The following is a 57,671-nucleotide window of genomic DNA, read 5'->3' as shown; positions in this document are numbered from 1 at the left end:
GTGAATATCTTTACTACCACCGCGTGGGTTTTGCTGTGATGGTTTTACTTTACGGTGACCAACACCGATGCCTTCAATAAGAACAGCATCCTTTTTAGTCAATACGCGAAGTACTTTACCAGTTGTGCCCTTTTTAGCACCACTAATAAGCTTGACGACATCATCTTTTTGAATACGTTGTGCCATATTAGAGTACCTCCGGAGCTAAGCTGATAATCTTTGCGTAACCCATGTCGCGAAGTTCCCTAGGAACTGGTCCAAATACACGAGTACCCTTTGGTAGCTTGTCGTCGCCAATAATGACGGCGGCATTGTCATCAAATGCAATCGTGCTGCCGTCAGGACGTTGGATTTGATCACGAGTTCGGACCACAACGGCTTTAACGACTGATTTACGTTTGACAGTACCTGTTGGGTTAGCTGTTTTTACGGTTGCGACAATTATGTCACCAACACGTGCGTAGCGGCGTCTAGTACCGCCGAGTACACGAATACACAGTAGCGTTTTAGCACCACTGTTATCGCAGACGATGAGGCGTGATTCTTGTTGGATCATACTATGCCTCGTCCTCTTTTAGTTCAATGCTGCCACGTGATTTCAAAATCACAGCGTCAAGCTTGAAAGCTTTTCGTTTTGAAACTGGACGAGTTTCAGAAATAGTGACTTTGTCACCCTTCTTCGCTTCGTTCTTTTCATCGTGGGCTGCGTATTTTCGGCTAACAGTATATTGTTTGCCATAAATAGGATGCGTTTCACGACTAGTTACAGTGACGGTGATGGTTTTGTCAGCCACATCCGATGTGACGATACCGGTCAATGTCTTGGCCATATTATTTACTCTCCTTTGCACTTGCGATCTCAGCTGCTCGGATAGCGGCGTGAAGGCGTGCGATTTCTTTACGTGTCGTGGTGAGGACCCGCGGGTTGGCAAGTTCGCCAGCTGCGTGACCACGTTTTAATGCAATTTGATCAGCTTGTTTAGTAGCTAAAAGTTCTTGCATCTGTTCGACAGTCTTAACTTCAGTTGCTTTTGCAACTTTTTTAACTTGTTTAGTTGCCATATTACGCTACCTCCCGTGCGATGAACTTAGTGCGGACAGGAAGCTTATGTCCAGCAAGGCGCATAGCCTCACGTGCAGTTGCTTCGTCTACACCCTTCATTTCAAATAGGACGGTACCGGCTTTTACTTTAGCGACAAAGAACTCTGGATTACCTTTACCACTACCCATTTTCACGTCCGCAGGTTTGCGTGTACGTGGAGTGTGTGGGAAGATACGGATCCAGATTTTACCACCACGCTTGATGTGACGAGTCATCGCTTGACGAGACGCTTCGATCTGACGTGAGGTAATGTCATCATTGTCCTGTGACTGAAGGCCGTAATCACCAAAAGCGATGTAATGACCTCGGGTTGCAACACCCTTGTTTTTGCCCTTACGAACTTTACGATATTTAGTTTTCTTAGGAAGTAACATTATCGATCCGTCCTTTCACCTTTGTAAATCCATACCTTAACACCAACGATACCAGCACCAGGTAGTGCAGCACGTGCAGTGTGAAAGTCGATATCAGCGCGAAGGGTATGAAGTGGTACTGATCCCTCAATAACTTTTTCCTTGCGCGCCATTTCAGCGTTGTTTAGTCGTCCGGAAACTTGGATACGGATACCCTTAGCGCCTGCAGCCATAGTATTTTGCGCAGTCATCTTAGTTGCACGACGGAAATTAATACGACGTTCAAGTTGACGAGCAATGTTCTCCGCAACAAGCTTAGCAGCTAGCTCTGGTCGCTTTACTTCTTCGATATTAATACGAACTGGTAGGCTCGCAATTTTCTCGATCTGTGCTTTTAGCTCAGTAACACCTGCACCACCACGGCCAATCACAACACCAGCTTTTGCGGTATGAATTGTAATAGTGATAAGGTTAGCTGAACGTTCAATCTCAATCAAATTAATAGTTGGTCGAGATGCGAATTTTGCTTCAATCAACTCACGGATTCGAATATCTTCTGCAAGCCATTTGGCAAAGTCGCGTTTACCAGCGAACCAACGTGAACTCCAGTTCTTGTGAACCTGCAAGCGGAAGCTAATTGGGTTTACTTTTTGGCCCATATTATTTGCTCTCCTTCTTTGCTACGGTTTTAGCTGTAGGTTTAGTTGTAGTTGACGCACCAACTACAGGCTTAGCTGCAACTTTTTTAGCTTTTTCAGCACCTGTTACTTCAACTAAAATGTTTGAAGCTTTCTTCTCAAATGGAAGAGCACGGCCACGAGCAGCTGGGTTAAAGCGTTTAAGCCTAGTTCCAGCTGTTACTGATAGTGTTGAAATAACCAATGTTTTTCCATCAAGACCATGTGTATTAACAGCATTGCTCTTGGCACTTTCGATTGCTTTTTTAACAGGTAGTGCAGATCGTTTTGGAACGTGATCCAAGATAACGAGTGCGTCTGCTACGGTACGTCCACGCACAAGGGCGGCTACTAAACTCACTTTACGTGGAGTAAGCGCGAGATCCTTGACGTAAGCTCGGACAGTAATATCAGCCATTACTTCTTGTCCTTTCCACCGTGTTTACGGAATTTACGTGTTGGGCTAAACTCACCGAGTTTGTGACCAACCATATTTTCCGACACGAATACTGGTACATGAACGCGACCGTTGTGAACAGCGATCGTACGTCCAACCATGTCTGGGCTAATCGTGCTAGCACGTGCCCAGGTTTTGATAACTGTTCGGTCATCAGCTCCAAGCGCTGCCACTTTTTTGGCAAGCTTGAAGTCGATGAATGGTCCCTTTTTAAGTGATCGACTCATATACTACTTCTTCCTCTTGCTTTCATGGCGGCTCTTTACGATTAACTTACTGACATCTTTACGACGGCGAGTACGGTATCCGAGTGTCAATTGACCCCATGGAGTTCTTGGCGTACGGCCCACACCGTGTGCACCACCGTCACCACCACCATGCGGGTGATCTACAGCGTTCATAGCAATACCACGAACTGATGGACGAATACCTTTGCGTCGGTTACGACCAGCAGAACCGATCTTAACGTTTTGGTGCTGAATGTTGCCAACAACACCTATTGTTGCGTGCGCTTCCAGACGGAATCGACGAACTTCACCTGACGGCATACGTACTTGTGCGTAATCACCCTCTTTTGCCATAAGCTGTGCTTTTGTACCTGCAGAACGAACCATCTGTGCACCCTTACCAATTTGGATCTCGATCGCATAAATCTGAGAACCGATTGGAATGTTTGCGAGTGGCATACGGTTGCTTGCTTCGATTGGTGCATCAGGGCCGCTAGCGATTTGTTTACCTTTAGTCATTTGCGTATCAGCCAGTACATAGTGGTATAGACCATGTTGATCTTTAATACGAGCAATACGCGCAGAACGGTTAGGATCGTATTCAATCTCTTCAACCGTTGCAACTGTACCAGCTGCTAGCTTGTGATTAACAAGTCGGTAGTGTCGTTTGACACCACCACCACGGTGACGAACTGTAATACGTCCAGTATTGTTACGACCAGCGTTTTGCTTTTTACTCTTGACTAAGCTTTTTAGTGGTTTACGAGTTGTAATCTCACTATAATCTTCACTTGTCATGCCTCGGCGGGCAGGAGTGGTTGGGTTGTAAGCTTTAATTGGCATTACTTCTTCTCCTCTTCAGGTTGTACATCAAATACCTGAATACTGTCACCCTTGGCAAGTGTCACGTAGGCTTTCTTAGAGTCTTTGCGAGTTGTCTTACCTGGCTGTGATCGTTTGCCACGGCTAAAGCGAATAGCTTTACCGTTTTGAACGAGTGTTTTGATGCGTTCAACTTTTACTTCGAATTGTGCTTCGATAGCAGCGGCAATTTCTTGCTTGTTTGCTGTGAGAGGCACACTAAATACGTAAACATTGTTTTGCGACTGAGCGTAGGCTTTCTCAGTTGCGCGTGGGATAACGCTAATATTAGTTGTCATATTACGCCTCCTCCTTTACTAACCATGTTTTGATGGTAGAAAGGGCTGAAGGTGCAATAACAATATGATCAGCGTTTAGGATGTGATACACACTTAGATATGTACTACGTACCAACAGAAGCTGTTGGATATTGTTAGTCGCACGAATGAGCTCTGGTGTTTTCTCGTCGACAACGAGGAGGACCTTACGGTCAAGCTTGTTATCGGCAAGGAACTTGATGACATCAGTCGTCTTACCAGTCGTCTTAACATCTTTTACAAGGATAAGTTTCGCTTGGTTCGCGAGTGTCAACGCTTGGCGAATAGCCACACGTTTGCTACCAGTGCTAATACGTTTTGTATAGTTTTCAGTACCGTTAGGTCCAAAAACAACACCACCACCGCGCCAAATTGGGTTACGAGAGCTACCGAAACGCGCACGTCCAGTACCTTTTTGCTTCCATGGCTTCTTACCACCACCGCGGACTTCGCCACGCTGTTTGGTAGTTGCGCTCGAAAGACGAGCTTTGGCAAGATATGAGTCATATGCCAGCTTCAATAGTTCATGGTTTGTCACCTCGACGTTGAAGACTTCTTTTGGTAGAGCAGTCTTAGCTGCTGTAGTTGTCTCAGCCATTATGCCTTTCCTCCAATGATGATCAGACCCTTTTTAGGACCTGGAACAGCACCACGAAGACCAATCAAATTGTTTTCAAGGTCGATGTAAGCAACAACAAGGTTTTTGACCGTTACTCGGTCGTGACCCATGCGTCCTGCCATGCGTTTACCCTTAAAAACTTTTTGTGGATACATTGATCCAATTGAACCTGGTTTACGGACGTTACCGTTACCACCGTGGGTGTTTTTGCTGGTATTAAAGTTATGTCGTTTTACCGTACCGGCAAAACCTTTACCTTTGCTAGTTCCTGTCGCATCAACGACATCTCCTAATGCAAAAGCTGTTACGTCGATTGTGCTTCCTACCGAGAGGCCTTCTGGTAGTTCTGCAACACGAATCTCCCGAATGTGTTTCGGTGTCACTTTGGCTGGACTTGTGTGTCCAGCAACGGCCTTGCTCAGGTTCTTACCCTCACCATATGCCACCTGCACTGCGTTGTAGCCGTCGGATTCGACAGACTTTACCTGAGTCACAGTGTTGGGGCTAGCTTGAATTAGCGTGACTGGAATAGCCGCGCCGCTCTCGCTGATGATTTGGGTCATACCAATTTTGGTACCGAGAAGTGCTTTCATTTGCCTTCATGCTCCCACTTAAAACTCTTGGTGGAGGGTGGTTTCCTTCATCAGGACCTTCCAATTCACCAAGAGACAGTTGTTATTACGTAATAAGTTACCTACGTAGTTTACTACACTTCGTCCCCTTACGTCAAGTGGTAGGAGAAAGGCTATTTAAATGACGACGCCGGCTGGCACGAAGTAACATATAATTGATACAACGACGAGTACTGCATACCAAATTTTTCGATCTTCTTGGTATTTTTCGAACTTTGCAATACCAATTATGCCTAGTACTAGTCCAAGTGGTACGCCTGTAAAGCGTATCCCTTGCCATGAAATAGGTTCTGCAAATTTTAGCCATAGAGTACCAAGTAATATAAATACAACTAGCTTTAGAAAATATGTACTATCCGTCTCGAATACACGAGGATACACTTTTGCCCGTGTGGGTTGTGACTGTTGTCGTTTTTTGGCTGTAACTGGTTTGTTTATTTTTTTTGTGGACATTGTTTTTATTATACTGAAAAATAATCATAAGTAAAATGAAGACTTGTATTCACCTTCTATATAAGCGATAATACAAGCAACTATAAACATGAGGGGAACTAATCGTGGCAACTACTAAAAAAGTTACAGCAACTCCAAAAAAACCTAAGGTAGCTGCTAAAAAAACAGTTTCAAAGCCAAAGGTTGTAAAAACAAGCGTTCACTCACCTCAAAAAACGCCTGCTACAGTTCCTTTTCTAACTTTTCAAGCAACGCATCAGACTTTCTATTGGCTAATCCTATCTGGACTGGTGATTGCACTAGCAGCTTGGGTTATGCAGCTAAGTATGAAGGTTCAGGATATATATGATCAAATTGATGCCACTAATGCTGCAAGTAGTAGTGAAATTATCAAAAAAACGCCTGCAATGCATTCGTAAATAATATACATAATAAAATAATCCCTGAATTGATACAGGGATTATTTTATATTGTCATGATGACTACATACGAATTTCGGCATCAACACCAGCCGGTAAGCTGAGGTTTTGAAGACTATCAATAGTCTTAGGGGTAGCATTCGTGATATCGATAAGACGTTTATGTACACGCATTTCGAATGTTTCTCCACCAGTTTTGTAAACGTGCGGTGATTTTACGACTGTGAATGTACTACGACGAGTAGGAAGTGGTACTGGACCTGCAATACTTGCACCAGTTCGGATTGCAGTATCAATAATTTGCTTAGCTGATTGGTCGATAACCTTGTGATCGTACGCTTTTAGGCGAATACGAATTCGTAGGCCTTCTGCTGCAGGTTTATCTGCCATGGTGTGTCCTTGTCTGAATCTATTGATTCGGTACTATACCGTAACCTCTGACGGGGTGATTACCGCCCGAGTTCTCGATATGATTAATATTCATAACATATTATACAGAGTTTTATCTCAGATGCAAATTGACGATTATATATATTTATGATAGTATATTTTTATATATCCATCACTGTTTGATGGGTGTCATGATATCTGGAATGGCTCCAGTGTCAAATGAGAGGATGCGCATGACTGTCACCGCAGTAAGCACAACCGCAAGAGCTGAGATCGCATCAAGCATCGAAGCCCTCCTGTACATCTCTGAAAGGACTGGCCTGAAGAGCTTCACGATCCAGTCGCCCAACTACGTCACGCTGGCCGAGTTCACGATGATCAGAGCCTCGACGGAGCGATTGAAGCTTCGTGACAAACTGGTGAGGTCTGCGAAGGCTGTGCGGATTCGTACAGCGAAAGGATTTCGCTGCAAAGTGACAGTCGCGCTCTACTAGTCGGACCATTCGACAACATAAACCCCGCCTATCGTTGAGCAGCACCCCACTTGGTGCCTCCGGTATCAGGCGGGGTGTTTGCTTTCATAGGTTTAAGATAATAAATACCCCCGAACTAGCCGGGGGTATTTATTACACTGTTGTGTGATTATTTGTTGATCTTAGTAACAACACCAGCACCAACAGTTCGGCCACCTTCACGAATAGCGAAGTTTAGACCTTGTTCCATTGCGATAGGCTGGAGAAGTGTAACCTTGAAAGTCAAGGTATCGCCAGGCATAACCATTTCTTTGTCAGCAGGAAGTTCAACTTCACCAGTTACGTCAGTAGTACGGAAGTAGAACTGTGGTTTGTAGCCCTTGCTAAATGGTGTGTGACGGCCACCTTCTTCTTTCTTCAAGATGTATACTTCAGCGTCAAATTCTGTGTGTGGAGTAACAGAACCTGGTTTTGCAAGAACTTGACCGCGTTCAACTTGTTCGCGCTCAATACCACGGAGAAGTAGCCCAGCGTTGTCGCCAGCTTGACCTTGGTTTAGGTTCTTTTTGAATGCCTCGATACCAGTAACAACTGATGTTTGAGTTGCTTTGATACCGACGATTTCGACTGGGTCGTTTAGTTTAACAATACCCTGCTCGATACGACCAGTGGCAACCGTACCACGGCCTTTAATTGAGAATACGTCTTCGATAGGCATAAGGAATGGCTTATCAAGATCACGTGTTGGCTCAGGAACGTAGCTATCAAGAGCCTCAACAAGTTCCATAATTGCATCTTCAGAAGCACTGTCGCCTTCAAGAGCTTTTGTTGCAGAACCTTTGATGATAGGAGCATCTTCGTCGAAACCATTCTTTGCAAGAAGTTCACGAATATCCATCTCAACTAGCTCAACTAACTCAGGATCAGCAAGGTCCATTTTGTTTAGGAAAACAAGAATCTTTGGAACACCAACCTGTTTTGCAAGTAGAACGTGCTCACGAGTTTGTGGAAGTGGACCATCATTTGCTGCAACGACAAGGATAGCACCATCAATCTGTGCAGCACCTGTGATCATGTTTTTAACATAATCGGCGTGTCCTGGCATGTCAACGTGAGCGTAGTGACGCTTAGTTGATTCATACTCCTGGTGAGAAGAAGCAATAGTAATACCACGTGCACGCTCTTCTGGCGCGTTATCGATCTGAGCGTAGTCAACTTTTTTGTTAACATCGCTTGGAAGTCGCTTCGCAAGTACAGCTGTGATTGCTGCAGTTAGTGTTGTTTTACCGTGGTCGACGTGGCCCATAGTACCAACGTTAACGTGAGGCTTGGTTCGATCAAAATCTGCCATGTGGGGTATTCTCCTATTAATTATTTTCGCGCGTTGTCAAGATAGACTCCACGACGTATACACTCATTATAGCGAGATAGGGACAAGATGTAAAGAGATGGATTACTCGTCTTCTTTATAATGATGAGCTGGTGGCACAGTGTATGGATCACTGAGTATATCAAGTGCTTTATGAGCAAGTCCGTGAGTTACTTTACTAATCATATCTGATTGTTCAAGACCATCAATTGTACTCCGACGGAATGCAACATAATCTTTACCATAGACCTGTACGTATATACTCTGCACGTCAGGTCTGAGATCAGACCCTATAGCAAAACGCACTGCTTCAAGTTTCATGCAGTGCCTATGCCCTGTCAAAGGTTGTTTGACATGTGGGGCAAGAATGGTGAATGGACTGTGGATACAATCTTCATGTCCATCAGCTATCCGAGCTAATAGCTCTAAAGATGTGGATATGTAACTATTATTCTCATTAATTGTCTTAAATGCTTCTTCTGTAGGATGATGAATCGGCATGCCAAGCCCAATAACTGATAGCCTGTTTTTAATTTTGCTTATACTAGTTGGTTTTATAGCAATGCTATGTTCGAAAAACTCGCCACTGAAATATCGGTCGTAGCCAAGGCTTTGAGATAACGTAACAACATGATGGCGGATTTCAGCGATGCTTAAATCATCATTATCTATCGCTACATCGATAGCTTTTAAGGTTGAGACGGCTTGTATTGCACGATTTTCAGGTGTTTTTGAATGTCTCATTGATCAATTCTACTTTTCTGGGATTCTACACCCAAATAGTACATATAGCAAATACGTGGTCTTATGCAATGTAAAAGATGTAAATCAAAAGGCACAGCCATCTCTGACCGTGCCTTTAAGTCATCGTCGAAATTTATTTACTTGAACGTTTTTCGATGATTTCTTGAGCTACATTTGGTGGAACTTCTTCATATGTCGCAAGTTCCATTGTACTTGCTGCACGGCCCTGACTCATTGAGCGAAGGTCTGAAGTGTAGCCAAACATGCTTGCAAGCGGTACGTATGCACGAATTAGTTTAGCGCCACCAAGAAGATCTTCCATCGCATCAATACGGCCACGACGAGCGTTAAGGTCACCGATTACATCACCCATGAATTCCTCTGGAGTAGTTGCTTCAACTTTCATAACTGGCTCGAGAAGAATCGGCTTTGCTTGCTTCACGCCTTCACGTGCTGAGATAGCACCTGCAAGCTTAAACGCAAGCTCGCTTGAGTCGACATCGTGATAGCTACCATCATATAGTGTTGCTTTAACATCTACGACTGGATAACCAGCAATAACTCCACCGAGTAATGTTTCACGAATACCTTGCTCAACAGGTTTGCGATATTCTTGAGGCACAACACCACCTTTAATAGCATCAACAAATTCGAAACCTTTACCTGGTTCGTTTGGTTCAAATTCAACCCAAACGTCTCCGTATTGTCCACGACCACCTGATTGTTTCGCGTGCTTACCCTGAACTTTTGAAGTTCCCTTGATAGATTCACGGAATGCAACTTGTGGCTCACCGATGTTTGCTTCAACGTTAAATTCACGCTTCATTCGATCAATAAGAATGTCTAGGTGAAGCTCGCCCATTCCTGACATAATCGTTTGTCCTGTTTCATCATCGGTGTGAACGCGGAAAGTTGGATCTTCTTCAGCAAGACGCTGCAAAGCGATTCCCATTTTTTCCTGGTCAGCTTTCGTTTTTGGCTCAACTGCAATTGAAACAGGTGGGTCTGGGAACGTAATGTTTTCAAGTGTAATTGGGTGTGCAACATCAGAAAGGGTGTGACCTGTGAATGTATCTTTAAGGCCAATAACTGCAGCGATGTCACCTGTACCAACTGAACTAATCTCTTCACGCTTATCTGCGTGCATACGAACAATACGGCCAACGCGCTCTTTGTTGCCTGTAGCTGTATTAAGAACATAGCTTCCTGCGGTAAGTGTGCCACTATAAACACGTACAAAGATTAATTTACCAACGAATGGGTCAGTAGCAATTTTGAATGCGAGACCAGCCAGTGGTTCAGACTCAGCAGGTTTTCGCTCGATTTTATCGCCACTCTTAGGGTTAACACCCCAAATAGCATCGACATCAAGTGGGGATGGAAGATAATCTACCATGATATCAAGTAGTTTTTCAACAATAACACCTCGCCCGTCACCGCCGCTTACCAGGTAGAAATCACCAGCAAGAACTCGTTTTCGAAGTGCTGCTTTTAATTCATCGATTGTGATCGACTCTTCACCCTTATCGAGGAAGCGTTCGAATAGCTCATCTTCAGCTTCAACAGCTGCTTCAACAAGAAGACTACGAGCATTTTTAGCTTTTTCAAGCATATCTGCAGGTATCTCACCTTGAACAAGTTCATGGTCAGTATAGTCTTCATATGTGTATGCCTTCATATCTACTAGGTCAACAACACCATTGATGTCTTTTTCGAACCCAATAGGAAGATGGACTGGAAGCGCGTGCTTGCTAAGACGTGTGTGAATTGTGTCAAGAGATTTATAGAAATCACCACCGGTTTGGTTGATTTTATTGATGAAACAAATACGAGGAACGCCGTATTTGTTCGCTTGTCGCCAAACAGTCTCAGATTGAGCTTCAACACCCATCTTACCGTCAAAAATTGTTACGGCACCGTCAAGAACACGTAGAGAACGCTCAACTTCGGCTGTAAAGTCGATGTGACCAGGTGTATCGATGATATTAATTTTGTGGTCTTTCCAAAAACATGTAACGGCAGCACTTGTAATAGTTATTCCACGTTCTTTTTCCTGAGCCATCCAGTCAGTTGTCGCGCCATCGCCATCGCCACGAACCACACCAATTTTGTGAGTTAGACCAGTACGGTACAAAATACCTTCAGTTGTCGTTGTCTTACCGGCATCAATATGCGCGATAATACCGATATTACGAAAGTCCTTTAGAGGGACATTTTTTACAGCCATGGGGCGATCTCTTCCTTTGCGTTTAATTATTGTTTGCTATTTTTTGACACAAAAATAGCGTTTCATTGTCTATTGTAGCAGATTACCAGCCAATTTTCTAGTCACCTAGCCTCTTTAGGCTGGAGCTATGCTACTTCTTGGATAAGCTGTGATAATCACATTATATGTCTTATCTTCAGCCTTAATTGCATACGGTAATGTTAGTTTGTCACTAATCATCGTGTACGACCGCTCCTTCATACTTAAACGTGCGAGATGCACGGCACGAATTGCAGCACTGTGCTCTAATGTATGTTGAATTGGATCTGCGTGACCTATTCCTTCAACTTGAACATCTATAAATGTGAGATTAGCCTCTTTACAGTATTCAGCAAAGGCCTTTGATGCATCGACTGTATTAACGACGCCATCAGCCGAAGGGTCAACTGGTCGGTAATATATTATTTCAGGTGGCTTTTTTTCAAACTTATTTTTTTCACCAAGTGCCAAGATGTCATCCCGAGCACCAGATGCAAGTATAAATTTAAATTGCGACTGAAGGAGTGCCGTCGAGGCAGCATCGTCATTAAAGATTTTTTCTTTTAACACATATTTTGCGACGTTATACAGCTTTTGAGGATCTATAAATAGTGGGTTGCTACCACCTGATCCATCCGAACCAAACTCATTTATTTCATGCCAGCGTGCTCCAAAAGTCTCAACAAGAAACCTATTGATGCGACTGTACTCTGCATCCTTGAATACACTAAGCATATCGACCATTGTGTCACCTTGGTCTCGTGTCCATGGCCATAGTGTATCGCCATCACTTGGCGTATTGTATAAGTGAACTGCAGACACTTTCATATTTGGATTTGATGCATGTATCTTACTGGCAATTGCAAGATCAATAAGTCCTCCCATACTATAGCCACCGAACTCTAGTTCGCTAACAAATCGTCCATCTGCAAAATCAGCAGTAACATTTGCAAGTGCACCAATCTCGATTCCTTTGTCATCAAGTAAAGTTGCATAGACATTTTCATATTGAGCGTATTCACTCGCAGCTATAGCCGTAGGTTCTGAATTAAGATTCCCAAATCCTGCAGTTATTACAATGGCCTTATGTCTATCGTCTACATTAGCAGCATCGTACACTGGCAAAAGATACGCACGAGTTTTACTTAGTTCCATCTTTGTTGCGTTAATATCCATGCGATAGACTGTACCAACGACTCCAGCAATAGTTGCGGCTCCGATTCTTAACGCTTGACGGCGAGAATATGTTCGCTGTGCGCTAAAACTCGTTTCCGTATCATTATGTTCCGGTGGCATCCATCCTCGTCCATCACGCCTACGTCGACGACGTAGTGGAAGTAGCTCATTATCACTTTCAGGCATTGGTTCTGGTATAAATGTCGTTTTTGGCGCAGAATATGCCTGTTCCAATCCTAACTTTAATCCATCGGCTTTCATCAACATCTTGAAATATAGGATACCATAATTCTTTGTGTGCTGTAGATTTATAGAATAGCTGTTATTTTGGATAGTGGAACGTAATGCGTATCGTCACCCAACCGGATAATCATATAAGGCTCCTGCGCATTTGATGTATTATCATGAATTGGTCTTACTGCCACTTCAGTTATGACAGTTGCCTCTAAAGTAAATGGTGCATCTTCAGATTGTTGCCATTGTGGAATAAGACTCTTCGGTTCGATCTTACCGTCAGAACTATGTAGAAGACCAGCCGTATATTCTATAGCTAAAGGGCGTCCTCCAAGCCTCGGTGACATATATGAGATTATCAATGTTTCAAGCGATTCAAGCGACCTTTGTCGGACACTTTTTAATGCGTCGTGAGTTGAGATAATTTGTACAATAGATGAAATGGTGTTAAGCATTTCAGCAGTATATCTGCCATCGCTACTTCCCATTAACTCATAGAGCTGAGATAGATATTCGGAAACTTCAACACTCATGACTTCTTTAAACACATCTTTAGCGTCACGGACATCTCGATTTATTTCATCTTTATCGAACTCCAATCTTGTTGTGTAGTCTACATCTGCTGACGCGCACACGAACGTATGTTGAAACGGTGTATCAGATTCTCCAACGGAAACTCTGTAGACAATCCTTGCACTATATGTGTTGTTTGGATTTTCAACTATTCTATAATAAAAGCTATAAAACCTACCTGACTGGCCAGTAATAAGCTGTGGGACAAATTCATCAGATTCAATATTGCGTGGATAAAAACTAACACCTTCTCGTATATCATTTTTTTCACCCTGAGGAAGGACGAGAGTCGTTCCACTTATAATAACTAATTCACCGATCAACAGATCTGCTCTTGCGCGTCTCGTAAGATCTCGAACGAGTTGATCCATCACAGTGGTCAGCTCTTTTTCATTTGACCATACAACATCTTTCAAGGCGTTCTGAGTATCCAGTGCAGTGACTATTGACGGTGCGTTTTCTAGATATCGCTCGAATGCCGCATCATCTCTTGTGAGTGTCATAAAGTCGATATCTAGGTCTGGCATAGCTCCGTGTGGTCTTGTGATATCACCAAATGATTTATCGACAGAAGATCTATCCATATCTGGCATCGAAAATTCATTTTCACTCATATACTATATATCCTATTCTATGTCAAAGACTTATGCAACCGTGCTCAGGTATACTTACATAAAATACCCGCCACATATTCGTAGCGGGTATTTTGTGAAGAAACATCGAATATATTACTATGTTCGAGCAAAGTGAGCGAAAGCACGGTTTGCTTCGGCCATTTTGTGGGTATCTTCTTTTTTCTTGTATGCAGCACCTGCTTGGTTGTATGCATCAACAATTTCAAGCGCTAAGCGCTGTGAATATGGGATACCTTTACGACCGCGGGCAGACTGAACCAACCAGCTAAATGCATAGTGTAATTGGCGATGACCAGAAACTGGGAATGGAATCTGGTAGTTTGCGCCACCAACACGACGAGATTTAACCTCGAAGTTTGGTGAGATGTTTTTTAGAGCGCGCTCAAAGACTTCAAGTGGATCCTCAGAGTCAAGTTTTTTTGCAGCTATTTCAAGTGCTGAGTAAACTGCTGACTCAGCGATAGATTTCTTACCATCAATCATTGATTTGTTGATAAGTCGTTGTACCATTGGACTCTGATATTTACGATCTGGACCTGGAATGCGCTGTAGCGACTTAGTTACTTTACGAGGCATTACTTGTCCTCCTTTTTAGCGCCATATTTAGAGCGGCCTTGTTGGCGTTTTGCAACACCTTGAAGGTCAAGCGCACCACGAACGATGTGGTAACGAACACCTGGAAGATCTGGAACACGGCCACCACGAACAAGCACAACAGCGTGTTCCTGAAGGTTATGACCTTCGCCGCCAATGTATGCCCAAACTTCTTGACCATTTGTAAGACGCACACGAGCGACTTTACGAAGTGCAGAGTTCGGTTTCTTAGGTGTTTTAGTCGTTACTTTGATACATACGCCACGTTTTAGTGGAGCATCTTGATCGTAGTAACGAGTCTTTAGTGCATTGTGGATACGACCGAGCGCAGGAGACTTACTTTTTTTAATAGCAATCTTGCGTGGTTTTCGCACCAATTGGTTGATTGTTGGCATTAATACTCCTGTTAATTCACATTATTTGAGATAAGATGTATCTCGTGTATAGTCTGGCTTCAGCATCGCCTCGCTATGTCGTCCTGCTTAGCGTCTACCTGGTGTGTACACATTCAATACACCAAGTAATCCAAACAGAGGAAACTCACTTGTTACTATACCAAATTTGAGTGCTATATGCAATGTTCACGCGCTCAGTGGTATACTTAAGGTATTATGGATCAAAGCCCACCTACTCCTCCACCTTATATGCCACCAACAATGCCAGAACCTACAGAAGTTTCGATAGCTCCTGCTGTTAGTACTTCTACAGTCCAGGTATCTTCAGCTAAACCAACAAATACCGACCACTTAAGACTTTGGACGCTTATTGTAAACTGCGTCCATTTCGGATTCGTGATACTTCTTATTGTAGGATTTATTCTTGCTGTATCTGGCGTATTAAAAGGATTTTCAGATTCACTTGGAGCGATTGTAGTCGCTTTTATTATTTTAGCTTTTATTGGTGTCCTTGATATGATCGTATCCGTGGGAGCTATTGTTCTTGATATTCTTTTTCTTACAAAGAGAAAACCTACAGGTACACCAAAAGTACTTACGATAGCGTCTCTTGTTGTGATTGGACTTGGTTTCATTGCGGGGCCAATAATAAGCCTTATCACTACTGGACTTCAGGGAGCTGGCAATTACTAACGAAAAATGAGCCACCGAAAAGGCTCGCGTGAATGCGGCGACCACAATGGTCGAGCCGATTCGGCATGCTCATTTTCGTTGACTCAGTTGTTGGGGTAGTAGGACCGGTGCTTGCGCAGCCAACTGGCTGCAATCCTCCGGTCCAGTTGTGTGATCCGGGTCGTCGACGCGAGGTGTGCATCCAAGATCACACATGCCTGGCTATAGCGACCGTTCTTGATCTCGTACAGGAAGCCAGGCACGTCACCGAAGAGATGCTTGGTTCTCCGGTGGATATACTGCTGGTACCGCGTTCGACCGGGGACGGTAATCGGTAGTGGCCGAGTGTCACCACTCGTTGACAACTTCTCTCCAAACGGATGTGTCATGTAAACACCTCTCTGTATGGCGTAGCACCGTAGCTACATTAATCCATTTAATATTATATCATATATATTATACTAAAACAACCCGCTCATCTGAGCGGGTTGTTTATATCTTGCAGATACTAGGCTGCGAGTTCGAAATCGTTTGCGATATCTTCCTCTGAAACTTCGTTTTCAACGAGGTCCCGAGCACCAGTACCAACTGGGATCTTGCGACCAATGATCACATTCTCCTTTAGGCCATGGAGTCGGTCAGCGCGGCCACTGACGGCAGCGTTGATTAATACACGAGTCGTATCCTGGAATGATGCAGCTGATAGCCAGCTATCGCTCCAGATTGACACCTTAGTAATACCAAGAAGCAGTTGAGTGTAGCCAACTAGTTCAGTCATACCTTCTTCGACAAGTTTCGCGTTCGCTTCAACGACAGATGCTTTACTGACAATGTCGCCAGTTACAAATGCGCTGTCACCTGGATCTTCGATCTGAACACGACTAAACATCTGTCGAACGATGATCTCAAGGTGCTTATCTGCAACATCTTGTCCCTGTGCTGCGTAAATACGAAGCACTTCGTTGATGATATAGCGCTGAGTTGCCTCAGTTCCTTTAAGACGCATGAGGTCGTGTAGGTTGAGCGAACCTATCGTTAGACGATCACCTGCTTCAACTTGGTCGTTAGCTTTAACAACAAGCTGAGTTGTGCCTGGCACTTCGTAACGAACAGGCGCGCCAGCGTTAGCAGCGAGAACTAATGTATTTTCCGCAACTTCAACGACTCCGTCGAATGGTGCAACAAGTGGCTTGCTTTCGCTTTCACCAGTTGCAAGCACATCACCAACCTTGACGTTGCTACCGGCTTTAACAGTCACCGTACGGCCACCAAGTGGGATACGTTCGACGTGACCAACAGATGGAGTGACTTGGACAATATATTTTTTGCCATCTTCCCAAACATCTACTGTTCCTGCAAGTTCAGTCATAAACGCTTGACCTTTTGGTGAGCGGGCTTCAAACAACTCTTCAACACGAGGAAGACCTTGCGTAATGTCACCACCAGCAACACCACCGGCATGGAAGGTACGAAGCGTAAGCTGTGTACCAGGCTCACCGACAGATTGTGCAGCAATAACACCAACAGGTTGAGCAGCAGCAACGAGGTGGCCTGTTGCCATATCGATACCGTAACTCTTTGTTGGAATACCGCGTAGGTTCTTGGTTGATAGAACTGATTGAATTTTTACTTCAGTAATGCTTGCATCATTGTGAATTGCATCTGCGATTTCACGTGTGATCAGCTCGTCTTTCTTAATATAGTCTCCGACAGCTTCTGCAGTGTAACGACCAAAGAGACGGTTACCGAAGTCGATCATAGTGAGTTCTGACTCTGAACGTTGGATAGCAAAACCATCATCACTATCAGGTTGATCAGCAACAGTGAACACGTCCTGTGACACATCAACAAGACGACGAGTCAGGTAACCTGAGTCAGCTGTCTTAAGCGCTGTATCGATCAGACCCTTACGAGCACCACGTGTTGCCACGAATGATTCAAGTGAGCTTAGTCCTTTTTTATAGCTTGATCGAATAGGAAGTTCGATTTCACGGTTTGTTGCATCCACCATGATACCGACCATGGCACTAGCAAGCTTAATGTTACTAATATCACCACGCGCACCAGAGTTGACCATGACACTAATACTCGTATCCATGTTCTTCATTTGTTGTTGTAGGAATTCAGTAATCTGACGGTCAACACCACGCCATGCGCCAACAGTAAGGCTGTATCGTTCTTCCTCTGTAATAAGACCTTCGTCGAATTGCTCAGATATAAGTGTCGTCTTAGCATCACCTTCAGCGATAAACTCTGCAGTCTCGTCGAAGCTGATGTAGTCATCCATACCTGTTGAAACTGCGGCGATTGTTGCAAATCGGAAGGCAAGACCTTTCATACGGTCTGCAGTCTGAGCGGTCGTTTCAGCATCGTACATGTTGAAAATCTGTGCAAGCACTTTTTTCAACTGTTTCTTATTCTGAACACCGTTATCGTATGGGAAATCTTTTGGTAGAATTTCATTGAAGAAAACACGACCAAGAGTTGTATTACGGATTTCACCTCGTGTATGGACACGAATTGGGCTTTGAAGTTGCAAAACACCTTGATCGTATGCCATTTCAGCTTCATAAACAGAGCTATATGCTTTAACTGCAGCAGTTTGTGCACTAGGTTTTTCATATGTAATGTAATAGTTACCAAGAACAACATCCTGTCCAATACTTAGAACTGGAGCACCGTCCGCAGGCTTTAGAAGGTTTCTTGTTGCTGTCATGAGCTCGCGAGCTTCACGCTGAGCGTCATCTGACAGTGGCAAGTGAACAGCCATTTGGTCACCGTCGTAATCGGCATTAAATCCGTTTGCAACGAGTGGGTGTAGCTGAATCGCTTTACCTTCGACTAGTTTTGGCATGAATGCTTGAATTGATAGACGGTGAAGTGATGGTGCACGGTTCAAAAGAACGTACTTGCCCTCAATCACAGCATCAAGTGCGTCCCATACGAGTGCATCACCTGATTCAATTAAACGAGTCGCGCTACGAATGTTGTGTGCGTGCTCGCCACGAATCAACCAGCTAATAACGAATGGCTTGAATAATTCAAGAGCCATCTGCTTCGGCAGACCACATTGGTTAATTTTAAGCTTTGGACCAACAACAATAACTGAACGTCCAGAGTAATCCACACGTTTACCAAGAAGGTTCTGGCGGAATCGTCCCTGTTTACCCTTTAACATATCACTGATTGATTTCAAGCGGCGGCGACCACCTGTTGCATTCACTGCGCGGCCACCACGAGCAGAACTGTTATCGACAAGTGCGTCAACTGCTTCTTGAAGCATACGCATTTCATTTCGACAGATAACTTCAGGTGCATTAAGGTCTATGAGTTTCTTTAGACGGTTGTTACGGTTAATAACACGTCGGTAAAGATCATTTAAGTCTGATGTCGCAAAACGGCCACCTGTTAGCTGCACCATTGGACGAAGGTCCGGTGGAATAACTGGTAGAACTGTTAGCGTAAGACTGTTTGGTTTGATACCAGCTGCAAGCATACCCTCAAGAACCTTAAGGCGCTTAAGAAGTTTCTTCTCTCGTTGACCTTTTGCGCCGGCAACTTCTTCAGATAACTGAGCGATGAGCTGCGGTAGTTCAATTTCATCAAGAAGAGCTTTAAGTGCAGTACCACCCATACCAACTTCAACTAGTTCTTCGTATTCTTCAGGAAGATTACGATAATCAGTTTCGTTCATAAGAGCGCCTTTAATGAGGCTATCAAGCTGTGCTTTTTTCACAGTGTAACTGTCATTAAGTTCTTCAACTTCACGTGACTGTGCCTGTGCAAGTTCTTTAATATCAGCACCGTCAACGTCGGCTTCTTTTTCATAACGCATTTTAATTGCCATGCGGCCAGCTTCAGTTTCAGCTTCAAGGTCAGCAAGGAACTGATCACGTTTTTCAGTGTTCGATTTCAAGATAACGTATGTTGCAAAGTATGCAATGCGTTCAAGGTTGCGGACAGTAATACCAAGTAGTAGTGACATGGCACTCGGTGTACCGCGCATGAACCAAATGTGCGCAACAGGTGCGGCAAGGCTGATATGAGCCATGCGTTCACGTCGCACGATTGATTTAGTGACAAGCTCACCATTCTTATCAATCGCAGCTTCGCGTGAACGAACACCCTTTAGTTTATTGTCGTGTGGGTTAATGTCTTTGACTGGGCCAAAGATTCTTTCGCAGAACAAGCCATCTCGTTCTGGCTTCTGAGTACGATAGTTAATCGTCTCAGGCTTTGTGACTTCACCATTGCTCCATTTGAGGATGTCCTCTGGACTTGCAACTGCAAGTCGGACTGCATCAAAGTCGGCAATTCCGTTGTTGGCGATAACGCGACTCATATTACGCCTCCTCCTTAATTTCTTCTATTTCATCAATATCCTGAATACTAATTCCCTCTTCAAGGTCGTCCATTTCAGCGTCTGCTTCGTCCATGATTGTTTCAACATCATCATCAAGTACAACTGGAACAGTTTTATCGGCTGGGCCTGATGCGGCAATGACTTGCTCGGCATCAATGACTGCGTCCTCTGACTCATCAAGAAGATCAACACGAAGACCAAGTCCCTGGAGCTCTTTTACAAGAACGTTGAATGATTCAGGTAGTTTTGGACCAACGATTGGTTCATTTTTGATAATTGATTCATATGCTTTAGCACGACCATAGACATCGTCTGACTTAATAGTAAGCATTTCCTGCAACGTTGTTGCAGCACCATAGGCCTCAAGTGCCCAGACTTCCATTTCACCAAATCGCTGTCCACCGTTTTGTGCTTTACCACCAAGCGGCTGCTGAGTAACCATTGTGTATGGCCCAGTTGAACGTGCGTGAATCTTGTCACTTACCATATGATGCAGTTTAAGCATGTGCATGACACCGACTGTTGTGCGCTCTTCAAATGCTTCACCAGTACGACCATCGAATAGTTGTGATTTACCATCTCGGGCAAAACCAGCTTTCTCAAGTTCGTCACCAATTGTTTCATTTGGAACACCATTAAACGGAGGTGTTGCTACTTTGTAGCCAAGTGCACGTGCAGCCATACCAAGGTGAGTTTCAAACAACTGACCCATATTCATACGAGAAGGAATACCGAGTGGGTTTAGGACAACATCAACAGCTGTTCCGTCTTCCATGAATGGCATATCCTCGACTGGAAGGATTCTTGCGACAACACCCTTGTTACCGTGGCGACCAGCAAGCTTGTCACCGACGCTAATTTTACGAAGTTGAGCAACAAAGATTTGAATTTGCATCAAAACACCGGCTTTTAGCTCATGACCATTCTCACGTGAGAAGATCTTAACACCGACAACTTTACCACCACCAGCATTGTTCATTCGCTGTGATGTATCACGAACATCTTTAGCTTTCTCACCAAAGATAGCACGGAGTAGGCGCTCTTCTGAGCTTAGTTCTTGCTCACCCTTAGGTGTAATCTTACCAACGAGAACGTCACCAGATTTTACTTCAGAACCAATTTGCACGATACCATTTTCATCAAGGTGACGAAGTGATTCTTCGTTTACATTTGGAATGTCACGAGTAACAATTTCTGGACCTAGTTTTGTCTCACGAACTTCAACAGTGTAATCTTTAATGTTGATACTCGTAAGTGCATCTTCTTTAACGATACGATCAGAAAGAACGATCGCGTCGTCCATGTTATATCCGTTCCATGGCATAAAGGCCACAGTAAGGTCACGTCCAAGTGCAAGTTCTCCGTTAGCAACTGAAGCTCCTTCAATAAGGATATCGCCTGCTTTTACTTTTTGGCCACGAGTTACGCGAACTTTTTGGTTAATCGAGCGATCATCGTTCGACTTTGCAAAGTGTACGAGTTCGTAGGCTTTAACACCATCTTTGTACTTAACATGGATTTCATCGCCATCAGCACGAACAACTTCACCATCGCCTTCTGCAACGACTAATTGACTCGTATTTTTAGCAAGTTCAGCCTCAATACCCGTACCAACAACTGGTGACTCAGGATCGAGCAGTGGAACGGCTTGCTTCTGCATGCTTGCAGCCATCAAGCTACGGTCGACACGGTTTTTCTCAACAAAAGGCACTAGGCTCGCAGTTGATCCAAGGATTTGCTTATGAGCTGCGTCCATGTATGTGACTTCTGATACGTCCACTTGCTCAGGAAGTGGTCCATTACGTGCACTAACGCGTTCTGCGACGAATTTATTGTCATCCGTAAGTTCAGCACCAGCATCTGCAATAACTTCAACAGCTTCTTGTGATGCATCAAGATAAACAACTTCGTCGCTCACTTTACCATTTTTGACTTTTAGATATGGAGTTTCAATAAAACCATATTCATTCACACGAGCATATGTTGCAAGGTTAAGCACAAGCCCAATGTTTGCACCTTCTGGAGTCTCTACAGAACATAGTCGTCCGTAGTGAGTAGGATGTGCGTCGCGCACATCAAATCCAGCACGTTCGCGTGACAATCCACCAGGTCCCATTGATGAAAGACGGCGCTTGTGAGCGAGCTCTGCAAGTGGGTTTGTCTCATCAAGGAGCTGTGACAATTGTGAGCTAGCAAAGAATTCGCGAACAGCAGCCACAACAGGACGAGCGTTAATTAGTTGTCCAGGTGTTACGTTTTCGATGTCAGACATAGACATACGGTCCATGGCGTTACGCTGCATACGAAGCATACCAACACGGAATTGGCGTGCAACTAGTTCACCGACTAATTTCACACGGCGGTTTGATAGTGCATCAATATCGTCAGGGAGATCCTGAGTATTATTAAGACGGATAATCTCACGGATAATAGCGACGAGATCAGTCATTTGGAACACGCGGTTTTCAGTCGTGTTTGGTACATCAATACCAAGACGTTGATTCAATTTGTAACGACCAACACGAGAGTAGTCAAATCGTTTGAAATCAAAGAACATACGCTCAATCATTGTTCGAGCGTTATCTACAGTGGCAAGGTCGCCTGGTCGGAGGCGGCGGTAGACTTCGATTAATGCTTCGTTGGCACCACGAGCAGCATCTTTTTCGAGAGTAGCATCGATATATTTAACATCGCCAGTGTCTGTGTCTGCAAAGAGAGCTTTGATTTCACTTGTTTTATTGTAACCAAGCGCGCGCAGAAGTGTCGTCACAGGTAGCTTGCGGCGGCGATCAATCTTTACATAGATCGTACCATTACTGGCTGTTTCAAACTCAAGCCATGCACCACGGCCAGGAATTAGTTTTGCACCGTAGTTGTTTCGGCCAACAACTGCATCTGCAGTAAAGAAGATACCGGCGCTACGGATAAGTTGTGAAACAACGACACGTTCAGTACCGTTAATTACAAATGTTCCACGATCAGTCATCCATGGGTAATCACCAAGATAGATTTCTTGTTCTTTGACTTCACCTGTAACTTTATTTGTTAGTTCAACTGTCGCATGTAGCGGAGCGTCAAATGTGAGGTTGTTTTCTTTGGCATCCTGTTCGCCTGTTTTTGGATCCTGGAATGCGTACTGTTTAAATCTTAGCTCGAGTTTTTGACCAGTATAGTCCTCGATTGGGTTAAGTTCCGCAAAAATTTCGCTCAGACCAGTTTCGACGAATTCTCGCCAGCTGTCTTTCTGATGCGCAATAAGGTTCGGTAACGGTAAAGCTGTGTCGTCTTTTGTAAAGAAAACACGCTTAGCGCTACTAGGCGTTGGTTTTGCCATATAGTTGCTCCTCGCATGGATTTAATTTAGTTGGGATAATCGGCGCCGAAGATTCCCTTACGTGCAGTTTGGTTCTTTAGAGGTGCCACCCACAAAAAAACACAATCAACCACAGTACACTACTTCTTAGTACTCATTGTGAAGCTTTTTTTGCAAATAGTCAAGATGTAACTGAGTGATAATAATCAAAATTGAAGAATACGGACAAGTTTCTTAACTATTACGAGGAGCGACTTTATGAAGTCTGTACGATCGATCGTATCCTGCAAGGCTAATAATGCCATGGCGTCCAATTTTAGCACTTCTATTTACAAGTGCCAGCGATAATTCGGTATCACTTTCATCAACTGCAACACGTAGCTCAGAATAGCGATTTAATATTTGGTCAGTTGGATCATCGAGTAAGCGATTGACTGTTTCGCCTGTCATTTCGCGAGAGCTATCACTCATGGCAAATGCGTGAAGTCCTCTTTGCGGTGAAGCGAGCGGATCTGCACCATGCACAAGACTGTTTAATACTGCATAACCAAACGGTTTTTGGTCACCACGTTTCCATGAACCTATCTTTATAATTCCCTGTAATGATTCATCTTCGTTTGCATCAGTTCGATAAACTCCAGCATAAACGCTATCATTTTGACCAGCGGCAAGGATTTTTTCAACCTGTTGAGAGACTTTTTCATCACTTTCAGGGTCTACAGCCGTACGAAGATCTTCAGGATTAACTCCGCTCAGACGTACAAAATCTTCCCATAGTAACTGTTGGACACGATGTGCAGTTATATACTGGTCGTCAGTGCTTAAATGATCAATGTGTAACTGTCGTAGCTCAATAGAATTTGTCATAATATACTTATTATACCATCTTTGCTATATATAATCTATAGATGTATGTTCTTTCGTCCTCTTGGACTCATCAGAATAGCTTACAGCTACTGAGAACATATCGCCTCCAGGAAGAGAAGGAGCTGTTGCTCACTCTACTGTTCCTGGAGACTAGGCCGGCAACAAGGGCTACTTGTCCCTGACTTCTTCGATGAAGTAACACACACCGATGCCCGTGGCGACGATGGCAATGATACTTCCGACGACGACGCCAGTGCCTCCATCGCCCTTCGATGACCATGAAAACGAAGTCCACCATGTCACCAGCAGCATCATTTCGATCACGATGGTGGCGATGACCACGAAGCACGCCGTGAACACCAAGTCGGTCACCGTTGCCAAAATGACAGACGCTACGACAAGTGCCACGAAGATGGTTACAAGAACTGCAATCGTCGACGAAGCAAAACCGAAAGCTCCATACCTGCTGCCCCTTTCCTGGGCAACGCTCGAATCGGACAAGGACATCGTGTGCGCCAGAAGTGCGCTCAGGTTATTGACCATAGCGGGATTATATAATTTTAGTATTTATATGTCAATAAGCAAAACAGTGGTGGAGCTATGCTTTAGTAATGACGTCATCAATAAGACCGTATGCTTTTGCCTCTTCGCTACTCATCCAGTAGTCACGCTCAACATCTTTTTCAATTTTAGACAGTTTCTGACCAGTATTTTTTGCAAGAATTTCATTGAGTCGCTTCTTAAGATAAATACTTTCACGAAGCGTAATCTCCTGGTCAGTGACCTTACCCTGAGTACCACTTGATGGTTGGTGAATCATAATGCGACTATTTGGTAATGCAAACCGTTTACCCTTCGCTCCACTACTTAGGAGGAATGCTCCCATACTCGCCTGTAGACCGATTCCAATTGTCTGAACATCAGGCGCAATATATTGAATCGTATCGTAGATTGCCATACCATCATAGACACTACCACCAGGACTATTAATATATAGCTTGATGTCTTTTTTCGGATCATCGTAGGCAAGATGAATTAACTGAGCGACAACAATGTTAGCAGTGTGCTCATTTACATCTTCACCAAGAAAAATAATACGTTCTTTTAAGAGGCGGCTGTAGATGTCAAACGCACGCTCACCGTCTGATGATTTTTCAATAACTGTTGGAACTAGATAATTGCTTGGTTTGCTCATATATTCATTATACACAAAAATTAGCACTCGTTGCAAGTGAGTGCTAATAAATTATATTGCAACCTTCAGAGCAACACAGCATCCAGAAACAATGCTTACGTACTGTATTGCCGTACGTAGATTAGCTATTTCTTTGAGTTTAATGAAACGAGGTGATCAACGGTCTTTTCAGTGAGAAGACGATTTGCAATATCTCTGCGAACTTCAGCTTGTTCGAACTGCTTCAAAGCTTCCGGATTATTACCGTACTGCTTCTTATATGTCTCTACATGAGCATCAAGCTCCTCGTTTGTAGCTGTAATTTTTTCAACCTTACTAAGTTCTGCTAGCGCTAGGCCCGCTTTAACACGGTTCATTGCAGCTTCGCGCACTTCAGTTTCTAGCCACTTCTCTTTAGTCAGGTTTTTTGATTCAAGATACATGTCTAATGTCATACCTTGGTAGGTAAGATTCTGCGTCATGTCACGTTCGATTGACTCTTCCTGGTCCTTGAGGAGAATTTCAGGAACTGGGATTGTACTAATTTCTATAAGTTGAGCGACAAGATTATCTTTAACCTTATCTACCGCTTCACGCTCTTTTTGTGATTTCAGTTCACGGGTAATATCATCTTTCAGCTCTTTGACTGTATTGATATTTTCTGCACCTGCACTTTTTGCAAATGCATCATCAATTACTGGAAGAACAACTTCTTTGACTGCCTTAAGCGTCGTCGTGAATACCACATCGGCACCTTTAAGGTCAGCCACATGATAGCTATCTGGAAACTTTAGCTTAAGATCAAATGTTTCACCTACTTCTTTGCCGACAATTCCTTCTTCAAAGCCTGGGATAAATGAGTTACTTCCAAGAGTTAGACTGTAGTCTGTTCCAGTCCCGCCATCAAATGCTACGTCATCTTTTTTACCAACAAAATCAATAACAGTTTCATCGCCAAGTACCGCAGCACGCTTCACATCTTTTTTCTCAGCAAATCCTGCACGCATACGCTCAATAATCTCTTCAACATCTTTAGCTGCTACTTTTAGTTCCTGTGTTGGAACTTTTAGTTTCTTGTAGTTGCCAAGCGTAACAACCGGAAGTATTTGAGTCTCAGCAGTAAATTCAAGCGTCTGGCCTGGGACAAACTTCTTAACATCAACTGATGGACGTTCAAGTGCTTGAATTTTTTCGCTCGTAAATGCTTCAGCAACTGCTTTTGACAAGGCGTCATCAAGTGTCTGCTCCGCAAGTGCTGCAGGGTCAAGATTCTTAGCTGCAATAGCAAGTGGGACCTTACCTTTACGAAAACCTGCAACTTTAATGTTTTTTGCAAGTTTAGAGAGCGCTACTTGTTCTGCAAAGTGAAGTTCCTCTTTACCAAGGGTAATAGTCAGTTCGACTTTTGTATCTGATAGGTTTTTAACAATTGTTTTCATACTCGAACTACTATATCAGATTGTGAGTAACGCGTCATCTGCTAGTAATGATAAGTTGACGAAAACACAGCGTACTAGCTGAATAGATCGTCAATATCGCCAGTTGGATTGCGCCTACGGTCCTTGACACTACTCACAATTCGCTCAAAACTTAATTTTTGCTCTTCAGAGGAAGCGGTGTCTTTAAACTGATACATCCCGCTCTTAACTTCATCTTCACCGATAAAAACAATAAATGGTATCTGTTTTTTGAGTACAGCTTTTAGTTGACGATCAAATTTACGCCCACTTATATCAACTTCTACGTTGATACCCTCGTCACGCATATCGCTCGCAAGTTTTAAAGCATTTTTAAGTGTATCTCCGAGAACAACAACACCAACTTCTGTTGTCGATACGAGCTTTGGAAGTAAATCATGAGTCTGTAGAAATAGTTCTGTCATTGTAAGGCCAGGAGCCATGCCAACTGCAGAAATAGGCTCTGCACCGAATAAACCAACTAGTCCGTCGTAGCGACCTCCACCAAACAGTGAACGATTATTATCTGGGTGGTTATCGTAGACCTCAAAGACAGTACCAGTATAGTAATCAAGTCCTCGCATAAGAGTGATGTCAAACATGGCATTTTTCACACCAGCTTGTTCAAGTAATGTAAATAACTCCTGTACTTCACGAACAGCAGCACTCTCACGAATCTCTTCTGGTAGATCTGCCATACTTTTCGCTACGAGAAGTGCGGAAATCTTACCGAGACCAGCTGGAGCCATATCCTGACCAAAAATCTCAATAGCTTGATCACGAAAATCCTCATTACTTATCTTATTCTTACGATCAAATAGTTTAACCATCAACTGCGCTTGTATTGCATCAAGGCTAAGATATTGTGCCATCATGAAATTTATTAATTTACGGTTATTAATTTTAATCGTAAACATTTTTTCATCAGCGCTAAATGCTTTCATGAGTTGAGATGCCAGCCCTATGATTTCGGCTTCTGCAACTGCACCTTCAGCACCAAAAATATCAGTATTGAGTTGCCAGAACTCACGCTCACGTCCTCTCTGAGGACGCTCATACCGCATGAAATTTGCGATTGAGTATAGCCGAGCTGGGTAGCCCATTTCCTGACGACGAGCGGCAACCATACGACTAATACTCGGAGTCATTTCCGGTCGAATAGCTACGGTACGTCCGCCGCGATCTGAAAAAGTGTATGTCTGCTCACTGGCTAGCTCTTGACCAGATTTTGCAGCGTATACTTCAAGTGGCTCTAGCATGGGCGCACCGTACTCTTCGTACCCATGTCGTTCCATGACACGTCTCCATGTTGAGAAAATATAGTTTTGAACCCGTTTGTCTTCGGGATAGTAATCACGCGTGCCTTTATAGGGTTGTGAAGATAGCGTACTCATTACAGCTATTCTTGCATTTTTATCTGTTATTTGCAAGCATGTGCATGTTAGCGGACTGAACGAAACTGTGTCACTCTACTCATAATATTTGCGCCAAATGCATACGCTTTATTGATGCGGGGTGCTGGTATTAATTGATCAGGTCTTTGAAATGCAGGATGATGCGTTGCGAGAAGTTGCTCGAGTTCATCAATCGCATAATCAAGATGCATACTATTAACTGGAGCTCTATCGTTTACAGGTATGATAGCGTGAACATCAAGATATTTCACTGGAACTCCAGCCTCATTGCGAGTAAAATCATGCAGTCTCTCCAGATCATCATTACTGGGTAGCAACCGTAAATCAATACCAAGATCACCACGAGATAAAGTTTTCGTCAGGACATAAGAAGCAAGTGGCTGATGATGATCAGTGACGACACGTAGCCGCTTTTCTGTATCACTTAGCCAACGAGCATCGTCGGGAGTGTAACGCGGACCATCGCTATCACCACCCTCATAACTAAGCTCGACCATTCGGCTTGTGCGTAGCACGGGTGACCTTTTTGAAAGAGAGAATTTTTGCAGTACAGATTTTAAATTTTCACTTGGAGAAAACACTATTCGAGCGACTGACCTACCACTGGCCATTCTTTCTGAGGGTTGAGTCTCTCGATCGGTCATTTGTGATTATATTGTAGCACGTTCACACTATAAGATGTTGACGAGTCCACTGATACATGACAATACCTGCTGCAACTCCTACATTTACTGAGCGCGTACTGCCAAATTGTTCAATCATGACCATTTGCTCAGCGCATTTTTGCATTTCAACGCTAAGTCCTGGTCCTTCACCGCCGAACACTAGTACGGCTTTTTTTGGTAACTTAGCCTTTGCAAGGGGCGTTGCGCCTTTAATGTTATCTATGGCAATTATACGCCGTTCATTCATCGCAATCACGAAATCTTCAACCGTTTGGTGGTGAAAAATATGGAGATACCTGTCCGTTACCATAGCTCCACGGCGATTCCAATGACGTTTACCGATAATATGCACACTTGTCACGTTGAATGCATTTGCACTACGAACAATTGTCCCAATATTGCTATCATGCTGCCAGTTTTCAATTGCAACATGAAGTCCACTACGACTTTTATCGAGGTCATTTACTATAGCTTCAACTGTCCAGTAGCGATATTTATCCTCAACGTTACGGCGATCGCCCTTCTCTAATAGGTCTGTATCGTACATCAGCCCACTAGGCCAAGGTTTTTCATGAGGACCAACCCCGATTTCTACTTCGTTCATTACTATAGTGTACCAATAAAAAAGGAGACCGCTAGGCCTCTGTTTTTATTGGTACAGCACCGTGCAAGAAGTTGTAACCTGCATTCACAACGACATCATCAATTCACAGGTGTTGGTATAGACATTACAGTTTGATCTACCCACCCCCGTTCCAGCTTGGCTGCTAGGTTCCATATTCAAATACATAATATAGCGAAGCATTAGAACCTACTATCTCATTGGTTTTTTGCGTAACAAAACCCCACTGTAGTTATTCAAAAATCCAATTTCTTGCATATCCATGCCTGTAGTTTCTGTGAGAATCTTTTGACCTAGTGCCTCACCAGCATATTCACTCGTAAGAGATGGATGCGAATATACTTCCATATAGCTATTGCGCTTTACATACCAATTTATCATTTTCGCAGTTGATGGGTTGGCGTTTGTGTTAACCTGCTCTTTGATTCCAAAGTCAGTGGAAAGCAAAAGTGCGTATCGAACATTTAACGGAAATATTATTTCATCCGCATTCATAAACCCAGTACCCATCCAGCTTTCCCTTATCTGTCGAAGTATTACAGGATGATCACCTGTCAGTAAAACAGGATCGTCATAATACAGGAGATGCCAACCGTATCTTGCAGTCATAATATCTGCAATATGCGGTAGACTCTTTATTATCTGTCGATACCACATCGTACTGTTCGGAATTATCTCGTTGTCGTGAAGTGATTTAATGACCTTGTCACGATATGCAGCAACCGAATCATTATCATTTTTTTCACCTTTTTTACCGAGATAAACACCTACCTTTTTAGAATCATTGGCCATATTAAATATTTCAATGGCTTCAAATCTTCCCGCCTCCGCTTCAAATCGTCGCTTAGCCTCTGGCGTACGTAGATACTGTAACGCCATATATTCCGCGATTACTTGACGTTCATTCTGTCGTGGAACATAAGGTAGTACTGATGTCATGTTTCTTATGATTTTTATTGCTGGTGATTCCACTTTTTCGGCAAATATATCTTCAAGTATTCCGTCCTTGTCGCCATTTTCTCGCTGTATCGTATATAAGCCTCTTTCATTTGCAACTGAGGATGTACGTTGAGTTATCCTTACGGTACCATCTTCACGATTAATTACATCAATTTTTTCGTTTACAGCAAATCCATTCAGGTATGCTTTTTGAACATAGTGATGCCGTGATTTTGATTTGTCCGATCTGTCTTTTGTCATTTATATTGGCCATCCGCTTGAAGAGGCATCTTTTGGTAATTTTGCGTGCATCTGTAATATTATTTTCTTCACTTCATGCAAGTTTACTCCGTCATCAGATTTGTACATTGCTACTGAATTTTTGCCAAAGTCGGTAACAGTTGGGTCATGTTCATATCCGGTGTTGGTTGTAACAACTACTATTTTCTTTTGTTCATGTAAGCCAATCTTTTTCATCATTGCTTCCATGATTTCATTATATTTTTGTGCGGGTCCAGGAGGTAAATCTGTATCCATAAAAATCACATACTGATTCATGGTCTTTTTCTTTAACGCTTTTCTGAGATTTTTTTCGATTGCTCTCACTTCAATCTCCAAGTCGTAGTTAATTCTGCCCGTCCTGTCACGCCGCTTTGCTTCAAAATCAATAAGTACCTCTTTCCCATATGCGGTAAATTCAGGTCTGGATGGTTCAGTTAGCCAATCAATCTTATAACCTGTGCGCGTTACCGCAGCAGCCATAGTGATTTCATATATAGCACCCCTCATCTCACCATCATTAGTAGACCTTAACCTTTTAATAATTCCTTCTGGTAAAGAATTTTTTGCAACCAGCTGCTCCAGATCCGATGCCAGATATATGAGGTATGCATCCGCATTGGTTAGTATAAAGAGGCTTGTCTCAGACTGGACTTTGTCAATATGTGCTTTGTACATCTTTCGTAATACAGAGTCATTATTGTCGTCGTTCAAAAACTCCTTAGAAAAAACCATTGTATACACCCCAAGTATCAAATACTGGTAGTAAGTCCATCGATATGGAACTGTGAATGAAGATTTTCCAAGTGTAATTCGACGAACTTTACCATCGGCAGTATAGGACGGGTATTGCCTTGTGGGTATTTGGTTCTCTTTGGCTTTTGTTCTCTCGATTCTCATGCGCCTATTATCCCACACTTCGATTATTCAGATATTCTCAAATCATACAGTTCCTGTTTGTTGTGTGTACTGCCGAATGAAACACAGACAATGATAAAACTATACTCGAACGAGTGAGTTAGCCGTTACGGATCCCTAGCTTAGTGTTTTTTGTCTTTATTTTTCTTACGGCCTGGACGCACAGGGTTGCGCTGAGCAGGATGCGGCACACCCTCTCCAGGCTCGACAATGACTTTTGTTGTAGCGACGTTTTTCAGGTTTTTTATTTGCTGATGAACAGGTGTACCAGTTTCACGCGCAATTTTATACATAGCAATTATTTCATCGACATCAATAGTTTTACCTTCTTCGGCCATGACAATCGTACTGGTATTGAAGGCTGCATTTTCATAGTCTTCGGTGTATTTGAAGGTTTTTAATAGTTCGCCAGTTTCAATATTGTCAACTGTACTTTGCATTCCGGCTCCAAAGCCTTGGTTACGTTTGAATTGAGGGTTTTGACCAATATCAATATCGAACATCCAAAGTTCATAGTCGTTCATTTTGATATGACGGTCACTATAGTTATGGAATGGCTTGCCATCAATGCGCATTTGAAAGTGGTAATGCGGTCCATGATTTCCGTCTTTACCTTCCAAGCATCCTTGTGCAAATGAAAATGACCATTCCAGTTGACCATGTTTAATTGTGAGAGCGCGCAATTTTGTTCCGTCGTGCTCCTCAACTAGGTCATTTATGTTCATAAGTGGACTGTGTGAATTTGCATACCATCGAAGATATGCTTCGATGCGGTCATAAGTGAATATCTCGAATACAGATTTCATGTGTTTTTTTCGAAAACCCGGTGGCATTAATAACCAATGCATACATGGCTCCATTTCATCAAAGCTACTCAAAGGTTCGTCGCAAATTCCGCATTCACCACGCGCAATATGTTCTTTGAAATCTTTAAAATCGCGCTCTGCTTCTTCGTGAGAGCGATTAGTAATTTCATCCATTTCTTTCTGTGATAGCTTTTTTTGTGTCATATCATATATAATACGTCTTAACAAACGATTGAGAAACCAAAACCATGATAAAACACATTACTCCACGCCAAACGACATACATTACAGCGTACAGCAACCCCGATAGCCCATCATTTGGTAATTCATATCGCAGCGCATTACAAGCAGGCTATTCGGATCAAACAGCACGGAATATGACACATCTTCAACCTGAATGGTTATCGGAAAATATCGGTAAATTGTCGGTTATAAAACCAGATGAAATCATGCAGCGATTAACGGATATTATTCATAACGAAAACGAGCCTACAATAGTTCGTCTAAAAGCCGTCGAGATGGCAATGAAGGCATATAGCATGTTAGCTCACACGAGAGAGAAGCCAACAGAAACAGTTTTGTTAAACATCAATCTGATGTAATTCACTACTACTATTCATTAGTGGGAATGATTTTGTAATGCTCCTCTATGAGCTTCCATTCATGGGTCGTGTTTTCGGTTATGAACATATCAAGCTGGGTCATGAATAGCGGATCACCCTTGACATTAAATACAAGTTGATTGATTTTACGGGAGAATAAGCCTTGTGACCGTGCCTTAGTTCTGTCGTCATTATCAAAATTAATGTCTACAATAAAATCCTTAACCAGGTCAAACAACCAATCTTTCTCTACCTGTAAATATTCACTGGCAAGACGCAAAATCCAACCGTCCACTCTTTTACCCTTAAATATAGGCAAAGAGAATAATGGCATTATGTCGAATGCAATTATCCATGCTTCAACATAGTTCATTGCTTGTCGACTTAAGAAAATTTGCCGCTTTTTGTCCTCGCCAAATTGCTTAACCAATATCATCTCAAGTGTGCCAAGTATTTCATCGCGCCTTTCCATGTAGTTTTCCATGTAAATAAACGCTACTTGCTTTGCTTCAATTGTCTTCTTCCGTCGAAACATTCCATCTCCTTTTATGACTAAGACTACCGTGCTAGGCAAACAAAAAAGCCCACCGCCAGGACGGCCTAAGCCGCCTACACCGTTTCCGGTGCAACCAACGACAAGAAGGCTCTGACGATGAGCTGTTTCTTGTCGTTGGATTTGTTTTGGCCATACCTTCGCTTGCGCGTGGCTTTAGGTCAAGTGGACATGCCACATGTGCATCATTATACAGGACATGTGATGGTATCATTGATTCATGACAAAAAAAGGTACCGGTAGGAACGAACCCATAACTGACCGCGAGCATTTTCTTCAGAACGTCCATGACGACCCTGAGTTTCATTATGATGCGAAGATTGTCTATGAGTGGAAGCGACGCCACCCCACAGATCATTCACGACTTTATGAAATATATCTGGGGTTCTCAGAAAGATGGGGACTGAGTATTGACGAATTTCGTCATTTGGCTTGGGCACAAACTCTACCTGTTGGCACTTCTAAACAAGGGGTAAAAATTGGCTATGACATCAAAGAAAATAAGACAACCATCGTTCTTGATGACAATGCCACAGAAGCGCAACTTATGCGCGCCTGGCGAACGATACAAACCGCACGTAAGTCTGGTACTAAAAAACCTAAAGCGAAAGAACCTGCATACCCTTTCGTAACATATGCTGTTTTCAAGGGATTACGAGCCGGAAGATCATACAAGCAAATTCATGCCGCATTAACAGATGAAGATTCGGACATTTACGACGAAAGGATAGCTCGTCTTTACCCACATTATGCGGAAATGAGGCTGTATTATAACCGACACCAACCGAAAAATCGTAACATTTAAACAACTCTTTAAACGTTACGGGTGAAATGGCCATTATGTTCAACAATTGACATATGCCTACTGTAAACCAAACTGATACAAATGATTCCAATAAACCAATTGAGTACCTGGTTAATGGCAATCGTACACAACTGTCCACATACACAGAAAACCAATTGAATACTGACGTTGAAGCAGTTGATAAATTGGCTGATAAATTGGTCGATACCTTTGATAATGCGCAATGGCGAACGTGGTATTGTGGGGTTATTAATCAATTCGGTACGGAACGCGTAGAATACTGGTTGCATACCGTTTTAACAGGCAGGCGAGTTAATAATCCAGGTGCTTTGTTTGGTATATACGTGAAAAATGCACGTGCCAAAGAAGGTCAGTATATACCCAAATCATACCAACCTGGTGTTGAAATAGACTCGCGTATCTTACAAGAACGACGTCAAAATGAATATCGTAAACGTGCAGAACAAGTTGCACGACATGATTACGAAGCCGATTTTCTTATTCCCACGTCATCGTACATGCGAAACGAAAAGATGCAACGTGATCATTCTCCCACCCTCGAAGAGATGGATAATTTTAGTCACGAACAATACACCAAGGACTTGGACGAAGCGTATCGTAATTTGGATACGCAACCTAATGCTAACGATGCACATGATCCCATAGCTGAATATCTGAAGGACATCCCTTTTTAAGGTTTTATGCGGTTGAATGACGAAACAATAAAAGAATTTCAAGCGATATACTATCGTCAGTATGGAGTTCAATTGAGCGATGATATCGCGAGCATCGAAGCATCAAATCTAATAGCACTTGTCGCTGGATTACAACCACGAGAGCTTAACAATGATTAATAATTGCATTACAATAATACATGTTGACACTGTACATATCTGGCGCGAGCCTTTTGTTTTCCGTCTGAAATGGCGGCTTGGTATCGGAAAATGGCTTCGTGCTATGTACTGTGTCAACAACCAAGCCGCCTTTTTAGTTGGAGAAAGCCATGCATGATAGAGATATAAGTAAATTACGTTTTGTGATATATGCACGTAAGTCTACTGAAGATGAAGATAGACAAGTTCAGTCAATCGGTGACCAGATTGATATTATGCGTAGTATCGCATCTCATCGTGGCATTACAATTGCCAATGACGCCATATTGTCCGAATCCAGATCTGCTAAAATACCCGGCCGGCGACAAGAATTCGACCGACTAGTTGAAATGATTCAGTCTGGAAAAGTTGATGGTATTCTTTGCTGGAAGTTAAACCGTATTGCTCGAAACCCTCTGGAATCGGGTCTGATTCAACAACTTCTTATAGAGGGTAGACTGAAGATGTTTGCCACAGCCGAACGTGATTATTTTCCCGAAGACAACGTTTTGATGTTTACTGTCGAAGCGGGCATGGCCACGCAATTTAGCCGTGATTTGCAACGTGATATCAAACGCGGCATGAGTAGCAAGGTAGCAAAAGGCTGGTTACCGCATCTTGCACCTATGGGGTACTTAAATACGACTGACCCTCTACGTGGAAATATTATTGTGCCTGACGATGAACGCTGGCAGTCATACAAACAATTATGGACATGGGCAATGGATCCATCGTTGACAATTAGCGAGATAGCTCGCAAAGCAGACAAAGAGTTAGGATTGAAATCTATCCAAAGAAGGAAGCGGGGCGGAACTCCACTAAGCGTGTCTGGGGTATATGCAATGTTTCGCAATCCCTTTTACTATGGCATGCTCAACTTCAACAAAGAGTTACATCCAGGTCAACATTTGCCTATGATTACGAAAGTTGAATTCGATAAGGTACAGGCGCGATTAAGTAAAATAAGTCATCAACGGCCTATGATCGAACGTGGTTTTGATTATTTCAGTGTATATCGTGGAATGATCCAGTGTGGGGAATGTGGCTGTTCGATCACTTATACAAGAAAAATACGTAAATACAAAAACGGCAATGAGCAGGCTTTTGAATACATCTATTGCACCAATAAACGACAGAATTTTGATTGTCCGAATAAAGTAAAGTTAAAGCCGCAACAATTATCCGACATGGTAAAAAATGAGCTATCACGATATACAATCCGTGATGAGTTTTATCAGTTCGCAATAAAACACCTAAACCAATGGAATGATGAGCAAGAAAAACAGCGTGAAACAGTCCGCACAGCGCAGCAGAAAGCCCTTAACGACACTGAGGGGGAAATGTATGGTTTACAGCGCATGCTCTACACTGGACGATGTGATGAGGTGTTCTATGACGGTGAGAGGAAAAAGATTGAGCAGCGACTCAAGATGTTACGACAACAATCTGAAAATACGAACGATACTGAAAGACATGTTCACGAGGAAGCACGTGAGTATTTCGACCTAGCAAAATATGCAAAATCAGATTTCGACAGTAACGATCCGATCAAACAACGCGAAGTACTGTCAAAACTCGGCGAACGCATGATCTTTGCTAATGGAAGCATACGAATTCAACCCATTAAATATCTTGAACCGGTTCAGACTATGAAACAGACGATGGTGACCGCACCGATAGATGTCGTAACCTACTCTGACAAGAGAAAGAACGTCGCAATAAACGACGTTCGTTCTGTTTGGTACACGAGAGAAGACTCGAACTTCCACATCCCAAAGGACACTAGCACCTGAAGCTAGCGCGTCTACCATTCCGCCACTCGTGCATACCAAAAGTATAATATCCGAGCGAAAGCTTTATTTCAACCTAGTTATAGATTGAGTAGTCGGCGAACTTACTTGTGTCATAGTCTGGACGAAGATGAGATACAAGGTCTTTCATATCGGTCGATTGTTTGACACCCGGATTCAAAATTCCATGCGGGTCGAAAATTCGCTTTACTTCATTAAAGACGGCAAGAATGTCATCATCAAGTTGTTTATGGGCAAAACGTGCCTTCAAACGACCTTCACCATCCTGGCCGATCAAGTGACCGCCGTGGTGTACAACAAGATTTGAGTATTCATCAAGTAGTTTAAAGACTTTTTGTTTATCACCCACTTTTTTAAGCTCTAGAAGGGGCCGTGTTGAGTAGACATTTTCTATGGGACGACCATAGAGAGGCAATGAAACACGATGCTTTTCTGCGAGCTGTCTTGCCGCTATTGAGAAATCTTCAAATCGCTCCCACGGTACATAGGCACCATCAAATAGTGGTGGCGATGATATATCCTTTTTATTCGGATTAACCCTAAATATCGTAACTTCTCTTAGAGCGAGGACTGCGGCTGCTTCAGTGTCTAGTCCGGTCAAGAGTTTAACTGGTAAATTTTGTGCCCATTTTGTTAACTTCTTGAGTTTCTTTGCCCTAGCACGATCACTAAAGTCATCAAAACCTATGATCACGACTGCTTTTGTTATTGTCTCATCGTAAAAATCATATTTTTTGCCGCGTTCTAATGCGTCCGCAAATAATTCACCATCATAGAACTCTAAGATAGTCGGATCGTACTTACGCAGTTGATCGACAGCGTCCCGAGCTTCAGTAAGATCGCCAAACGAGATTGCTGCTGCTGCCCACTTATCACTGACAAAATCAGTCTTTAAAATAAGCTCAGATACAATGCCAAGTGTCCCCTGACTACCAACGATAAGTGGAGTGAGGTCAAACGATCCGTCATGTTTTTTAACTTTTGCGAGCGATGTATATCCAACATTATCTCGGACATTTTCAGGCGCATTATTATCAATAAGAACTTTGTTGTCTTCGATGAGATGATCTAGTTCTCTATATATTTGACCTTCGAAGCCTTGGAGACCTTTTTTCTTGTTTAAGTCTCTTTTTGAAAGTCTCCCTGTCTGTAGCATGTCCCCACTAGCAAGTACAACCTCGAGTTGATGAGTCCATTCTCTGATGTCACCGTACTTGCCAGATAATGGGCTTGTAGCGTTGTTACCGACAGCACCGCCAATCGTTCCGTAGGCAACGTTTGAAAGCGGCGGAACGGCCATGCCTTGCAGAGACAAAGCATCGTTAAGACTTTTGAGGCTAAGGCCAGGTTGAAGTCTAATTAGCTTCTGTTTTTGATCAAATTCAAATAGGCTATTTAGATGGGCAGTTGTTGCAATAATAATACCGCTACCGATTGCTGCGCCAGTAAGGTCACTTCCGTCACCACGAACTGTTAAAGGTAAGATATGTCCTTTTTCAGCAAGCTGCCATGAGAATCTGGCTATTTTGCGAATATCGCTCGATGATCGTGGATATACAACCATTTCAGGCTTAATACTAAGGACACTGAGATCAGTGCTCATATGACTAAGGGTTGCTGGATCAGTCGAAACCTCACCTTGAATATGCTCCTGTAGGTACGTCGCTACTTTACTCATAACCCTCTCTGTCTCCCTGATACTATCATTTTTATATCATAGCACAAGCACCATACTTTTGTGAGCTTTATCTCTCAGACTATCTTTGATATAATAGTTGAACGCGCGAGTGGTGGAATTGGTAGACACGCTAGCCTTAGGAGCTAGTGCCTCCGGGCGTGAAGGTTCAAGTCCTTTCTCGCGTACCATAGAAAATAGAGACCAAATGGTCTCTATTTTCTATTTCAAGTAAAATATAAATGTAATCTATTTTTATCATCATCACGCCACTTTGATGGAGCCACACTTGTATTTTTTAGATGTTGATGCTACTATAGATCTATAACAGTCCTACGTTATGATCGCACCCCTAAGAGAAATCTTGGGGGCTGCTTTTTATATACTACTTTTGCTAACTTAATAATTCTGTGGTTTAATACATACTACCTGCTAACTGCAGGACTTTAGAGGCGGGAGATCGTATGTTCGGTTACAAGCTCGTCCGATCGGGGCAGTCCAGCTGCTACACGATCAGAGAAGCATTTCCGATGGTCGATGTCATCAAGTTCCATCATCAGGGAGATCTCCTCGAAGAGGAGTTCGTCGTTCTCGATGACAACGTCTTCCCTAACGGTGAGTCGATCACCTTCGAGATCTACGAAAAGTACTGGTGGTTTGGCTCCTGGCGCAGAGCTAAAGCGGTCGTGGTGACCCGACAGGGCAACACGAAGCTGAGCCTCTACAGGCTGGAAGATCTCACCGTCAGAGTCACATCCTACAAGTAGGCCGACGACCTGAGCGATACCTGGCTCTTGGTGGTGCGAGATGGCCCCCGCCTCTCGTATCCAAATGCGTTGATGTTATCGACGACTTTGGATACGTCATAAGTCTGTAATCCCTCGAAATTTCGAGGGATTATTTTGAGTCATAAAAAAAACGCCTAAACAGCGCTATCACGGCGGTAGAAGGTGAGTACCGCGTTTCCATAACTACGATTGTCCACCACAACAACTCCGTTTTTGGTTGGCAACTCACCCCTACCTGGATGTGATAATATCATATATCCACTTGGTTTTAATAGTGCAAATAATTCTGATACTGTGGAAAACTGTGTGTCATGATAGGGTGGATCAGCGAAAATAATATCGTACTTTTGTACGTCATTTTTTTGTAACCAACTACCAAGACTCGACCTGATAATGTTTGCCTGATCAGCTGCTCCGAGCACTTCAATATTACGCGCGAGTACTTTTTGTGCTATACGATCACGCTCAACAAATGTCACCTTTTTCGCTCCACGACTTAGCGCTTCTAACCCGACAGCACCCGTACCCGCAAATGCGTCGAGCACAGTGGCATCTTTTACTAACTGACCCAAACTATTAAATAGCGCGTTTCGAATTCGCTCACTCATTGGATGTGTTTGAGAGCCGTCAGGTGCCTCAATTTGGCGACCACCATATGTCCCGCTTATGATTCGAATGTTCATATCTATTTTTTGGCTTTAATCGTTGCCTGATACCAACCAAGTACAACTGTTTTAATAATTTCAGGTATAAGCGTTTCGTTTGTTTCAATCGCTAGGTGCCGAGTCCAGCCAAGTCGGCCAAACTCTTCATACATTTTCATATGAGCCACACGCTGAAGAGCTTCGTGAAACAATGCTTCAAATCCGTCACTTTGAAGTCGAATAATATCATTTTGAGATGGACCAGCATCCTCAAAACGTGCTGAAACGATCGTTGTCGCAACGCCCATTTCGAATGCAAGGTGTGTCGTCATGACTCCCTTAGCACCCCAAAATTCCCAGTTATTACGTAGTTGTTCGCGACGATTTTTGCCAGGAATGACAAGTTTATCTTTTGTCGATGTACGCGTTTCAAGTCCTTCACCGCCACGAAGTTCCTCTAATTTTTCTTCAAGTGGGTAGTGATGAGCTGGCGTGAGACCATCTGTAATAGCATGAGCCATCCATGCAGCTTCAAACGCAGCACGTTCATTGTTATTGTCACGCAGTGCGACAGATAAGTTCTCGATGTGGTCGAGAATCATAGTAATAAGTTCACGATCTGATCCGTTTGATGGATCAACGTAGTGCCACGGCTCGTCACGTGCAGGGCTTTTGCGTTTGATACCGTCTGGACCATTTAATCCTTCGAAATGAAGGATGTCGTGAATAACTGGAAAATGAGCCTCCCTTGAGAGGTACGGCTTGATGTGGCGACGAGCGACACGATCAATCTTTTGATGCACACCCATCAATAGACCAGATTTTGTACGTAGTGTAGTTCCAGAATACATAAATTTGTGTTTAATTTAGCGTCGTTAACCTTTGATATTTAGACACTTGATCAGCTAACTGTTTATATTGTAGCAAATCAGCACCACTTTCGACGAATCGACGAGCTTGCTTTTGTGCTCTTGCAATTAGCTTCGTGTCACCAAGAGTTGCAATTTGTAGGTTTAAAGCCCCGTGCTGCGATCGCCCATAGATCTCGCCCGGTCCACGTAGCTTCAGATCAACCTCGGCAAGATAAAAACCATCATTTGATTTTTCTACCTCTTTTAATCTTGCTGTTGGCTTGCTGCTATCGCTCATAATTAGATAACAATAACTTTGATGTGATGAACGCCCGACGCGTCCACGTAACTGGTGCAGCTGGCTGAGACCAAATCGATCTGCGTTTTCAATGAGCATAATGGTAGCATTTGGTACATCAACGCCCACCTCAACAACAGTTGTACTCACAAGAATGTCTATATCACCTCTAGAAAACGACGACATGACTGCTTCTTTTTCTTCAGATTTTAATTTGCCATGCAGTAACCCGATACGACGATGTTTAAATACTGAATTTTGCAGCTTCTTGAATTCAGCCTGTACACTCTTTATTTCATTATCTGGGTTATCATCAATCAATGTACAAATAACATATGCCTGCCTGCCGCTAGCGATTTCAATATCAACTTTATCGTATAACTGAGCGCGACTATTGGGAGACCAGATTTTAGTTTCAATTGGCTTTCTGCCTTTTGGCAGTTCATTGAGAATAGATACATCTAACTCTCCATAAACTGTTAGCGCGAGGCTACGAGGAATTGGCGTCGCCGTCATCGCAAGTAGATGTGGCATGTGCTTGGATTTTTTAAGTAGTTCCTGTCGCTGAGCAACTCCGAATCTATGTTGTTCGTCAATGACAACGAAACCAAGTTTATTAAAGTGTACCGTTTCTTGAATAAGGGCGTGTGTCCCTACGACAACATCAACTGAGCCATTATATATCTGCTCATAAAGTGTTTTACGTGCGACACCTTTTACGCTACCCGTAAGTAAACCTACTTTTACATCGAATGGTTCAAGAAGTCTTGAGAGCGTCTCAGCATGCTGCGTTGCGAGGATCTCAGTCGGTGCCATGAGAGCAGTTTGAAATCCTGCGTGGGCTGCCTGCCTGGCCGCAAGACCAGCAACTACTGTCTTTCCCGACCCGACATCACCCTGAAGTAAACGGTTCATGGGCACTTTGCGCTCAAAGTCCTGAATAATTTCCCATGCAGCCCGGCGCTGAGCTCCGGTTAACTCAAATGGCAATTGCTTTACGAATCCCGCAACGATTGATTGATCAAATGGTATGTGCCATCCAACAAGCGCTGCATTTTCTTGTCGGTTGAACTGACTCGCAAGAAGTAACTGAAACAGTTCCTCGAAAGCGAGTCTTTCCCTTGCATCTTTGATATCCTGGGCTGTTTTTGGAAAATGCATCCCAAGAACAGCATTGGATCGTGTTAATAGTTTCTCGGATGTAACAATGTTATCTGGAAGTGTATCGGGTAGCATTGTCATGAGCGGGCGTAGCTCAGCTAAAATCTTACGCACAAGTGGGCTCTTTAGCCCTTTGATTGCACGGTAGACCGGGAGTAGACGATCGGTTTGTACGGGCATGTCACTAACTTTTTCCGCACTCGGGTTAGTAAGTTGATATCTATTGTAGTTAAATTCAAACTCGCCAGAAAAATAGAATTCGCCTTCTGACTTCGCAAGCTGCGTTGCTCTATATGGCTGATTAAACCAAACTGCTTGTAGCTTACCTGTGTCGTCAGCAAGAGTTGCAGTTGTAATACGCAGCCCACGACGAACTGGTCGAGTGGCAATTTTTTCGCATCTCGCTTTAATGGTCATCTTACCTGGAGTTGCATCGATAATTGATACCACCTCCGAGAAGTCCTCATGCGCTCGGGGAAGAAAATCGATAAGATCCCCAACTGTTCGTAGACCAGCAAGAGCAAACTGCTCACCGGTCTTTGGACCGATGCCTTTAACCTTGTCGAGCGATGTTGACATGTTCATGACTGCTACTAGTGTAACAAAGAGCCGCATTTCCGCCAGGCGGCTTAACGAACAAGGATAAAGTTATTTTTACCTTTTTTAAGAAGTGATAGTGCCGTGATTGCATGATCAACGGTCACTTTTTCACTATTCACTGACACCGCACCACTTTCGATTAGGCGTCGTGCTCCACCATTACTTGTCGCTGCTCCAGCTAAGATAAGCGCCTCTACGACAGACTTACCAGCATCGACAGATGGAATCTCTGCTGCGAGTGCGTCTAGATCGTCATCACTGAGTGCATTTACTTTTAGATCTCCAAAGAGAACATTAGTCACACGCTCGACAGATTCCGTGCGAGCCTTACCGTGAACTAGTGTCGTCACTTCATGCGCGAGCGCTTTTTGAGCATCACGAGCGCCGGGATTACTTTGGTGCTTGCTCTCAAGAGCTTCAAGCTCGTCTTTACCAAGGATTGTGTATACCTTAGCATAATCGATAACTCCAGCATCATCGACGTTAAGCCAGAATTGATAAAACTGGTAAACACTTGTTTTTCTAGGATCAAGCCAAATAGCACCACCTTCGCTCTTACCAAACTTAACGCCTGTTGATTTATTAATAACGAGTGGTATTGAGTATACGTGTGCTTCTTTACCATCCATGCGACGTATGAGATCGACTCCAGCAAGTGAGTTGCCCCATTGATCAGCTCCACAAAGTTGCAGAGTAACATTATATTCTCTTGATAAATGAACGAAGTCATACCCCTGAATGAGTGAGTAGCTAAACTCAGCATAGCTAATGCCAGCACCGCCGTCACCAAGCCGTGACTGTACGAAATCACGACCAAGCATTTGACTCGTTGGGACATTTTTTCCAACGTCTCTTAGAAAATCAATGAAATTAATATTTTTGAACCAATCGTAGTTATCGACAATTGTGAAATCTTTACCTGCAAAAACCTGGTTATACTGCGCTGCAATCCCAGCCTTATTTTTAGCAATTTCATCAAGGGTTTTTAGGTTTCTTTCATCTTTTTTGCCATCAGGATCTCCAATAATACCCGTAGCACCACCGACAAGCAGATATGCCTTATGCCCATGATCAATAAAGTGTCGAACCATCATTGCTGCAGCTAAATTACCGATAGTCATACTATCAGCACTTGGATCCACGCCAAAATAAAAAGAGATAGGCTTACCGTCAAGTTCAGTTATGTCGGTAAAAGTCATTTGATTTACAAACCCACGCCAGGCTAATTCTTCGGAAAGTGTCATTTTATCTCCTATCTGTCATTACCTGTCAGTATAGCAAAAAAAGACCTAGTCACGCGAATAAAAGTGCTATAATGGATGATAATACTGCTTATGGGAAGTAAATATACGTGACCAAAAAATCTACTAAATCACGCAACATGAGCGTGTACTCTAACTTAGCTCATAAACGTAAAACGAAAAAAGACGGCGCAGCACGAAAACGTGCTGAGTATTTAGCTACGCTTCCAAAGCATCCCGTTAAGCGTCTTCTCTATCGACTGCATCCAAAACGCGTTGCTGGATACTGGTTTAGTAAAAAGGGTGCATTTATGGCACTTAAGATCGTTGGTATCGGTGTCCTGTTCATGGTTCTTGCAGTTGGTGCACTATTTGCCTATTACCGCAAAGATCTTGATGCGATTCGTCCCGGTGAACTTGCAAAACGAGTTCAGACAACTGTCACGAAGTATTATGACCGTAATGATCAGCTTCTCTGGGAAGATAAGGGTGACGGCAACTATACTCTAGTAGTTGATGGTAATAACATTAGCAAGCTAATGAAAGAAGCAACCGTCGCTATCGAGGACCAGGATTTTTATAAGCACGGTGGAATTAGTCCAAGTGGTATCGCTCGATCACTTCTTAATAATGCAAGTGGTCAAAGCGTCCAGGGTGGTTCAACTCTGACGCAACAATTAGTTAAGCAGGTCTTTTTCGCCGACCAGGCTCAAGCGCGTGGGCTTGATGGTATACCTCGAAAAATTAAGGAAATTATCTTAGCTATCGAAGTTGAACGCATGTACGACAAGGATCAAATTCTTGATCTGTACCTAAATGAATCTCCTTATGGTGGACGCCGTAACGGAGTTGAGTCCGGTGCACAGACTTATTTTGGTAAATCATCAAAAGATCTGACATTACCAGAAGCAGCTCTTCTCGCAGCAATTCCAAACCAACCTGGACTATATGATCCATATAACACTGAGGGTCATGATGCCCTAATCTCACGCCAGCATAAGGTCATAGATAACATGGTGACCCAGGGATACGTCACGCAAAAAGAGGGTGACGATGCTAAAAAGTACCCTATCCTTGACACAATCAAACCAGAAAGTGATCAGTTCAAAGATATTAAAGCACCTCACTTTGTGCAAATGGTTCGCTCACAGTTAGAACAAGAGCTAGGTAAAGCTACTGTTGGTCGCGGTGGCCTTACAGTAAAGACGACGCTCGACCTTCGTATTCAGACAAAGACAGAACAAGCTATGACTGATATGTTCAACTCCAAGACACCAGTAAGTGCAGGATTCTCAAATGGTGCGGCAACTGTCGAAGATAGTCAAACTGGACAAATTATAGCAATGGTCGGCAGTAGGGACTTCAACTATCCAGGGTTCGGCCAAGATAACGCAGCCATGGCATATATCCAGCCAGGTTCAACCATCAAGCCTCTTGTCTATGCTCAGCTCTTTTCTAAGCAACCAGCTGGCAAGCAAAACTACGGTAGTGGGAGTATTTTGTCTGACGCAAATGACTTCGCAAAACAATACGGTGCTCCGCTCCGCGATGCAGATGGCAAGTTCCTGGGCAACATACCTATCCGCAAAAGCTTAGCCCTATCAAGAAATGTTCCTGCGGTTAAAGCAATGTACGTTGCAGGACAAGACGCAACGATGAAGACAATTCGTGATATGGGTGATACAAATTACTGTACACAAGGTGCCGATGCTCAAGCTGGGCTCTCAGCTGCTATTGGTGGATGTGGAACGAGACAAATCGATCACGTCAACGCATTTGCGTCACTCTCACGTGGTGGTGTCTATAAGCCAACAAGCACTGTTCTTGAAGTTAAAAATAGCGGCGGCGAGGTCATTAAGCAGTGGAAAGATGAAAGTAAACAAATCGTTGACCCACAAGCTGCTTATATAGTCAGTGATATCCTAAACGATGATAATGCACGTTCGGGGCTCTATGGTCGCAACTTCTACGGCCTTGTCGTTCCAGGAGTGCGTACAGCCACTAAGACTGGTACTTCAGACAAAGACGGACAAGCTAAAGATATCTGGAACATGAGCTATAGCACAGCCATCACAATGGGCGTATGGCTTGGTAACCCAGATACACAGATTCTTAAAAACGGTAACTCTTCACTTCCTGCCATCATTATCGGTAAGGTTATGGAGTACGCACATAAAGAAGTTTACCAACAGGAAGGTAAATGGAAACCTGGAGATTGGTTTACTGCCCCTGCCGGTATCCAAACAATAAACGGCGAGCTATACCCTTCTTGGTACAACAAAGCTCAGTCACAAACAAATGCGTCAATAACATTCGATAAGGTTTCAAAGAAAAAAGCAGCAGCATGCACACCTGATGGTGCAAAGATTGATGTGAATGTTAATAAGATCATTGATCCGATTACAAATAAAGAAGTTATCACTGCACCTGACGGATACGACGCAACTGCAGATGATGATTTCCATAAGTGTACCGACGTTAAACCAACTGTTTCCAATATAGTTATCGGCGGTAAAGGCTCTGGGTCAGGTGGTGCAAACTCTTACAAGATAACTATCACTGTATCGCAAGGTACCGATCCAATTCAGCAAGTTGATGTCACAGCTGGTGGTGCAGCCGTAGCTACCTTACCAGCTGGCGGAAGCTACGTGACAAGTTACACTCCAACTGCTGCAGGAACAGTATCAGTTACAGCAACAGCCACAGACAGTGGTTACTATACCGGTGGAGCAACAACTACCTTCGTCGCTGCACCTTGAAGTGCACACGGTAGTAAGAAAAACTAGTAGCGATTAATCTTGGCTATCGACAAGGTTAATCAAGGCTGCTTCACGCTGAGCGGATGTTTTTGGTTTATGAGAAACACGAGGCTGTTGATTCTTGGTATCATTTTTTGGACCACGAGAAGGACGATTTGTTCTCTCGACACGTTTTTGATCACGGTCATCACTATGGAAAACTACAGGTTGCTGTCTCCCGGCAGGTTTTTTCGTTTGTCTATCTGAATGATCAATATGCTGTTTAACTGGTCGTTCAACTTTTGCGATAACCACCTCTACAGGTGTTTGCTTTGGCTCTGGTTTTTCAAGTTCAACGAGTCTTGCGAACATCATCTTTCCAGCAGCCGTTTGTAAACTTCGGATAAATTCTATTTCAACTGTTTTCCCTATTTGCTTAAATGCATGTTCAACGACAACCATCGTGCCGTCAGTAAGGTGCCCGACAGCTTGATGTTTGTCCTGGCCTTTTTGTGTCACCTCGAGTAGCATTCTTTCACCTGGAAGGTACGCCATACGAAGACTTTTTGCGAGTTCATTAACATTGAGTACTGTGATACCCTCGACAGTTGCGACTTTATTGAGGTTGAAGTCAATTGTGCATATCACTGCATTGTATTTTTTTGCAAGATTTAAAAGACGTTCATCGACGCCTTCTTCGGCCTTACTACCGTCCTGGAGGATCTCTACGACTACTTCAGGCATCGACTGTAGTTCTTTGACGACATCGAGTCCGTGACGTGCACGCGTGCGTTTTTCATGATCAGCGTTATCTGCTAGAAATTGTAATTCCCCAATAACACTACGTGGTATAACAAGTGTGTCTCCAATGAAACCAGATTGAGCAACGGCAATAATACGAGCATCGATGAGAACTGAGGTATCTACCAAGATCGGCCTAGATTGTTTACGGTTAATATTTTGACGAGGTAATTTAACCACTAGGTATGTGACTTCGGCAAGAATTGCTAGCAAAATAATAGCTAGAAATAATGAGATATTTATTGATTCCATGTATGTTCTTTCTGACTACTGTAAATAGTCTATGAGAGCCTGACGAAGATCGCCAACACCCTTTATAAATGAGTTCTTTTTTGTAGACTTAGGCGCAATTGCTTCTTTAAATCCGAGTTTTTTTGCTTCAGCTATACGACGGTCACTACTAACGACACTGCGGATTTCACCACCAAGACCGACTTCACCAAATACAACAATCTCGTCGCCTAATCTGCGTCCGGCAGCGGCACTTGCGATTGCAATGCATATTGCAAGATCTGCGGCTGGGTCACTGAGCTTTAGTCCACCAACAACATTGATATAAATGTCTTTATCCGATAAATTCAACTTAGTGCGTCGCTCAAGTACAGCGATCAACAGGTTAAGACGATTTAGATCAAATCCACTGGCAGTACGTTTAGGATACCCGAAATTAGTCGGATTGACAAGTGCCTGAATCTCTACGAGGAGCGGCCTTGTCCCTTCTATGGTCGCAAGAACAACTGATCCGTCTGAGTTTTGTCGCTCAGCAAGAAGCGCAGCTGAAGGATTCGTTACTAATCGAAGACCTCCTTCGTCCATTTCAAAAATAGCAGCTTCGGCAGTTGAGCCAAACCGGTTCTTTATTGCACGTACAACTTTAAAACCACCATACCGATCACCTTCAAACTGCAGAACAACGTCAACAAGGTGCTCAAGTACCTTAGGCCCTGCAATACTACCTTCTTTCGTCACGTGACCAACAAGAACGACCGCTGCCCCAGATTCTTTAGCAGCACGAATAATGACATTACTACTATTTGTGATTTGACTGACTGTACCAGGCGCTGACGTAATTTCATCAAGACTCAACGTCTGTATAGAATCGATAATAACAAGTTTATAAATACCTGATCTAATTGTTGCGGCAATATCATCGGCACTGGTGCTTGCAACAAAGCTGAGCGCTTCACTCTTGTTTGCCCCTAGACGTTCTGCTCTGAGTTTTACTTGTGATGCTGACTCCTCGCCACTTGCATAAAGCACCGGTACTGAACCAGCTATATACGCACTCATCTGAAGAAGAAGTGTACTTTTACCAATACCTGGCTGTCCTGCCATGAGGATAACTCCACCAGGTAAAATTCCACCACCAAGTACATCATCAAGATCCAAGAAGCCAGTCGCAAGTCTGGCGACTGTATCTTCAAGTGAAATTGACTGCATTGTTTGTGGCTGTAAAACTTTGCCGCTGCTAGCACCCCTTGCTACAACAGATTTGCCATTCGAGACTGCCTGTTCAACAAGCGAGTTCCACTCGCCGCAGTTATCACATTTTCCTGTCCATTTAGGGTAACTAGAGCCACAATTCTGACATATGAAAAGAGATTTTGATTTAACCATTGTCCTTATTATACCTGATATTATTACAAACTAGGAGCTGGGGCAAGCTTACTATCTATACTACGATTAAGCGCCGCTGACTCACTTGATATTGCCTGTAGCTCTTTGCGCTGTGCATCGTACGTCACAAGATCAGCTGCTATTTGAGCTCGCTTTACATCAAGTGCTGATGTCCTCGCAGAAAGGGCAGCACGTTCAGACGCAAATTCTGATTGCGAGGAGAAGCTACCGTTATTTGCCCTTGTATTGAAATCAAGAATATCTTGATTAAGTGATTTAACATCACTATTATATTGTGCAGTATTCTTTTCGATTTTAGATCCTAGCGTTGTTAAGCTCGCAGATAGTGCATTCGATTTGTCTTCAATTTCTTTAAATACAGTAGAGTATTTACTGTAATGACCAAGCACTACTTTACGATCAGTAAAATAGCGACTGTAGTATGATTCAAGAGCTGGACTCACCGAGTCAACTTCAGTACCAATAATGGAATGGAGCTCATTGTCACGCTCACCTGGTTCACTTCTTGCATAGAATGCTATTCGCTCAGCAAATTTCGCATCATCTTTGAGCTTGTTATATTCAACATCCAGTAATGAATCGACGTTTTTTCTATCCGCATCACTAAGGCGCTGGTAAGCAGCATGTAACATTTCATGCGCAGCGGTAACTTCTTTAATACCATCAAGTCGCACATCAGTGACGTTATATACATATATTCTCTGAGCTGAGTAACATCCTAAAATCGCAGTTGACTGTTCGGTAGTGCCGCAGACATCATTAAAATGCTGTGTACTTTCTATGCTGGGCTGACTCGCGTAATAGATAAATTTGCCATTGTCATTTAAGCTAGAACCTTCGGCAAGCGCTGTTACTTCGCTGCTTGGTTTAAACTGCCAAATACTCAATTCATCTACCACCCATTGGCGGTTAAAGTATAGTGCCCCGGCAACCACAGCAAACACAAGTAAAATAATGAGTGAAGTGAGACTAGACTTCGCGCGTGACATCTATCGTAATTTCATCCTTCTTAGCCACAATCGTAAGAACGCTACCCTTCTCATATTCACCAGAAAGCATACCATCTGCAAGTCGATGCTCAAGCTCGTCTTGGATCGCACGTCGAAGGGGCCTTGCGCCAAACTTTTCATCGTAGCCTTTGTTAATGAGTAGTTTTTTCGCAGATGGCTTTATTACTAGATGAATTCCTTTGCGAACTAATCGTGTCTGGAGTTCATCGATGAGGTTATCAAAAATGTGTCCAACTTCCTGGCGGGTTAAAGCTCGGAATGTAAGAACTGCGTCAAAACGATTAATAAGTTCTGGCCGCATCATACCACTCAGTGCATCATTAGCAGCTGCTTGGTTTTCCTCATGAGCAATTTCTAATTTCTTCTCGTCCTGTTTCGTAACGGCGTGGAATCCAAGACTTGATTCTTTCATCATTCGCTCAGCACCTAGATTACTCGTTAAAATAACGATTGTATTACTGAAATTGACTGAACGACCTTTCGCGTCTGTCATCTTACCGTCTTCGAGCAACTGAAGAAGTATTTGGAATACGTCAGGATGAGCTTTCTCTATTTCATCAAATAGTACGACACTGTATGGCTGACGACGAATCTTATCCGTAAGCTGTCCACCATCTTCATAACCTACGTATCCAGCAGGCGCACCAAGTAAGCGACTCGTATTGTGTCGTTCACCAAATTCACTCATGTCAATTTTGATGAGTGCGTCATCGCTACCGAACACTTCGCTCGCAAGTACACGAGCAAGCTCCGTTTTACCAACTCCGGTTGGACCCATAAACACAAAAGAGCCGATTGGTCGCTTTTGGCTAGCGACGCCACTTCTAGAGCGCCTGATAGCCCTTGCTACTTTCTCAACAGCTTCTTTTTGTCCGATAATATACTTGCCAAGGTGTTTTTCTAGATTACGTAAAAGCTTTGCTTCTGATTTTTGGATACGTTTTACAGGAATGCCGGTCATAGTCGCTACCGCTTGTGCAACATCGTCTGTCGTCACAGTAACAGGCGCCTTTTGTTCAGCAGATTGTGAAATATCGCTAATTTTGTCATTTATTTGGCTAATACGTGTTTTGTAAAGAGCGGCCCGCTCGTAATCTTCAGACGCAACAGCATCTTCCATTTTTTCGTTCAAGTTATTCAATTGACGATTAAGGTCACGAAGCTTGCTAGGTTTTCGACCAGATTTAACACGTATAAGCGCTGCTGCTTCGTCAATTACATCAATAGCCTTGTCTGGCATGAAACGTTCACTAACGTAGCGATCAGCCATATAGGCAGCATCTTCGAGTACTTCATCACTCAGTTTGACACTATGATGAAGCTCGTAGTAACTTCGAAGACCTTTTAGAATGGCGATAGTCTCTTTCATTGTCGGTTCAGGAACAACAATTGTCTGGAAGCGGCGTTCTAGAGCGCTGTCTTTTTCTATATGCTTACGATACTCTTCAAGTGTAGTTGCACCAATCATATGAAGTTCACCACGTGCGAGTGCTGGTTTCAGCATATTGGCAGCATCAAGTGCTCCTTCAGCAGCCCCTGCACCAACCAAAAGATGTAACTCATCGATAAAAATGATGACATTATTCTGCTGTTTTAATTCAGTAACAACTTTTTTAAGTCTCTCTTCAAACTCACCACGATATTTTGTACCAGCTATCATCGCTGCAAGATCCAACAGGACAACTCGCTTATCAAGTAAGTGATCGGGCACGTCTTCACTGACTATGCGCTGAGCAAGGCCTTCAACAATCGCAGTCTTACCAACGCCTGGTTCGCCAATAAGGACAGGGTTATTCTTAGTACGGCGACTAATGATAGTCACCATACGCTCGACCTGAGCTTCACGTCCAACAACAGGATCTAATTCTCCGCGCCTTGCAAGTGCCGTAAGATCAGTACCAAATACTTCAAGGGCACCACCACGACCAGCTTTTTTCTTTGTTTTTTGGCTATTCTCCGCATCTGCTTCCTGATAATGGCTGTGCTCACGATCAAAGAACTCTTCAAGTTCACTGGTTAGCTCAACAAGGTTAACATTCATATCTCGGAGTAACATTGTCGCACGTGCATTTTTCTGGCTAAGAATACTATAGAGAATATGCTCAGTGCCAAGATAATCCTGGCTGAATTCTTGAGCAATGTCCCAACTCATTTTAAGTGTCAGTTTTGCCGTCTCAGACAAGCCTTTAGCACCAGTACTGACAATAAGTGTTCGAGGAGTTAAGTTGAGCGCTAGTTCTGCACGATCAAGTGTGACACCTGCATCTGCAAGTAATTTTGCACCAACTGAAGAACCTTGAGCTAGCACGCCAAGTAGCAAATGCTCTGTACCTATATAGGCACTCCCGTATCCACGTGCAATCGCATCAGCGTGTTGCAAGCTGGTCCGGGCATTATCCGTTAAGTGGGATACGAATTCCGCGAAATCATCTGCCATAACTTTATTATCAATCCTCCGTGAGTGTAGCGCAAGCGTTTTATCATATTTGCTTGCTTACTATATTCCATTATAAATAAAATTAGCACTCGGGTCAAGCGAGTGCTAATTTATTTTTTATAAGATGGTTATTAGGCGACAGATTTCTTTCCACCGACTTTCTTTAGTACCCATAGTGCAATGACAGCACCTAGAAGTGCTACGAGGAAGCTCGTAAAGTTAAATCCTGTAACACCTGATCCACCGAAGAGACTCATTACAAATCCTCCGATAAAAGCTCCGATAATACCGACAACGATATTACCTAGAATACCCTGCTGTGCATCACGTCCCATAATCATGGAAGCGACCCAACCTGCAAGTCCGCCTAAGACGATCCATCCTATGATATTCATTGTATCCATTATGTACCTCCTTTGGTTTTACTATTGTGTATACCATTATACACCCACATTAAAATATCTATTTATTTACATGTTAGTTTGCACTGTGTACATTGTCATTTGAGCTCGTTTGCATCATCACTGTTTCGTCTTTAGTTGAGGCATTAGCTATTAGCCATATACTAACAGCAGCAAGGACTACGACCGCAATAGAGCCAATGATAATTTCTTTTCTCATACCCACCTCTTTACTTACCAATATCTTTTTCCATTCTATCATGAAAAGAGGGCCCGTAGGCCCTCCCGTTCACGTGCTACTGAGTCATACTCAGTAGCGTCCAGCTTCCGCCGCGATTATCGCTTCGAAGGCGAAAATCGCTGATTCCATCGCTCATTGTCAAGATTTGTGCGATATGTTCACCGCTACGAATGACAGTGCGAAGTCCGGCGTCTAGGAATCGATAGCTGATGCCACCATACTCCATGCAGCGTGGATAGACACGTAGATCACGTCCAAATCCTATTGCTGTTACGTCGACTGGTCGATTAATTGTTGTTGCTGTTTTCATATCCTGAACTCCCCGTAGATAAAAAGATTTATTTTTTATGAACAAAAAACTGACAGCAAGAAAAGTGTGTCAGTTGCGGAATTTATGGGTAAGCTACGAGGAGACAGATGTTCACCGCCATGAAATCTGCTGTATCACCTGAAGTAGCGATTGAATATGAAGCCGTGTAGGGACGCTTTACCACCGAAGTAGTAGGTGTGTATACGGGCTTTAGTTTTTGGGTATAAAGGTCTGTAGGTAAAAAGGTTCTCCACCAGTACTCACATGACCTTCTTTAGTATACGCCTGACAACCAGTAGGGCGTCAATAGCATGAGCGTATTTTACAATAATATCTTGGCTCTTGGCCACTCCTGGTCGCGAGGACCGAGGAGTGGCCTTGAGGCCCTAGTTGGATGAGCCGCCGACGATTCGGAACTTGTCCTTATTGCTTCGAGCAACTTCGGCAAAATCCCGCTTGATCCTCGGAACGTCCATGATCAGCATCGCAAGCTCAGTGATGCGGGGCGGGAATTGCCCAAGATCATCAAGCTTGATATCGAACCTGATCTCATCTTCCGATATCACCAGTCCACCGACGTAGATAAGCGCGTCGTAAAGCTGTTTCAGCTCACCAGGCTCGGGGCACTTGAGGATCCATTCGTTCCTCGTCATCGTGCCATCATCGGCAACTGTACCTTCAGGGTACCAGACAACTTCTTCATCGCCCGCAACTTCGGTGATGAAGTGCGGCTGGCCAATTCTGTCACAAACCTTACACACAATATCCTCCTAGGGCCTCGTGCATGACGTTGGGCACGTCATACCTAAAAGCAATATACTTTCTTGTTGCTCATAAGTCAATTATATGAATATGTTCGTCTTACCAAGTGATACTAAGTACCTGATATACTACATTCATGCTTGATCATCACATCGGTAAATCAATCGTCTACCACCTCGCATTCGCAGATAGTATGCGTTTTAGTGAGCTGAAGCCTGATGATATTGATAATAAACTATTTAACTATCATCTTAAAAAAGTTATTTCAGAAGGATATGTTATCAAAACATCCGACGGACACTACGCATTAACCCCCGAGGGAAGACGCGTTGGTAAAGGAGCACTGAAACAACAGAGTCGACTGATCGACCGTGCGTATTCAGTTCTTCTTCTTGCGATTCGACGCAAAAGCGATGGCTCATGGCTACTCTACAAGCGACGCACTCACCCTTTACTGGGAATGACTGGTTTTATGCATGCTCAACCAACACCTACTGCGAGTTCAATTGAGGTTGCTGCACAAGAATGCAAAATTAAAACTGGGCTTAGTGGCGAATTTACAGTAAGAGGAAGTGGGTACTTTCGCGTTTATCAAGGAGATGCATTGGAGAGTTTTACTCACTTTACCCTACTTGGCTGTGATGATATTCAAGGCGAACTTGAGGCAGATAATGAACTTGCAGAATATTATTGGGACAGTTCGCCTGACTTTTCAAATAAAGACATGCTTCCTAATATGCAGACACTTGTTGGTCTCTACGAAACAAACAAATTATTTTTTACCGAAAAAACATTTCATATTTAGGCTGCGCTACGAAGCTCAGCAACTGCCTGTTCGTAGGCGTCATATGTACCGTTCGGAGCCTGTCTACGAAGATAGATTGCAGTTTCACTGTCTGGATCAGCAAACTGAGCAATCGATGGATGAAGGCCTATTTGTTGACTCATTACTCTAGATGCTTCGAGTGTTTCTAGTGCATGGTCTCTTACTATAATTTGTGTGTCAAATGCACTGAGTGCAGCTGGCGCATTACCTAGTCGGACACAGGCAAGTTGGAGTGATATGTTACCCATATGCCTACCTACGCGTCGCTTTATCCCTGTAGTTCTACCACGCTCTGCAGTTGAGCGAGCAAAAATATCGGTAAGAATGACAGCAGAGACTAGCCCCTCTTTAGCTTTTATAAGTAGTCCTTCTCTAGTTTCACGCCAGTCTTCATCGTCTGATGCAAGTGTAGGAAGATCTAGTCGACGACGCATGACTTCAGCGCCACGGCCATAACTATACCAGCTAGTATTAATACCACTCATGGCAACGATGTTAGTAACAAAATCAATATCTTCTGGCTCTACTACGTTCTCAAGCATTGTCTGGGCGACAATCAGCCCATCACGCTGTTGTTCAGCAAGAACGGTACCTGCTGGCAAATTATGTCTCCTTTCAATTTCTTCTGAACGACGTGCTTTTGGTGGAACATAATCGTTACTTGTTAAATGACGAGTTGGTAAATCAAATGTGTTGTATGGTTGCTTATTCATAATACTAGTATGAAATTATGATGTAAATTAAGCAGTGAATACTTTTTCACTAAAAAATCCACCCTTTTGAGTGGATGGATTTTTTATCAGTCTTGTTTGATTATTCTTCAGTTGATTCTTCGACCGCACTAAGAAGATCATCTTCGATGTTCTTTCGTGGCTTTGATTCGCTCGCAGGCTTATCTGCTGTTTTTACCGCAGTTTCGATATCAATTTCGTATCCTGTTAGTCGACTTGCAAGGCGAACGTTTTGACCACCGCGGCCAATAGCGATTGATTGCTGGTCTTCATTGACATAGACAGTTGCGCGTTTTTTATCTTCATCAATCTGTACTTTTGCTACTTCAGCTGGGCTAAGAGCGTTCTTGATGAACTGTTCGTTATTTTCATCAAATGTAATGATGTCAATCTTCTCTTGATCACCAATTTCGTTCATTACGGCCTGGACACGTGTTCCATGACCACCAACAAATGTTCCAACAGGATCAACACCTGGAACAGTACTTGCAACTGCTAACTTAGTACGACGACCAGCTTCACGAGCAATAGCTTTGATCTCGACAGCACCAGATTCCATTTCAGGAACTTCTTGGCGGAACAGGAACTCAACAAATGCTTCATTACCACGGCTAAGGATAAGCTGTGGGCCACGGTTGTCTCGTTCAATATCTTTGATGAATACTTTGATACGGCTCCCAATGCTATAAAATTCGCCTTGTATTTGTTCTGACTGAGGAATAATACCCGTTGCCTTACCAAGTTCTACACGAACGACACGTGGTTCAACACGCTGGACAGTACCAGTAACGATTGTACCTATCTTGTCTTCATATTCTTCAAGCACAACTTCACGTTCTGCTTCACGAAGGCGCTGCAATACAACTTGCTTTGCGGTTTGGGCAGCGACACGGCCAAAGCTAATTACTTCGTGTTTTTCTTCAATGCTATCACCGATAACAGCGTCTTTTTTGACTTTTTTTGCATCATCAAGACTAATCTCAACAGCGTCGGATCCAACTTCTTCAACAACTTCACGAGCAACAAATACATTAGCAGTACCGTCGTTAACATTTAGCTCAGCGCGAACCTCTTGGTCACGTTCACCATTGTCGCGGCGCCACGCAGCAGCAATTGCCTGCTCAATAACGGATAAGACTACTTCTTCAGGTAGATTTTTCTCTTCAGCGATTGTTCGAACCGCGAGAGTAAGTTGTTTTACATTGATATCTTCCATACTATAGTTCTCCTTTTCTATGAAAAAATCCGACCTGCTGGCCGGAATGTACTCTAGTCATTATAACACTGCATATTTATATAATGCAAGTTATAATATTCCTCTCTTTACTTTGACGCCGCAGAGTAAAGAGATGCGCTCGATTCTTTTAAGAAGTTAGTTCGCGTCGCCCTTGACGGAGTAGTTTTGCCATCCATATCAGTTCGGCATAAAGCTTACTGAG

The 57,671-nt window shown here is 43.3% G+C and carries 60 protein-coding genes and 2 tRNA genes (2 of these 62 cut by a window edge); 10 read left to right on the top strand and 52 right to left on the bottom strand.

Annotation, left to right across the window (positions count from 1 at the left end; genetic code table 11):
- The 13 genes from rplX to ABIS22_01765 all read right to left on the bottom strand — a co-directional run.
- Positions 1 to 186, bottom strand: partial view of a 50S ribosomal protein L24 gene (gene rplX / locus ABIS22_01825; GenBank protein MEO7740635.1) — the 5' portion only. It extends 138 nt beyond the left edge of the window; the window shows 186 of its 324 coding nt (coding positions 1-186); its start codon is at positions 184 to 186; its stop codon lies beyond the left edge, outside the window.
- Between the two features lies 1 nt (position 187).
- Positions 188 to 556 (bottom strand): 50S ribosomal protein L14, encoded by a 369-nt coding sequence (gene rplN / locus ABIS22_01820; GenBank protein ID MEO7740634.1) that lies wholly within the window; start codon positions 554 to 556, stop codon positions 188 to 190.
- A gap of 1 nt (position 557) precedes the next feature.
- Positions 558 to 830 (bottom strand): 30S ribosomal protein S17, encoded by a 273-nt coding sequence (rpsQ, locus tag ABIS22_01815; protein MEO7740633.1) that lies wholly within the window; start codon positions 828 to 830, stop codon positions 558 to 560.
- Position 831: 1 nt separating this feature from the next.
- Positions 832 to 1,062 carry a 50S ribosomal protein L29 gene (gene rpmC, locus ABIS22_01810; GenBank protein MEO7740632.1) on the bottom strand — a complete coding sequence of 77 codons (231 nt, stop codon included), beginning with the start codon at positions 1,060 to 1,062 and terminating at the stop codon, positions 832 to 834.
- Between the two features lies 1 nt (position 1,063).
- On the bottom strand, positions 1,064 to 1,477 hold the full coding sequence (gene rplP / locus ABIS22_01805) for a 50S ribosomal protein L16 (GenBank protein MEO7740631.1): 414 nt from the start codon (positions 1,475 to 1,477) through the stop codon (positions 1,064 to 1,066).
- On the bottom strand, positions 1,477 to 2,115 hold the full coding sequence (gene rpsC, locus ABIS22_01800) for a 30S ribosomal protein S3 (GenBank protein ID MEO7740630.1): 639 nt from the start codon (positions 2,113 to 2,115) through the stop codon (positions 1,477 to 1,479). Before rpsC ends, rplP begins: the two co-directional genes overlap by 1 nt.
- Before the next feature lies 1 nt (position 2,116).
- The gene (rplV, locus tag ABIS22_01795) at positions 2,117 to 2,551 is read right to left on the bottom strand and encodes a 50S ribosomal protein L22 (protein MEO7740629.1); all 435 of its coding nucleotides are present in this window, start codon (positions 2,549 to 2,551) and stop codon (positions 2,117 to 2,119) included.
- The gene (rpsS, locus tag ABIS22_01790; GenBank protein ID MEO7740628.1) at positions 2,551 to 2,817 is read right to left on the bottom strand and encodes a 30S ribosomal protein S19; all 267 of its coding nucleotides are present in this window, start codon (positions 2,815 to 2,817) and stop codon (positions 2,551 to 2,553) included. The genes rplV and rpsS overlap by 1 nt, the downstream gene beginning before the upstream one ends.
- Before the next feature lie 3 nt (positions 2,818 to 2,820).
- Positions 2,821 to 3,660: a 50S ribosomal protein L2 gene (gene rplB, locus ABIS22_01785; protein ID MEO7740627.1), complete on the bottom strand. Its 840-nt coding sequence runs from the start codon at positions 3,658 to 3,660 to the stop codon at positions 2,821 to 2,823.
- Entirely contained in the window at positions 3,660 to 3,977 is a 318-nt protein-coding gene (locus tag ABIS22_01780) for a 50S ribosomal protein L23 (GenBank protein MEO7740626.1), read from the bottom strand. The genes rplB and ABIS22_01780 overlap by 1 nt, the downstream gene beginning before the upstream one ends.
- A 1-nt stretch (position 3,978) precedes the next feature.
- The gene (rplD, locus tag ABIS22_01775; GenBank protein MEO7740625.1) at positions 3,979 to 4,593 is read right to left on the bottom strand and encodes a 50S ribosomal protein L4; all 615 of its coding nucleotides are present in this window, start codon (positions 4,591 to 4,593) and stop codon (positions 3,979 to 3,981) included.
- The gene (gene rplC / locus ABIS22_01770; GenBank protein ID MEO7740624.1) at positions 4,593 to 5,207 is read right to left on the bottom strand and encodes a 50S ribosomal protein L3; all 615 of its coding nucleotides are present in this window, start codon (positions 5,205 to 5,207) and stop codon (positions 4,593 to 4,595) included. The genes rplD and rplC overlap by 1 nt, the downstream gene beginning before the upstream one ends.
- Positions 5,208 to 5,363: 156 nt before the next feature.
- A complete protein-coding gene (locus ABIS22_01765) occupies positions 5,364 to 5,699 on the bottom strand; it encodes a hypothetical protein (GenBank protein ID MEO7740623.1) in 336 nt (111 codons plus the stop codon).
- Between the two features lie 104 nt (positions 5,700 to 5,803).
- On the opposite strand from ABIS22_01765, the gene ABIS22_01760 reads away from it, so the two are divergent.
- Positions 5,804 to 6,118 carry a hypothetical protein gene (locus ABIS22_01760; GenBank protein MEO7740622.1) on the top strand — a complete coding sequence of 105 codons (315 nt, stop codon included), beginning with the start codon at positions 5,804 to 5,806 and terminating at the stop codon, positions 6,116 to 6,118.
- 63 nt (positions 6,119 to 6,181) lie between these two features.
- Here ABIS22_01760 and rpsJ read toward each other — a convergent pair whose 3' ends face one another.
- The 9 genes from rpsJ to rpsL form a co-directional block, all read right to left on the bottom strand.
- On the bottom strand, positions 6,182 to 6,508 hold the full coding sequence (gene rpsJ / locus ABIS22_01755; GenBank protein ID MEO7740621.1) for a 30S ribosomal protein S10: 327 nt from the start codon (positions 6,506 to 6,508) through the stop codon (positions 6,182 to 6,184).
- Between the two features lie 278 nt (positions 6,509 to 6,786).
- Positions 6,787 to 7,011: a hypothetical protein gene (locus ABIS22_01750; GenBank protein MEO7740620.1), complete on the bottom strand. Its 225-nt coding sequence runs from the start codon at positions 7,009 to 7,011 to the stop codon at positions 6,787 to 6,789.
- A gap of 139 nt (positions 7,012 to 7,150) precedes the next feature.
- Positions 7,151 to 8,332, bottom strand: coding sequence for an elongation factor Tu (tuf, locus tag ABIS22_01745; GenBank protein MEO7740619.1), 1,182 nt, complete (start codon positions 8,330 to 8,332; stop codon positions 7,151 to 7,153).
- A gap of 102 nt (positions 8,333 to 8,434) precedes the next feature.
- Complete coding sequence (locus ABIS22_01740; GenBank protein ID MEO7740618.1) at positions 8,435 to 9,094, bottom strand: hypothetical protein; 660 nt, start codon at positions 9,092 to 9,094, stop codon at positions 8,435 to 8,437.
- Positions 9,095 to 9,227: 133 nt separating this feature from the next.
- Positions 9,228 to 11,321, bottom strand: coding sequence for an elongation factor G (fusA, locus tag ABIS22_01735; protein MEO7740617.1), 2,094 nt, complete (start codon positions 11,319 to 11,321; stop codon positions 9,228 to 9,230).
- Positions 11,322 to 11,435: 114 nt separating this feature from the next.
- Entirely contained in the window at positions 11,436 to 12,782 is a 1,347-nt protein-coding gene (locus ABIS22_01730) for a hypothetical protein (protein MEO7740616.1), read from the bottom strand.
- A gap of 41 nt (positions 12,783 to 12,823) precedes the next feature.
- Positions 12,824 to 13,936, bottom strand: coding sequence for a hypothetical protein (locus tag ABIS22_01725; protein ID MEO7740615.1), 1,113 nt, complete (start codon positions 13,934 to 13,936; stop codon positions 12,824 to 12,826).
- Positions 13,937 to 14,053: 117 nt separating this feature from the next.
- Positions 14,054 to 14,533 (bottom strand): 30S ribosomal protein S7, encoded by a 480-nt coding sequence (gene rpsG, locus ABIS22_01720; protein ID MEO7740614.1) that lies wholly within the window; start codon positions 14,531 to 14,533, stop codon positions 14,054 to 14,056.
- Positions 14,533 to 14,946: a 30S ribosomal protein S12 gene (rpsL, locus tag ABIS22_01715; GenBank protein ID MEO7740613.1), complete on the bottom strand. Its 414-nt coding sequence runs from the start codon at positions 14,944 to 14,946 to the stop codon at positions 14,533 to 14,535. Before rpsL ends, rpsG begins: the two co-directional genes overlap by 1 nt.
- A 216-nt stretch (positions 14,947 to 15,162) precedes the next feature.
- Here rpsL and ABIS22_01710 point away from each other — a divergent pair, with 216 nt between their 5' ends.
- Positions 15,163 to 15,639 (top strand): hypothetical protein, encoded by a 477-nt coding sequence (locus ABIS22_01710; GenBank protein ID MEO7740612.1) that lies wholly within the window; start codon positions 15,163 to 15,165, stop codon positions 15,637 to 15,639.
- A gap of 487 nt (positions 15,640 to 16,126) precedes the next feature.
- On the opposite strand, the gene rpoC is transcribed toward ABIS22_01710, so the two are convergent.
- From rpoC to ABIS22_01650, 12 genes are all read right to left on the bottom strand, one after another.
- Positions 16,127 to 19,960: a DNA-directed RNA polymerase subunit beta' gene (gene rpoC / locus ABIS22_01705; protein MEO7740611.1), complete on the bottom strand. Its 3,834-nt coding sequence runs from the start codon at positions 19,958 to 19,960 to the stop codon at positions 16,127 to 16,129.
- Position 19,961: 1 nt separating this feature from the next.
- The gene (locus ABIS22_01700) at positions 19,962 to 23,315 is read right to left on the bottom strand and encodes a DNA-directed RNA polymerase subunit beta (GenBank protein MEO7740610.1); all 3,354 of its coding nucleotides are present in this window, start codon (positions 23,313 to 23,315) and stop codon (positions 19,962 to 19,964) included.
- Positions 23,316 to 23,528: 213 nt separating this feature from the next.
- Positions 23,529 to 24,161: a hypothetical protein gene (locus ABIS22_01695; protein ID MEO7740609.1), complete on the bottom strand. Its 633-nt coding sequence runs from the start codon at positions 24,159 to 24,161 to the stop codon at positions 23,529 to 23,531.
- A 168-nt stretch (positions 24,162 to 24,329) separates the two neighbouring features.
- Positions 24,330 to 24,704, bottom strand: a complete 375-nt coding sequence (locus tag ABIS22_01690; protein ID MEO7740608.1) for a hypothetical protein — start codon at positions 24,702 to 24,704, stop codon at positions 24,330 to 24,332.
- 55 nt (positions 24,705 to 24,759) lie between these two features.
- Positions 24,760 to 25,356: an ATP-dependent Clp protease proteolytic subunit gene (locus tag ABIS22_01685; protein MEO7740607.1), complete on the bottom strand. Its 597-nt coding sequence runs from the start codon at positions 25,354 to 25,356 to the stop codon at positions 24,760 to 24,762.
- A 125-nt stretch (positions 25,357 to 25,481) separates the two neighbouring features.
- A complete protein-coding gene (tig, locus tag ABIS22_01680; GenBank protein MEO7740606.1) occupies positions 25,482 to 26,774 on the bottom strand; it encodes a trigger factor in 1,293 nt (430 codons plus the stop codon).
- 74 nt (positions 26,775 to 26,848) lie between these two features.
- A complete protein-coding gene (gene hisS, locus ABIS22_01675; protein MEO7740605.1) occupies positions 26,849 to 28,186 on the bottom strand; it encodes a histidine--tRNA ligase in 1,338 nt (445 codons plus the stop codon).
- A 47-nt stretch (positions 28,187 to 28,233) separates the two neighbouring features.
- Positions 28,234 to 28,851 (bottom strand): hypothetical protein, encoded by a 618-nt coding sequence (locus ABIS22_01670; GenBank protein MEO7740604.1) that lies wholly within the window; start codon positions 28,849 to 28,851, stop codon positions 28,234 to 28,236.
- A 22-nt stretch (positions 28,852 to 28,873) separates the two neighbouring features.
- Positions 28,874 to 29,476, bottom strand: coding sequence for a TrmH family RNA methyltransferase (locus ABIS22_01665; GenBank protein ID MEO7740603.1), 603 nt, complete (start codon positions 29,474 to 29,476; stop codon positions 28,874 to 28,876).
- 210 nt (positions 29,477 to 29,686) lie between these two features.
- The gene (locus ABIS22_01660) at positions 29,687 to 30,694 is read right to left on the bottom strand and encodes a DUF4238 domain-containing protein (protein MEO7740602.1); all 1,008 of its coding nucleotides are present in this window, start codon (positions 30,692 to 30,694) and stop codon (positions 29,687 to 29,689) included.
- A complete protein-coding gene (locus tag ABIS22_01655; protein MEO7740601.1) occupies positions 30,695 to 31,612 on the bottom strand; it encodes a hypothetical protein in 918 nt (305 codons plus the stop codon).
- 140 nt (positions 31,613 to 31,752) lie between these two features.
- Positions 31,753 to 32,640, bottom strand: a complete 888-nt coding sequence (locus ABIS22_01650) for a hypothetical protein (protein ID MEO7740600.1) — start codon at positions 32,638 to 32,640, stop codon at positions 31,753 to 31,755.
- 44 nt (positions 32,641 to 32,684) lie between these two features.
- Here ABIS22_01650 and ABIS22_01645 point away from each other — a divergent pair, with 44 nt between their 5' ends.
- On the top strand, positions 32,685 to 33,038 hold the full coding sequence (locus ABIS22_01645) for a hypothetical protein (protein ID MEO7740599.1): 354 nt from the start codon (positions 32,685 to 32,687) through the stop codon (positions 33,036 to 33,038).
- 10 nt (positions 33,039 to 33,048) lie between these two features.
- On the opposite strand, the gene ABIS22_01640 is transcribed toward ABIS22_01645, so the two are convergent.
- Entirely contained in the window at positions 33,049 to 33,573 is a 525-nt protein-coding gene (locus tag ABIS22_01640) for a hypothetical protein (GenBank protein MEO7740598.1), read from the bottom strand.
- A 238-nt stretch (positions 33,574 to 33,811) separates the two neighbouring features.
- On the opposite strand from ABIS22_01640, the gene ABIS22_01635 reads away from it, so the two are divergent.
- The 3 genes from ABIS22_01635 to ABIS22_01625 are packed head-to-tail and all read left to right on the top strand — an operon-like array spanning position 33,812 to position 35,250.
- A complete protein-coding gene (locus tag ABIS22_01635; GenBank protein ID MEO7740597.1) occupies positions 33,812 to 34,396 on the top strand; it encodes a hypothetical protein in 585 nt (194 codons plus the stop codon).
- 53 nt (positions 34,397 to 34,449) lie between these two features.
- A complete protein-coding gene (locus tag ABIS22_01630; protein MEO7740596.1) occupies positions 34,450 to 35,091 on the top strand; it encodes a hypothetical protein in 642 nt (213 codons plus the stop codon).
- A 6-nt stretch (positions 35,092 to 35,097) separates the two neighbouring features.
- Complete coding sequence (locus ABIS22_01625) at positions 35,098 to 35,250, top strand: hypothetical protein (GenBank protein ID MEO7740595.1); 153 nt, start codon at positions 35,098 to 35,100, stop codon at positions 35,248 to 35,250.
- A gap of 1,757 nt (positions 35,251 to 37,007) precedes the next feature.
- On the opposite strand, the gene ABIS22_01620 is transcribed toward ABIS22_01625, so the two are convergent.
- A tRNA-Leu gene (locus ABIS22_01620) sits at positions 37,008 to 37,093 on the bottom strand.
- A 41-nt stretch (positions 37,094 to 37,134) separates the two neighbouring features.
- Positions 37,135 to 38,757: an FAD-binding oxidoreductase gene (locus tag ABIS22_01615; protein ID MEO7740594.1), complete on the bottom strand. Its 1,623-nt coding sequence runs from the start codon at positions 38,755 to 38,757 to the stop codon at positions 37,135 to 37,137.
- Between the two features lie 103 nt (positions 38,758 to 38,860).
- Here ABIS22_01615 and ABIS22_01610 point away from each other — a divergent pair.
- Together ABIS22_01610 and ABIS22_01605 are read left to right on the top strand one after the other, a co-directional pair.
- Positions 38,861 to 38,945: transfer RNA gene (locus tag ABIS22_01610), tRNA-Leu, on the top strand.
- Between the two features lie 273 nt (positions 38,946 to 39,218).
- Positions 39,219 to 39,521 carry a hypothetical protein gene (locus ABIS22_01605; protein MEO7740593.1) on the top strand — a complete coding sequence of 101 codons (303 nt, stop codon included), beginning with the start codon at positions 39,219 to 39,221 and terminating at the stop codon, positions 39,519 to 39,521.
- Between the two features lie 155 nt (positions 39,522 to 39,676).
- Here ABIS22_01605 and rsmD read toward each other — a convergent pair whose 3' ends face one another.
- Genes rsmD through tyrS form a run of 4 tightly spaced genes read right to left on the bottom strand, consistent with a single transcriptional unit; the run spans position 39,677 to position 44,340 of the window.
- A complete protein-coding gene (gene rsmD, locus ABIS22_01600; protein ID MEO7740592.1) occupies positions 39,677 to 40,225 on the bottom strand; it encodes a 16S rRNA (guanine(966)-N(2))-methyltransferase RsmD in 549 nt (182 codons plus the stop codon).
- 2 nt (positions 40,226 to 40,227) lie between these two features.
- Positions 40,228 to 41,037 carry a hypothetical protein gene (locus tag ABIS22_01595; protein MEO7740591.1) on the bottom strand — a complete coding sequence of 270 codons (810 nt, stop codon included), beginning with the start codon at positions 41,035 to 41,037 and terminating at the stop codon, positions 40,228 to 40,230.
- 10 nt (positions 41,038 to 41,047) lie between these two features.
- Positions 41,048 to 43,081, bottom strand: coding sequence for an ATP-dependent DNA helicase RecG (recG, locus tag ABIS22_01590; GenBank protein ID MEO7740590.1), 2,034 nt, complete (start codon positions 43,079 to 43,081; stop codon positions 41,048 to 41,050).
- A 44-nt stretch (positions 43,082 to 43,125) separates the two neighbouring features.
- Complete coding sequence (tyrS, locus tag ABIS22_01585; GenBank protein ID MEO7740589.1) at positions 43,126 to 44,340, bottom strand: tyrosine--tRNA ligase; 1,215 nt, start codon at positions 44,338 to 44,340, stop codon at positions 43,126 to 43,128.
- Positions 44,341 to 44,447: 107 nt separating this feature from the next.
- Between tyrS and ABIS22_01580 the strand changes: the two genes are divergently transcribed.
- Positions 44,448 to 47,096: a transglycosylase domain-containing protein gene (locus ABIS22_01580; GenBank protein MEO7740588.1), complete on the top strand. Its 2,649-nt coding sequence runs from the start codon at positions 44,448 to 44,450 to the stop codon at positions 47,094 to 47,096.
- A 33-nt stretch (positions 47,097 to 47,129) separates the two neighbouring features.
- On the opposite strand, the gene ABIS22_01575 is transcribed toward ABIS22_01580, so the two are convergent.
- The 8 genes from ABIS22_01575 to ABIS22_01540 all read right to left on the bottom strand — a co-directional run bounded on the left by ABIS22_01575 (position 47,130) and on the right by ABIS22_01540 (position 54,674).
- On the bottom strand, positions 47,130 to 48,128 hold the full coding sequence (locus ABIS22_01575; GenBank protein ID MEO7740587.1) for a PIN domain-containing protein: 999 nt from the start codon (positions 48,126 to 48,128) through the stop codon (positions 47,130 to 47,132).
- 15 nt (positions 48,129 to 48,143) lie between these two features.
- The gene (radA, locus tag ABIS22_01570) at positions 48,144 to 49,493 is read right to left on the bottom strand and encodes a DNA repair protein RadA (GenBank protein MEO7740586.1); all 1,350 of its coding nucleotides are present in this window, start codon (positions 49,491 to 49,493) and stop codon (positions 48,144 to 48,146) included.
- 23 nt (positions 49,494 to 49,516) lie between these two features.
- Positions 49,517 to 50,503, bottom strand: a complete 987-nt coding sequence (locus tag ABIS22_01565) for a hypothetical protein (GenBank protein ID MEO7740585.1) — start codon at positions 50,501 to 50,503, stop codon at positions 49,517 to 49,519.
- Positions 50,484 to 52,961, bottom strand: a complete 2,478-nt coding sequence (locus ABIS22_01560; GenBank protein MEO7740584.1) for an ATP-dependent Clp protease ATP-binding subunit — start codon at positions 52,959 to 52,961, stop codon at positions 50,484 to 50,486. The genes ABIS22_01565 and ABIS22_01560 overlap by 20 nt, the downstream gene beginning before the upstream one ends.
- Before the next feature lie 131 nt (positions 52,962 to 53,092).
- Complete coding sequence (locus tag ABIS22_01555; protein ID MEO7740583.1) at positions 53,093 to 53,356, bottom strand: GlsB/YeaQ/YmgE family stress response membrane protein; 264 nt, start codon at positions 53,354 to 53,356, stop codon at positions 53,093 to 53,095.
- Positions 53,357 to 53,438: 82 nt separating this feature from the next.
- Positions 53,439 to 53,582 (bottom strand): hypothetical protein, encoded by a 144-nt coding sequence (locus ABIS22_01550; GenBank protein ID MEO7740582.1) that lies wholly within the window; start codon positions 53,580 to 53,582, stop codon positions 53,439 to 53,441.
- 76 nt (positions 53,583 to 53,658) lie between these two features.
- Positions 53,659 to 53,913 (bottom strand): hypothetical protein, encoded by a 255-nt coding sequence (locus ABIS22_01545; GenBank protein MEO7740581.1) that lies wholly within the window; start codon positions 53,911 to 53,913, stop codon positions 53,659 to 53,661.
- A gap of 386 nt (positions 53,914 to 54,299) precedes the next feature.
- The gene (locus tag ABIS22_01540; protein ID MEO7740580.1) at positions 54,300 to 54,674 is read right to left on the bottom strand and encodes a hypothetical protein; all 375 of its coding nucleotides are present in this window, start codon (positions 54,672 to 54,674) and stop codon (positions 54,300 to 54,302) included.
- A gap of 137 nt (positions 54,675 to 54,811) precedes the next feature.
- Here ABIS22_01540 and ABIS22_01535 point away from each other — a divergent pair, with 137 nt between their 5' ends.
- Complete coding sequence (locus ABIS22_01535) at positions 54,812 to 55,480, top strand: hypothetical protein (GenBank protein ID MEO7740579.1); 669 nt, start codon at positions 54,812 to 54,814, stop codon at positions 55,478 to 55,480.
- Here ABIS22_01535 and ABIS22_01530 read toward each other — a convergent pair.
- The 3 genes from ABIS22_01530 to ABIS22_01520 all read right to left on the bottom strand — a co-directional run.
- Positions 55,477 to 56,214, bottom strand: coding sequence for a hypothetical protein (locus ABIS22_01530; protein ID MEO7740578.1), 738 nt, complete (start codon positions 56,212 to 56,214; stop codon positions 55,477 to 55,479). The two genes, ABIS22_01535 and ABIS22_01530, sit on opposite strands and share 4 nt — an antisense overlap.
- 100 nt (positions 56,215 to 56,314) lie before the next feature.
- Positions 56,315 to 57,448 (bottom strand): transcription termination factor NusA, encoded by a 1,134-nt coding sequence (nusA, locus tag ABIS22_01525; protein ID MEO7740577.1) that lies wholly within the window; start codon positions 57,446 to 57,448, stop codon positions 56,315 to 56,317.
- A gap of 148 nt (positions 57,449 to 57,596) precedes the next feature.
- On the bottom strand, positions 57,597 to 57,671 hold the 3' portion of the coding sequence (locus tag ABIS22_01520) for an NAD(P)H-dependent oxidoreductase (GenBank protein ID MEO7740576.1). The gene runs 495 nt beyond the window's last position; 75 of the gene's 570 nt are visible here — the last part of the coding sequence; its start codon lies off the right edge, out of view — the gene reads right to left on this strand; it ends in the stop codon at positions 57,597 to 57,599.

The organism is Candidatus Saccharimonadales bacterium (genome assembly GCA_039928925.1).
Taxonomy (GTDB): Bacteria; Patescibacteriota; Saccharimonadia; order Saccharimonadales; family Saccharimonadaceae; genus UBA6022.
Note: the sequence above shows the minus strand (reverse complement) of the source record. Positions and strands in the feature narration are given on the sequence as shown.

Coding starts and splice junctions, on each gene's coding strand:
- rplN (MEO7740634.1), bottom strand. CDS start 556: ATGATCCAACAAGAATCACGCCTCATCGTCTGCGATAACAGTGGTGCT.
- rpsQ (MEO7740633.1), bottom strand. CDS start 830: ATGGCCAAGACATTGACCGGTATCGTCACATCGGATGTGGCTGACAAA.
- rpmC (MEO7740632.1), bottom strand. CDS start 1,062: ATGGCAACTAAACAAGTTAAAAAAGTTGCAAAAGCAACTGAAGTTAAG.
- rplP (MEO7740631.1), bottom strand. CDS start 1,477: ATGTTACTTCCTAAGAAAACTAAATATCGTAAAGTTCGTAAGGGCAAA.
- rpsC (MEO7740630.1), bottom strand. CDS start 2,115: ATGGGCCAAAAAGTAAACCCAATTAGCTTCCGCTTGCAGGTTCACAAG.
- rplV (MEO7740629.1), bottom strand. CDS start 2,551: ATGGCTGATATTACTGTCCGAGCTTACGTCAAGGATCTCGCGCTTACT.
- rpsS (MEO7740628.1), bottom strand. CDS start 2,817: ATGAGTCGATCACTTAAAAAGGGACCATTCATCGACTTCAAGCTTGCC.
- rplB (MEO7740627.1), bottom strand. CDS start 3,660: ATGCCAATTAAAGCTTACAACCCAACCACTCCTGCCCGCCGAGGCATG.
- ABIS22_01780 (MEO7740626.1), bottom strand. CDS start 3,977: ATGACAACTAATATTAGCGTTATCCCACGCGCAACTGAGAAAGCCTAC.
- rplD (MEO7740625.1), bottom strand. CDS start 4,593: ATGGCTGAGACAACTACAGCAGCTAAGACTGCTCTACCAAAAGAAGTC.
- rplC (MEO7740624.1), bottom strand. CDS start 5,207: ATGAAAGCACTTCTCGGTACCAAAATTGGTATGACCCAAATCATCAGC.
- ABIS22_01765 (MEO7740623.1), bottom strand. CDS start 5,699: ATGTCCACAAAAAAAATAAACAAACCAGTTACAGCCAAAAAACGACAA.
- rpsJ (MEO7740621.1), bottom strand. CDS start 6,508: ATGGCAGATAAACCTGCAGCAGAAGGCCTACGAATTCGTATTCGCCTA.
- ABIS22_01750 (MEO7740620.1), bottom strand. CDS start 7,011: ATGGTCCGACTAGTAGAGCGCGACTGTCACTTTGCAGCGAAATCCTTT.
- tuf (MEO7740619.1), bottom strand. CDS start 8,332: ATGGCAGATTTTGATCGAACCAAGCCTCACGTTAACGTTGGTACTATG.
- ABIS22_01740 (MEO7740618.1), bottom strand. CDS start 9,094: ATGAGACATTCAAAAACACCTGAAAATCGTGCAATACAAGCCGTCTCA.
- fusA (MEO7740617.1), bottom strand. CDS start 11,321: ATGGCTGTAAAAAATGTCCCTCTAAAGGACTTTCGTAATATCGGTATT.
- ABIS22_01730 (MEO7740616.1), bottom strand. CDS start 12,782: ATGTTGATGAAAGCCGATGGATTAAAGTTAGGATTGGAACAGGCATAT.
- ABIS22_01725 (MEO7740615.1), bottom strand. CDS start 13,936: ATGAGTGAAAATGAATTTTCGATGCCAGATATGGATAGATCTTCTGTC.
- rpsG (MEO7740614.1), bottom strand. CDS start 14,533: ATGCCTCGTAAAGTAACTAAGTCGCTACAGCGCATTCCAGGTCCAGAT.
- rpsL (MEO7740613.1), bottom strand. CDS start 14,946: ATGCCAACAATCAACCAATTGGTGCGAAAACCACGCAAGATTGCTATT.
- ABIS22_01710 (MEO7740612.1), top strand. CDS start 15,163: ATGGATCAAAGCCCACCTACTCCTCCACCTTATATGCCACCAACAATG.
- rpoC (MEO7740611.1), bottom strand. CDS start 19,960: ATGAGTCGCGTTATCGCCAACAACGGAATTGCCGACTTTGATGCAGTC.
- ABIS22_01700 (MEO7740610.1), bottom strand. CDS start 23,315: ATGGCAAAACCAACGCCTAGTAGCGCTAAGCGTGTTTTCTTTACAAAA.
- ABIS22_01695 (MEO7740609.1), bottom strand. CDS start 24,161: ATGACAAATTCTATTGAGCTACGACAGTTACACATTGATCATTTAAGC.
- ABIS22_01690 (MEO7740608.1), bottom strand. CDS start 24,704: ATGGTCAATAACCTGAGCGCACTTCTGGCGCACACGATGTCCTTGTCC.
- ABIS22_01685 (MEO7740607.1), bottom strand. CDS start 25,356: ATGAGCAAACCAAGCAATTATCTAGTTCCAACAGTTATTGAAAAATCA.
- tig (MEO7740606.1), bottom strand. CDS start 26,774: ATGAAAACAATTGTTAAAAACCTATCAGATACAAAAGTCGAACTGACT.
- hisS (MEO7740605.1), bottom strand. CDS start 28,186: ATGAGTACGCTATCTTCACAACCCTATAAAGGCACGCGTGATTACTAT.
- ABIS22_01670 (MEO7740604.1), bottom strand. CDS start 28,851: ATGACCGATCGAGAGACTCAACCCTCAGAAAGAATGGCCAGTGGTAGG.
- ABIS22_01665 (MEO7740603.1), bottom strand. CDS start 29,476: ATGAACGAAGTAGAAATCGGGGTTGGTCCTCATGAAAAACCTTGGCCT.
- ABIS22_01660 (MEO7740602.1), bottom strand. CDS start 30,694: ATGACAAAAGACAGATCGGACAAATCAAAATCACGGCATCACTATGTT.
- ABIS22_01655 (MEO7740601.1), bottom strand. CDS start 31,612: ATGAGAATCGAGAGAACAAAAGCCAAAGAGAACCAAATACCCACAAGG.
- ABIS22_01650 (MEO7740600.1), bottom strand. CDS start 32,640: ATGACACAAAAAAAGCTATCACAGAAAGAAATGGATGAAATTACTAAT.
- ABIS22_01645 (MEO7740599.1), top strand. CDS start 32,685: ATGATAAAACACATTACTCCACGCCAAACGACATACATTACAGCGTAC.
- ABIS22_01640 (MEO7740598.1), bottom strand. CDS start 33,573: ATGTTTCGACGGAAGAAGACAATTGAAGCAAAGCAAGTAGCGTTTATT.
- ABIS22_01635 (MEO7740597.1), top strand. CDS start 33,812: ATGACAAAAAAAGGTACCGGTAGGAACGAACCCATAACTGACCGCGAG.
- ABIS22_01630 (MEO7740596.1), top strand. CDS start 34,450: ATGCCTACTGTAAACCAAACTGATACAAATGATTCCAATAAACCAATT.
- ABIS22_01625 (MEO7740595.1), top strand. CDS start 35,098: ATGCGGTTGAATGACGAAACAATAAAAGAATTTCAAGCGATATACTAT.
- ABIS22_01615 (MEO7740594.1), bottom strand. CDS start 38,757: ATGAGTAAAGTAGCGACGTACCTACAGGAGCATATTCAAGGTGAGGTT.
- ABIS22_01605 (MEO7740593.1), top strand. CDS start 39,219: ATGTTCGGTTACAAGCTCGTCCGATCGGGGCAGTCCAGCTGCTACACG.
- rsmD (MEO7740592.1), bottom strand. CDS start 40,225: ATGAACATTCGAATCATAAGCGGGACATATGGTGGTCGCCAAATTGAG.
- ABIS22_01595 (MEO7740591.1), bottom strand. CDS start 41,037: ATGTATTCTGGAACTACACTACGTACAAAATCTGGTCTATTGATGGGT.
- recG (MEO7740590.1), bottom strand. CDS start 43,081: ATGAACATGTCAACATCGCTCGACAAGGTTAAAGGCATCGGTCCAAAG.
- tyrS (MEO7740589.1), bottom strand. CDS start 44,340: ATGACACTTTCCGAAGAATTAGCCTGGCGTGGGTTTGTAAATCAAATG.
- ABIS22_01575 (MEO7740587.1), bottom strand. CDS start 48,128: ATGGAATCAATAAATATCTCATTATTTCTAGCTATTATTTTGCTAGCA.
- radA (MEO7740586.1), bottom strand. CDS start 49,493: ATGGTTAAATCAAAATCTCTTTTCATATGTCAGAATTGTGGCTCTAGT.
- ABIS22_01565 (MEO7740585.1), bottom strand. CDS start 50,503: ATGTCACGCGCGAAGTCTAGTCTCACTTCACTCATTATTTTACTTGTG.
- ABIS22_01560 (MEO7740584.1), bottom strand. CDS start 52,961: ATGGCAGATGATTTCGCGGAATTCGTATCCCACTTAACGGATAATGCC.
- ABIS22_01555 (MEO7740583.1), bottom strand. CDS start 53,356: ATGAATATCATAGGATGGATCGTCTTAGGCGGACTTGCAGGTTGGGTC.
- ABIS22_01550 (MEO7740582.1), bottom strand. CDS start 53,582: ATGAGAAAAGAAATTATCATTGGCTCTATTGCGGTCGTAGTCCTTGCT.
- ABIS22_01545 (MEO7740581.1), bottom strand. CDS start 53,913: ATGAAAACAGCAACAACAATTAATCGACCAGTCGACGTAACAGCAATA.
- ABIS22_01535 (MEO7740579.1), top strand. CDS start 54,812: ATGCTTGATCATCACATCGGTAAATCAATCGTCTACCACCTCGCATTC.
- ABIS22_01530 (MEO7740578.1), bottom strand. CDS start 56,214: ATGAATAAGCAACCATACAACACATTTGATTTACCAACTCGTCATTTA.
- nusA (MEO7740577.1), bottom strand. CDS start 57,448: ATGGAAGATATCAATGTAAAACAACTTACTCTCGCGGTTCGAACAATC.